Genomic DNA, 57,671 nt, shown 5'->3' with positions numbered 1-57,671 from the left:
AACAACCAGCAGGAAATACTGACCAGCCCATGGAGAATTCAAATTAATAACGGAAAAGGTATCAAGAAAAAGAATCATAACGGCGGCACTTATATGCAGGCTCAAAGTTTTATCTCTGAAAAAAGTGCTTTTATCCAATTGACAGATATGGATTTTTATATGCTGTTAAAACGTGCTGATTCCTATATCGTAAATTGGGAAAACTACGTTGCATCCTTCCTGATTCAAAACGGCAAACAACAATTTAAAAAACAACAGGACGCACGAATGGCACAAAATATACAGCCACATGAAATGTCTTCCTATATGCAAGAACAACCACAAGAACAATATCTGAATGGTATGTATGTCGCTTAAAGAATTTCAACAAAGAAGCAGCCGAAAAGACTGCTTCTTTTTATAAAGGAAAGGAGATTTCTATGGATTATGCCACAACACTAAATATTGACCAACAAGGGCGGATCATTATTCCTGCCAAAGTAAGAAAAGCCCTACAGCTTCATACAGGCGATGTATTGATGCTGGAAGCTGACACACGCAACATCTGTCTTCGTAAATGCGACTCCCATATCCCTATGGATATCCGGTTAGACAGTTTTCTGGATATTTTACATAGTAATGTCCCTTGCCGGATCCTGTTATGTAATGATTCCAAAATCATTGCTTCCAAGAATTATCATACAGCACTTAATATGCCTGTAACAGAAAGTATTCAAAGGCTTCTGCAACAGGGAAAGATGAAATTATTCTCTGAAAAGGAACGCATATACCCTACTATGACAGGAAAATATCCCATATCAGTCTTTTTCCCTATTTCTAAAAAAGACGAATTTGGTGAAACGTTGGGACTTTTACTATGTGCAAAAAACCAACAGCCTTTCAGCGAAATGGATTTAGGCTGTGCCAAAATGACTGCGGCGGCGATTTCCCGCTACATCCAACAAAATTATGAAAGGAAGGTGACATAAAATGAATGACTTAATGCTGCATCGGGCAGCACAATTATTAGAAGCTGAATTTGGTCCCCAATGGCGTACTGTCGCTGACATGCTTGGAACGGAAGGATTGCGAAAACGTGTAGGAAAGGAACTGACTTCTTTCATGGCATACCCAGAACGTGGAGAAGGCGGTAACAGCCAGTGGCGTGGTAACTGCTCCCCCGAAGTGGTTGCAGCACTTCTACGCTATTGCTTGGACGATAAGCGATATTACGGAAAAGATACCAGCACCTTTACCCTCTTAGATCCTATGAGTGGCTCTGGGACTTCAAAGGCGGCTGCTGACCGTTATCAGGTACGCTCCCTGCTCTATGATCTAAATCCGGCACCTGCGTATGGAAAAGGTAACTGGAATGCTCTAAAAGATGAAGTAGAGGATTCCGCTGATCTCATCTTTTTCCATCCACCCTACCATAATATGATCCAGTATTCCGGAAATATCTGGGGAACCCCTCACCCGGACGACCTATCCCGCTGTGAAAACTATTCGGATTTTCTTGAAAAACTAAATCACTGTATCCGGAAATTTTTCCTGGCACTTCGGAAAGGTGGGAGGCTTGCCATACTGGTAGGCGATATGCGGCTCCATGGTAAGTTCTATAGTATGCAGAATGATTTAATGCGGATGGGTGATTTTGAATCCTTTCTGGTAAAGGGCCAGTTTAATTGTGTTTCTGACAATCGGACGTACAAAAAGCCTTTCATTCCCATTGTGACAGAATATGCTCTGTTGCTGAAAAAAACAGATTCTTTCATTATCCCCTTCAGCATCCGGCAAGAAGGTGTGTTTTCTGTACAAAATACAGATATTCTTGCACTGACTTGGCATCATCTAATCCGGATGACAATGGAGAGTATTGGAGGAAGAGGGGCTTTAAAAGACCTGTACGATTTATTAAAGGAACACCCAAAAGCGAAAAAGAATCCGCATTATCAGGAACGTATCCGTGCCACCTTATATGAACACCCAGACGAATATATACCTGTATCGAAAGGATATTTTCGTTTGAGTTACCCTGTTACATAAAAACGAGCCATGAAAAACAGATTTTCTATGACGCTACAAAAGGAGTGTGAACACTATGACAAATCGAAAGCACCATGTGAAAGATAAACAAATAACGACACTCTCAGGATGGTTTCATTCTTCGCTACGGGTTGGGGAACGTGCTATTATTTCTGGAGTCAATGGTTTCTCTATTCTGACATCTCCTATCCTAACGATTTTGGAAGTATCAAATGACAGTATCGTTTTCGAAACAGAAAATACCATTTACCATTTGGTTCATACACCAGAGACCGTATCGGAAGTGATGTGTGCTTGAATAACATATATGAATTGGGAAGCAGGCTTTGTGAATTGCTTTCAACTTTGAAGAAAAACCGAGAATACGTTCCACTTGAAATTTTACAAACACAGTATCGGATTCCTTATGAAAGCCTAAAAAAGCAAATTGGTGATACAGCAACAGCTTTTGTAAAAGAAATTACATTATCAAAGCTTATGATAAATCCAGATGTATCTCTGGAAGAGCAGATTTCTGTTATCCAGCAGGCAATTACAACATCCGGGATGCTCAAAGAAATGAGCTATACCTTATCAAAACTGTATGATGTGGAACTACTGCACAGGCAGGCATTAAAATTAAGGACATATATTGAAGATGCTCTATATCCATATATTGCCCTTCAGGATTGCCTTGTCGTTGATATGGAACGTATAGGGGATACGCCAATTATCTACAATACAATTACCCAAAAGGTTTATGAGAATGGGCAATGGAGTAAACAGGATTTGGATCTGCATGGGAAACTATTAATCTATGTAAAATCTAGTCCTCCTATGCCTGCAGCAACAGAACAAATAAACAATGGATTCTAAATTCAAAAATTTTTATGTCAAGAAGGGAAACTTTTATGGGTTTCCCTTCTTATGAAAATAATTTCAGTTGTTCATATTCTGCTGTCCGATTCAACAGTATGGGCTTCTTAGCAAGAATAAATTCTACCGCTGCATCCTCCATAATCCAATCTTCCAGTTCTTGTCGTTCCAAAAGCAATGGCATCCGTTCATGCACTGGTGCTACGGAAGCATTTGCCTGCGTAGTCAGAATTACAAAACGATTTTGACCATTATAGATTTGATAACACCCTGCCATAAATAATGTGGCATCCTGCTTTGGACTTTGAAAAGTATATTTTTCTTTGTTTTTACTCCATTCGTAAAAGTGATGGGCAGGAATCACACATCTTCGATGCAGCACACTGTCCCGAAAGGTCTTCTTGTCCAGTATCGCCTCTGCCCTTGCATTGATAAGCAGTCCCTTTCCCTGGAACCCCGGAAAGCCCCACTGCATCTGCCTCGCAGCCACTTCCTTACACTCCTTTGTAAGAATGACTGCAGATTCAGACGGGTGGATGTCCTGTCCATGCTCTATCTTTAAACGCTGGTCCAGTTTCCTTACAATCTTTTCAATTTCCCGTGAAGTTTCATCATCCACATAATATCTTCCGCACATTTTCTGTCCTCCTTTTTCCTATTTTACTTCATCCCTGGTATCTTATACAACCAGTTTCCATGCACAATCCTCCGGACAAAAGAGAAGCACAAAATTGATTTGTTTTCCCAAAAGTACCGCCTGACATCTATACTTCCAGTTCAAAATTCCCGCATACCACTGCTTTTCTACAGTCAGAACCTGGATATGATTGATTTGAATAATCTCTTCATCCTCCCCTTTTACCTTCAGCATCAATGGCAGAGATTTTCCGGTAGCTGTGAACCAGCACTGGACTGCCACCTCATGATAGGTTCCGGATAAAGGCTCCTGCTCTGTATGCTCTGTATTTATTCCGATTCCAAATGCCACCTTTCCTTCCCCCTTCCCGCTATTCTGTCTTTAATTTCTCATAGTCCACAGAACGTTTTTCCCGTAAAATGCCACCACTCATGTGATCAATACACCCACCTAAAAAAGCCGCACGTATTACCGAATCATTCCCATACCGTTTTCTGATCTGATCTATCGTTTCATCCATTTTTTCCAGTTTCTCATAATCATTCGTATCAAACAGATTTAGTTGTCTCATATTCACCTGATCCTTGATGCGGCTGGTATGGATTCCCAGATGCCGGATGGGTGTCCCATCCCAGAGCTGGTCAAATAACTGGCAAGCACACTGATGAATCTCTATCGTAATATTGGTTGCATTCTGAAGCGTCATCTGGTGACTGGCATAACTGAGATCATAATTCTTGATCCCTACTGCAATCACTTCTGCCCTGACTCCTGCTCCACGAAGTCTGCTTCCTACTGTCTCTGCCAAAGCCAACAGCACCAATTTTGCTGTAGATGCATCTGTCACATCAAAAGGAATCGTTGTAGAATTGCCGTATCCCTTATTAGCAGGCGGGGCCGACTGGACTACAGACACATCAATCCCATTTGCAAACCCCCAAACAACTTCCCCATGTTTCTTCAAATGTTGTTTTAAGTAACTCGGATCACTCTTTGCCAAATCTCCTATGGTCCGAATTCCCAACTTGAAAAGTGTCTTTGTTGTTGCCCGTCCTACAAAAAACAAGTCGCTTACCGGCAATGGCCACATCTTTTTCTGTAACTCAGACTTCCATAGTGTGTGCACTCTGTCGGGCTTCTGAAAATCACTTGCCATCTTAGCTAACAGTTTATTCTCTGAAATACCGATATTCACTGTAAATCCAAGCCGTTCCTTAATCTGTCTCCGCATCTTCTCCGCCGCTTCCACTGGTGTCCCCCAAAGCAATTCCGTTCCAGTCATATCTACAAACGCCTCATCTATCGAGTATTGTTCCACTGTGGGAGAATACTCTTGCAAAATTCCCATAAAAGCTTTGGAACACCTCTCATACAATCCATAATTCGGAGGCACTAAGATAAGATTTGGACATTTCTGTTTTGCTTCCAAGATTGATTCACCTGTCTGTATCCGATATTTCTTTGCTGGAATGGATTTTGCCAAAATGATTCCATGACGCATCGCCATATCCCCACCTACCGCTGACACCTGTTCTCTTAAATCGCCTTTCCATCCCAAATGATGCAGCCGATATACCGCTTCCCAGGACAAAAAGGCAGAATTTACATCTATATGAAAAATCACTTTTTCCAAACTCACGTTCCCCTCCTTTATATCTCATTATATAGAACATACGTTCTGAAATCAAGAGATAATATTTTCCATATCCATGCTTCCTCTATATATAGTAATTTTCTTCTCAGGATAAACAATATATAGTGCTTTTATATTGACACATACTACATATAGTGTTACACTTACTATGTAATTATTATTTGTGTCATCCGGAAAGGATATACGCACGCAGTTTAGGTTTGTAAAAGTGTCAGAAGTATACCACGCTACCAGCAGGGACTTCTGGCTTTTTTATTTTGCAGGAAACTGCACGCATTAGAGAATGAACATCCGTGTCATTCTCTTTTTTTATGCCTGAACGCAAAGAAAGGAGGAAGAAAAACCGGAACAAATAAGAATTACAACTATACCATAGAAAAGGAGACAAGAATAAAATGAACCACTCTAATGAATTATCAAACGTGGAAAAAAACAAACAACTGGTGGACCATCTGAATTTACAGCGTAACGCTTATTATAATGAGAACAGTCCGAATATCAGTGATGCGGAATATGACCGAATCTTCGATGAATTAGTGGAATTAGAAAAGCAGACAGGCTTTGTCTTATCCAATTCACCGACACAAACCGTAGGCTATACTCCCATCAGTGAACTTCCCAAAGTAAAGCATCCGGTCCCTTTGCTCTCTTTAGATAAGACAAAGCAGGTACAGGACTTGATAAGTTTTGCCGGTAAGCAGCCAGTTCTGTTTATGCTGAAGTTGGACGGATTAACGACTAAATTAGTCTACGAAAATGGAACACTTGTAGAGGCTTCCACGCGTGGCGACGGAGAAATTGGGGAACTTATCACCCATAACATCCCTGCATACGTTGATGTCCCTCTCTCAATTCCATATAAAGGCCGGCTGGTGATTGTTGGAGAATCCTTCATCCCAACCAATGACTTTGAGCGTTTAAAAGAAACCCTCCGAGATGGAAAAGGAGAACCTTACAAAAATGGGCGAAATCTGGCTTCTGGCTCTGTGCGAAGTCTTGATCCGGCAAATTGTGCAGGACGCTGTATGCACTTTATGCCTTTTAATGTTCTGGAAGGTCTGGACTCTCCATTTCTCTTTCCAGACAGCAGATCTATAAAGGTTTCCAGCCTGTTTGACTATGGCTTCCAGCCTTGTCCTTATATTATTGCAACCCAGCCTTTAACCTTGGATCTTGTAAACCAGTATATTGAAAATCTGACTGTTCTGGCAGGCAAAAAACATCTGCCTATTGACGGAATTGTAATGATTTTCGACAGTCTGGACTATTCCAAAAGCTGTGGGCGTACCGGACATCATTATAAAGATGGACTGGCTTTTAAGTTTGAAGACGAAACTTACGAAACCACTCTTCGCAATATAGAATGGACACCCACCCGTTTCGGAGAAATTGCACCTGTGGGAGTTTTTGACTCTGTGGAAATTGACGGATGCTCTGTTTCCAGAGCAACCCTTCACAATCTGACCTTTATCAAAGAATTAGAATTGGTGCCAGGTTGTAGAATTTCTGTATCGAAACGTAATATGATCATTCCTCATATTGAAGAAAATCTGGAACGTGGTCATTACGTAGATGCAGTTCCCCCAGTATGTCCATGCTGTGGTTCTCAGACTCGTATCTATCAAAGAAAAGGAAATGATGGGCGTCTCATTGAAACAGTGCATTGTGACAATCCCAACTGTGATAGCCAGATCCGAAAACGCTTTACACATTTCGTTGGAAAAAAAGCAATGAACATCGAGGGACTCTCCGAAACTACCTTGGAAAAATTCCTGACTTTGGGTTATCTCCAGACATTTCCGGATATTTACCATCTAAATGAACATCAGGAAGAAATCTTACAGTTGGAAGGTTTCGGTAAAAAATCCTTTGAAAGATTATGGAATTCCATTACTTCCAGCCGTAATACTACCTTTGTCCGATTCCTGGTTTCCATGGATATTCCTATGGTCGGACGAACCAAAAGCAGGATTTTGGATACAGTATTCCACGGCAGTCTGCAGGAATTTTTTGACGCTGCCTCTGGTGACTATGATTTCACCCAGTTAGATGACTTTGGTGATACTCTGAATCAGAATATCCATGACTGGTTCTCTGATGAAAACAATCTAATTCTCTGGCACGAACTCCAAAAAGAACTTATATTTGAAGAAAGAAAGGAAATGAACACTATGATGAAAGAAAATGTATTTACAGGATGTACTATCGTTGCAACAGGAAAACTTGCTCATTTTACAAGGGATGAAATCAACTCCAAGATCATTGAGCTTGGAGCAAAAGCCGGCAGTTCTGTCACAAAAAAGACAGATTATCTGATTTGTGGGGAAAAAGCCGGAAGTAAATTAACAAAAGCTCAGGCTCTCGGTATTAAAATATTGTCTGAAGATGAGTTTCTTGAGATGATTGCGTAAGGAGAAATCTATGAGTATCATTACATCTGTTTTTCATATCTATGGGTTTCTTATTACAGAAGAGGCTGCTAATCTTATTCTTCGATATACAAAAGAAGTTTTTCCTGATTTATACAAAGAGTTTTCTGATGCAGAATCACTCTTTGCCTTTCAGGAATATCTTTGTGAGAAACATGATGGCTACCGTTATGGCAATGCCGAGTCTATGACAGTATGGCGGATCAAGGATCAGGAAAAGCTGGACTTAAATCCAGGAGAAGAATTTTATATCGTCGAACTTAAAAATTCTTCCCAATTATTTTCACAGGCGTATTCTTCTTATACAGAAGTTATCCAAGAAATTCAAGAAACGTTTGGTGAATTACTTCCTCCCAATTTTCCGTTAGATGATTTTCTTGTGGAAATCATGGGCGAAGTATGGGGATAGTGAAATGTGGTGAATGCCCCATTTCAAACATCTTTTGCGACTTATTATTTATAATTATTTTACCGTTGGAAAGCACCTTCTTTTTTGATATAATGAAAGCAAATGGAGGGATAACGTATATGAGTATTCAATCAGATATAGAGATGCTATCAATTGAAGCACTGGAATATTATGCTAAAAAGCACCAACTATCGGAAGACGATGCCTTTAATATTTTCTACAAACATCAAGTATTTGAAAAAATACTGGTACAACACGAAACGTTGCACCAATTAGATATTCATGATACTTTTCAATACGTAGAAGATATTATAGAAGAAGATACGCCCACGCTTGTTCTTTTCCATGGCTCCAATATTGCATTTGATAAAATCGATTTGAACAAATCACATAACCGTCGTGATTTTGGTCGTGGATTTTATTGCACAGTTCTCGAACAGCAGGCAAATGAATGGGCGAACCGCCTGTACTTGCGTACTCATACTGGCGGCAAATATGTGTATCGGTATATCTTCCAACAATCCGAGGAACTAAAAATCAAACATTTTGCCACCTTGGACAAGGAATGGTTGGAGTTTGTCAAACTCAACCGTACTGTCGGCGATATCCAGCATCACTATGATGTTGTAATTGGACCTGTTGCGGATGATAATACCATGGAAACTGTACAACTTTATTTGTCCGATATCTTGAGCGTGGATGAAGCGGTTACAAGGCTTCGGTATAATAAGGTTAATAATCAGGTTTCCTTTCACACCCCACTTGCTCTTGAACATCTGATATTGGAATCTCGAAAGGATGTGTAAAACATGGAAGGTAAATATTTTTTTAACGGGAAAGATATTTCAATGAATCTGTATATTCAGATCCGGGATGTTGTCGATATTATTATGGAAAAGAGCCATCTTTCCTTTCCGGATGCCATGGGCAAATTTTATCACTCAAAAACTTACAAAGCCCTGCAAAATACAGAAAATACTCTTTGGGCGGAATCTGCTGGCTATATTGCAGACCGCTATTACGAAGAACAAGAAGAAGCACAAATAAGCAAATGACAAACGAAAAAATATGTTTAAGAAGGAACTGCTTGCCATAAGCGGTTCCTTTTTTGTATAAGAAAGAAGGGATTACATGTTTATTAATACCTATTCGAATCATTACCAGCAAACAATTGACCACTTTCATGGAGCATACGCTTTTCTTAGTAACTTCTATCCTTCCCGGATATATTACCGGGGCTACTGGTATGCAAATAATGAGGCTGCTTTCCAGGCACAAAAGACCCTTTCACCTAAAGAACAGCTTCAATTTACCAAATTAAGGAATCCAAAAGATGCCAAAAAACTGGGAAGAGAAGTACAGCTCCGTTCAGACTGGGAACGTGTAAAGCTTATGTACATGTATGAAATTTGTATGTGCAAATTCATGCAGAATCCTACCCTATGTAAAGCATTACTTGCTACTGGGAATTGTCACCTTGTTGAAGGAAACAACTGGGGAGATTATTTTTGGGGTTCTGTAAATGGTCATGGCGAAAATCATTTAGGTGAAATTCTTATGGACATACGTGCAAAGCTTCAATTTGAACGTTAAAATAATCATTTACCCATTTTGCACTGTATGAACTGCAAATATTTTGCTATAATGAAAGATAGATTTTAAAGAAAGGATTTGTGCTTATGTATCTGAAGCGTTTTGTCTATGACCGCCTTCTGGATTGGAAAAATGAAGGAGGGCATAGTACCCTGGAAGTCGGCGGAGCCCGTCAGGTTGGAAAAACCTACCTGATACAAAAATTCGCTGACGAAAACTACAAACACAAAATTTATATTAACCTGTTTGAATTAAGCGGCAGACAGTTTATGGAATGTTATAAACAGGCAACAGCTTGGACACCCGGAACAAAACGGCAGGAGCATCCTCTCCATGATGCCTTCCAGTTGTATGAACCGGACTTTATTGATTCTGAAGATACCGTCATTATTATTGACGAAATCCAGGAATCTTCCGAGATTTATAACCGTATCCGGGAGTTTACTCGTCATTTTAAAGCCCATTTTATCATCACAGGAAGCTATCTTGGGCGGATTTATGATCCAGAATTTCGTTATTCCAGCGGAGATGTCACAAAGCTTACTATCTACACACTTTCTTTTGAGGAATTTTTGATGGCCTATGACCAAATCCTGTATGAAGATTATAAAAAAATACCTTTTGTTCCTTCTAGGTCAGAGGTCTATGATCGCTTAAAGGAAACCTATGAGCTGTACTGCCAGATTGGTGGCTATCCCAAAGTGGTCGAAAACTATCTGGAGAACCGGAACATCGTAAAAGCTCAAGGCGAACTCGTAAAAATCATTGATACCTTCACCAATGAATCCATTCGCTATTTTACGGATATTTTGGATACCAAAGTGTTTACCCATATTTTCTTTTCCATCTGCCGTATTTTAAATCGTGAAAAGAAAGGATTTTCAGAAGACAGCATTAGCGAAGAATTGCAAAAACTGGTAACCAAAGACTACTCCAGCAATATTTCAAAGGCTACCTGCAACCGTGCTATTAGCTGGCTGTACTTTTCCGGAATCATTGGATTCTGTGCAAAAATAACAGAAATGGATATTCTGGATTTTAAGTCCGCAAGCCGCTGCTATTTCATGGATATGGGACTGGCAAACTATTATCTGACACGTACCGGAACCGATTCCCGTGTACTTGCAGGCACATTAAATGAAAATTATGTCTATATCAATCTGAAGAAACGCCAGGATTTTCCACAGGAAATTTCCTTTGAAACCCCTGCTTTTGCTACTTACCGTGGCGGAGAAATTGATTTTGTGGCACAAAGCCTATCTTCTTCCACCCGATATTTGATAGAAGTCAAAGCTGGAAAAGGTACTGCTTCCACTGCCCAGAAAGCCCTGGCACAAGGAAAAGCAGATAAGCTTCTTTATTTAAAAGGAGCAACCAAAGGTGGTATAGACGGTAAAACAGAAACACTGCCTATTTATTTACTGGAACAATACAAATTTAATTAAGTTTATGTTTACGAAGAGACTACTTTCCAAGTGGTCTCTTTTTTATTTAGGAGGACAATAATATGAATTCAATAAAAGAATTAAAAGAACAATTAGGATATGAAGAAATCGGTCTCGATGATATATTTGTATTTCATTGTACTCAATGCGGAAAATGTTGCATCCACCGGGAGGATATTCTCTTGTCCCCGAAAGATTTATTTCATATAGCGAAGAAATTAAAAATCACACCAGAAGTTGCCTTAGCACAATATTGTGAAACTTATCTTGGACGTAATTCTCATATCCCTGTAGTACGCTTAAAACCACAAGGAAGTGTCAAACGCTGCCCGTTATTAAAAAATCAAAAATGTTTGGTACACGATGTAAAACCCGCAGTCTGTGCTATGTTTCCGATTGGCCGGTACCTTGCCCTTCCCTCCGATGGTATTTTTCCGGAAAATCCGGAAGAATTGTCTGTTGGATACGTCTTTAATGATCCGGAGTGTGGAGATAGATCAGAAACACATACCGTTCGGGAATGGTTTCATAAATTTAACATTCCACTAAAAGATGACTATTTCTTTGCATGGACGAAAACGAAAGCAACACTTAGCAAACATCTACGCTTTCTAGAAGGACGTCTATCTGAAAAGACCATGGTTTCAATATGGAATGCTACATTGATAACTCTGTACCTAAACTATGAGGTTACAGAAGATTTTCAAACACAATTTCAGAAAAACTCAGATATGCTCCTATCCTTAATTGAAAAACTGAGAACTGCTGACGCTCCTATGCCTAAGAAAATATAAACATATAGAAATACTTCGAGCCGTCCAAACTTGACGGCTCTTTTCATGTCATTATGACACTCTTTACATTTCTACTGTTTCTTCATACAACAATTTATTCAACACATATTTTCGACCAGCTTATTGTAGCATTTTCTTGAAGCTCAAATTCATATTTTCGTATATCACCTTTCTTTCTTAATTCTTTCAATTAAGCTATTTCTTTCCATTTTATGTAAGAATATATTAGGGATTATCACACACAAAAAAGACATAATACATATAATACATAAAAGTCCTTCAAATGGATATTGAAAAACAAAATATTCTATGTTTTGTTTTAAAATATAAACTACTATTCCCATAACTATACTTCCTATAATCAATAATAGCCCAAGAACACCTCCTACGTATATTATCCCCTCATATATAAGCATTTTCCTAAGCATACCTTGTGTCATGCCGATACTCCGCATAATGGAAAACTCACGCTGCCTAATAATTATATTTGTAGATGTAGTACTGAAATAATTTAGCAGTCCCATAAATATTAAAATGCCACTAATAGTATACATGATTATCTGACTTGTTCTAATATACAAAGACTGTTTTGCAATTTCATCACTATTACACTTTATCACATACAAAAGTTGATTTTCGTTGCCTGTAGTAGATTGAAACTTGAGATTTGCCTCTTGAACCCATGCTTTTAATTTCTGTTTACAAATAGCCTCTTTATTTGCTTTTACATTAATCTGTACTTCCAAGTTTCTAACTGTTAAAACATCCTTTAATTTGCTGAAAGTTTTATCTGAAACAATCAGATAAACTTTATCATTTCCTCTCCATGATAAATCCAAAGTTGGACAATCTGACTGTGAAATGTTTATATATCCACAATTTCTAAGTTTAACTGCGGACATTTCCTGCATTGCTGTTCCAACGGGCACCAAATCATACAGTTCTATTATTTTTCCAATACATTCCGTTTCTATATCTTCGTATGTTTGTGGTATTAAATTTTCATGTAATATTAACACGCCACCTTTCTCGTTAAATGTTTTTTGATCAACTGGTATATTATTCTCCTCTACATATTTCACTAACTTTTTCATACTTTTATCGTCTAATGTTTGCATTACAGGTAATGAATCATGCTCTACAATTTTTAAGCTATCTGTTTCTGCTGCATTTTTTATAATAGGCAGAAAACCTTGTACTATTTTCAGATTCTCAGTATAAGAAGTAAGCGTATTTTTGATATCCACGATATTATCATCTGTTATTAATTCCACCTCATCTTTTCCATTTTCCACTAAATACGTTACAGTATCCATTGGCACTTCAATAGTAAAATCTGGATTCTTCTGTAATCTATTCATTTGATTTGTCCCCTTGGTGACCACAATCCCTAATAGCCCTATTTCACAACCAAATGCCAAAAATATTATAATGAACATAAATTTTTTCTTATAACGTAATATGTTACGAAAAGCCATTCCAAAAATAATTCCAGTTCTTTTTATAATGAACATTTTCCCAAACTGATAATCTGATTGTTGTTCTCCCACTACTTCCTCATATTTTGCAGCCTCTATAGGAGTAATCATAGTCAATTTATATACTGCCAAAAGAGTTGCCCCAAATAGAGTTATAGCAACTAAAACAAGGACCACGATATATGCACTTAAATTAAATAATTTTAATTGACTATTTGCTTTATACTCCCCTAAATAAAGATTTTTAACCACATTGTTTAAAACACAATATTGTAGAACTATGCTGATTATTACACCACATAAGCAACTTTTCAAATAAATATCCCCTATTTGCATACATACTAATTTTTTTATCTGTCTATTAGTTGCACCTATTGTACGCAATAATCCATACTGTTTAATATCACTTCCCAGTGATATATATACAACATTATAAATCACTAAAAACAAACAAAAAAACACAGCCAAGACAAACATATACGCAAGCAAATAATTTCCAACCGTCCCTTCAATTGCTCTGTATTCTGCAGAATCATAGCTTATAATTCTTTGCTTATCATTGAGATTAATATCATTTTTTAATCTATTCTCTACTTGTCTTCCGCTTAGTCCCCAATCTTTTACATCAACCCATAATCGACATGGATATTGTGAAATACCAGCCTGTTTTATTCTATTCTTGCAAATATATGCGATTGAACTATCGGATAATTCATTATTATAACTATCATAATATCCAGATAAAACAAATTCTTGTTTACCTGTCATTTTTGTCGTGAAAATATCATTCCAATAAAAGTCTAACGTAATCTTCATTCCTATTTTGGGACTGCTAATCCCCAAATAGTCCAAAGTTTTTTTTGACATCATTATTTCATCAGTTTGTTCCGGATAATTGCCATAGAAATGTACAAAAGTAGGCTTTACCATATCTTCGTAAGCTGTTTCATCTAAAACAACACATTTGCTATATGAATACCTACCATTCATCAACCTTCCGCTCTCTTTTTCCTCTCCTACACTATTCACATAGGAAAGATCTTGTAGCTGTCGTTTTATTGTATCTGTTCCTTCTTCAATAAATGTTGAAATTGTTTTTCCATCTTGATATTGATTTTTCAACTTATCCGCTTGAAATTTTCCATGTATTAAAGAAATGATAACTAATGATACTACTACAACGCTCACTACGATACATTGTAAAATAATATTTCTTTCCCTGTTTTTTTTCTTATAAGCTCTTATCAGAGTATTTAGAGATTTTCTTACTCTACCATTATTCATTAGTAACCTCTCCTTTATTGCATATCTTTATAACTTATAAAATCAGTCAAGATTCCAATATTTATCTAGTGGTTGAGTATCGCTTTCCAAAAAGTCTATAATTTCTTTATCATCAAAATAAAAGTTTATCACTTTATGATTTTCAAACTCTACCAACGTAGGTACTCCCCCCAGCACAAATTTCTTTTCGGATAACTCCTCTTTTTTTATATTTGGATGAGTAGAAATAGCATACACTTTACCAGCTTCTTTTCCCTCATGTAGTGCTGCATAATTCTCATTTGCCCAAATGATTTTATAGTGGATTGGAGGATATTTTTCTTTTATCAAATTCTCATCTAATCCATCGTAAAATACAATTTTTCTGGTACTGTCTTTTTCTCCAATTTCGACATCGTATTTCTTTTCATGGGAATCCCAATCATAATTCCTAGTTCCTTTACATGCTTCTGCATCAATCTCATAAACCGCATTCTCTTTTTTAAATTGTTTTATATCATCCTCTATATTATCGCAATATGGACACTCTTTTCTATTGAAATATACATAAAAATGTCCTTCCTTTTCAAACAAGTCTTCTATAGAAGTAGAATATGCTATAGTTTCTTCTTTTACTTTTGGAAATAAAATGATTGCAGCTCCCACGCATATTATGAAAAATATACTGCACGCTATAGAAATTATAATATTTTTCTTTTTCATCTATTTCTCCTCCTCACCATATAATTGACGATACAATTTGCATTGTTCCTTTAATTGTTTGTCTGTCCCACGTGCTACTATATTACCTTTTTGAAGTACATAAATACAATCACTATCTGCAATGACATTTATTCTATGTGAAATTAAAATAAGTGTTATATCCCGAATTCCCTTAATATAATTCAAGATTTCCCTTTCACTTATAGAATCCATATTACTGGTAGCCTCATCTAAAATTAAAATTTTAGGATGACGTAATATGGCTCTAGTTAGTGACAATTTCTGTCTTTGCCCCTTCGAAAGGTTCTTTCCGCGCTCTTCAAGGACACTATCATACGCTCTTTCCATTTTACTTACAAATTGATGCACACCCATCTTACGTGAAATCTCAATCATTTCCTCATCTGATATCTCTTCATTACCCATTTTTAAATTTTCTCTAACACTTGCAGTAAACAGAAAATCTTCTTGTGATACATATACAACTGCTTTTCGAATTTCTTGAACCTCGAAATTTTGAAGTTCTGCACCATCAACATATATATGTCCTTTATCTGGAGAATAAAATTCCATAAACAATTTTGCTAAAGATGTTTTCCCAGATCCTGTTTCCCCAATAATAGCTACATTATCGCCTTTTCTTATTTTAATATTAATATTGTTCAGTATATTTTTCCCAGAAACAAAATGAAAATCAACATCTTTCAGTTCTATTTCTTCATCAAATTCAAATGGCTCTATACCTTCCTTTGTTTTCTCTACTTTAATACGTAACACACTTTCTAGACGTTCCATAGCAACATGGGCAGAATGGTATAATGGCTGTAAATTTACAATATCTTTAACCGGCGTTAATAAATATCCAATTAGAATATTATACGTAACTAATTCCCCTATAGATAAATTATTACCAATGATTTCAAGTGCTCCAATGCACAGTACAATAATCTCCCCCATACCACCTATTAAAACTTTTATAGCTGACTGTAAGTTTTCTGTACTTCCTAAGTTAAGAATCGTATCTTGCCATCTTTCTATTTTCTTTTTCCCATTATTGAAAATTGTCTTATTATACGTATACGCTTTAACCGTCAAAATCCCCTCAATAGAATCAATCAAATGTGAAGTCACACGTGCCTCTCTTGACATTTCCTCCGAATTTAAGACACTATAATATTTCCTAAATCCCACCATAACCAGAGTATATAAAAAGCACATCACAACTACCACAGCAAAGATTTTAATATTCAATACACACAAAATGATACTTACCGCAATTATAAACAACGCATCAATTGGTAAAACCAATATGCTGCTTACCAGTGCTTCTTGAACTCTAATAACATCCTGAAATCGTGAAATAAACTCACCATTTTTACGTTTTTCAATAGACATCACCTGCAAGTCCAATAAATGTTTATAATATTTCAGACTAAGTTCTAAGTTAAAAGATTTTGAAATATCCAATGATAACTTTGCTCTTCCCCAGTCTACAATAGTCTTAATCAATAGCATTAAAATAACCATTAGTGTCATAAATATTAGACTATAAATCAATCTATTGGGAATAACTGTGTCTATCAACGTCCCAAAATAGAAAGATGAAACAATTGATATTGCCATTGATATTGCTGAAAATAATATAATATATATAGTTCTTTTCCATTCCTTCTTTACTAATTCTATAAATTTATTCTCTGCAATCCGCATGCCTTCCTTTTTTTTATAAAATTCTTCCGTTGTCTGAAATAAGATAATAACTCCAGTCCAAAAATATGGCGAATCTTCTCCATATTCCGAATTAAAAAATTTTTTTCTGTCTACCTCTATAATACCGACAGCTGGATCTGCAATAACTACGCTATTCTTTTTTATTTTATAAATTATAATGAAATGTGCCAATCCATCTTCTTGATATACATGAGCCACACACGGCACTTCCAGCTCTTTTTCTTTAAAGTCTATGTTTTTTTTATATGCTGATGCAAATAATCCCAGTTTTTCAGAAATCCTACATACATCCCAAACACTCGTTCCTTCTTTGCTGGTTTCTAAAGCTTCACTTATCTCCAGTATAGGTATCTTTTTTCCATAATACCACGCTATACTTGCTAAACAAGCTGCAGCACAATCCATAGAATCATATTGTTTTATACATCTGTATTTCATACTGTCATCCATCCCCCTAATAAATAAAGAGGCGATGCAAGCTCGCCCCTTTGTTTTCTGCTTTAATATTTAATCTGCTGCTATTTTAGTATCCACAAACTTCATAGCAAAACTGAATGTATCTGCTTGCTTTATCTTTCTGTCCAGAATTCATTAGATTTTTAATTGTGGCTACCATATCATCAGCATTTGCTGGGCAACAGAAAAAATATCCATAATCAGAATTGCATTTTCCTCCTGTTACCATTTCCATTTCTTTTTTTGTCATTTTTTCCATTCCGTTCATATTCGCTTCCTCCTTAAAAATATATTTGATACTTAATTATTACTCCATAAAATAAAATTTTTCTACATTTTTTGCGTAGATTGCACTTTTTTATTTCTAGTTGGAATTTGATTAAATATTTGAGCTTTTTTACTATACTGGTATCACTTTTGGCACCTGAATTCCTATTGTAATCCCCATTTCCAATTTCCTTCTGTAATACCGGAAACTATGAAAAGAAAATTCTCCTGTTCCCCAAAATCGTCTAATTCTATGGATATAATATTCTTTTGACTTTGTAAATATCATCTTTTGCTTCCTATATAATAGATGTATAATTCGTAAAGAACACCTTGAAATTTGGGGATAATTTCCATTTACTTTCCTATATATATTTCCTGTTTTTCCTTCTGGCAAAACTACATTTCTTCCATGTATGCAGGACCATTCTATATATGGAATGTCTATACTTCTTATCCCTGTTTCCATTGCAATTCGCAAAAATAAGGCAGTTTCAAAATCCTTTTTATATAGAAATTCGTCTGCTATCATTTTATAATGATCAAAAAAATAAATTGCTCCTATCTTTCTTTCCAGTTCCAGCAGCGAAACACTATCCAACCATTCCAGTTTATTCCTGTATTTTTCAACAAATATCATTCCATATTCAGTTTTTAAAGATTGCCTCAAAACATCAATAGCCTCTGGCCAACATTTTCTTTGTCCAGGTAACAAGAAGCATACCATTTTCTGTAAAAACTTTTCTTCACTATCCGGATTCCACTGTATTAAACGCTTTAGTTCTTCATAGGCTTGATTTACTTTATATTCCATTGTACTATTTCTCATCTTCAGATTCTCCTTCGTATGGCTCTAAAATCTTTGAAGCCCTCTCCACAAACATCCTGTCTGCCCCTGAAATCTCATATTCTTTCCAAAGTGTCTTATGTATCTGTTCCTCTGTTAAATCTCTACACTTTTCCTGCAGCGTACGGACAAATGGATATATCATAGTCGCATGAATATTTTTCCCGGATCGTACCATATCTCCTTCCATTTGATATGCTTCCTGTAAGCATTCCAGTATAATGCGAACATCCGTAACACTTTCTCTCATTGTGCTTCCCCTCATCAGGCTTATCCTCCTATTTACATACGTACTCTCAATCCATCTAATCTCGACACGTTCAGTCCAACCAGATACCAGTCATCTCCCATTTCAATTCGGACCGGAACCCAAACATTTTTCACCTTTACATCAAAACATTCCCCGCAATGTAGTCCTCCATAAAAAGATTCCAAATCAAAACGTATATCATACCTCCCTGTTTCAGTATCATAAAACAATGTACCTTCTCTGTGTTCACTCATAATATCTGCCTCCTTAAATTTTTCTTTTACTTAGTAATTACCTCATCTCTATACAGATTGAAGAAATTCCGGAAAAATTTCATAAAAGTTTTTCCGATACCGATAATAGGTAGAAGAAGTTAACCCCAACTCCCGCTGCAGTTGTGTCGGTGTTACCTTCTTTTGTACCACCCTCATAAATTCCTGGTTAAACTTTTCCTGTTCTATAGCCCGTGGTCTTCCTACTTCATCCCATTCACCCCGAAGCCTTTTTGCCTCCATACCTTCCTTTTGTCGCTTCTCCTTTTTCTCCATCTCTGCCTGTGCCATGGATGCATAGAGTTCAATCATCATATTATTGATTGTTTCTATCATCATCTTTGCCAGATTATTTTCCATCTGAGACAGGTCAAACAACGTGGTAGGAAGTTCCAATACCATTACCCGAACCCCTTTTTCTTCTAAAAAACGTAGCTGCTTTAAAATCTCCTGCTTGTTCCTGCCAAGTCTGTCCAGCTCTGTAATAATCAGGGTATCCCCTACCCGTAAAACATCTTCCACAAGAACGGTATAACGTGGTCTGTCAAAATTTTTACCGGTTATCTTATCTGTAAAAATACTTTCCAGTTTAATTTTCTGATTTTCACAGAACCTCTTTATTTCTATAATACCTCGGTCCAAGTGTTGTTCCTTAGTACTGATTCTGTGATACCCATAATATGCCATACGTATCCCCCTTTATACATTCCCAAAAAGTCTTAAAATATTTTGGCATATCTCAAAACTTTCTTATATACTTTTTGGAAATAAAAAAATAGCCTATTACATCTCCCATCAAAAAGCATACTTTTTGAGAGATACCTTTTACTACTTCTGTACGTAGAATGGCACAAAAAAGCAACAAAAAAGACAGGGGATTTTCTCCTCTGCCTCTTTCGTTATTATCAGGGAAAGACATCAATCTTTTTTCCTTCAAATTTGTATCCAACTCCTCTTACTGTTTTAATGTACTGGCACTTCTTTATTTCCGGTTCAATTTTCTTTCTCATACTGGATACCAAACAATAAATAATATTATCAATACTCTCTGGTACTTCTTCATTATATAGAATTTCAAATATCTTTTCCTTTGTAAAGATCACCCCTGGTCTTCCAGATAAAAGGATAAATAGTTCGTATTCAGCCTTTGATAAAATAATCTCTGTCTTTCCTCTATAAATTTTGCGGTAATCTGGATATATCCTAAATTCTGATTCTTCCCCCATAGAATTATATAACAAATCTGCTGCAAACTTTTTTGCCCCAAATGTTTCTGTAATGATTGCCTTCTCCAAAGCACACTCCCTTTCGCTTCTTTATGTATATGGCAAAACTGCTTATTCCTTTTAAAACTGATTTGCCGTTGCCCATTCATTTATATGTTGTACAATCTGTGTAAGGTTGGTATACCAGATATAGTGGCCTCCTTCTACGACATATAATTGATGATTTCCAGAGCTAAAATCCAATTGATTTTCATGTCCACTTTTCCATGCCGGAATATTTTCTACATTCTCTGAAGAAATCATGGTTAAAACTGGCAAAGCCGTTGGAAATTTCTTTCCTTTTATGGATAATAAATTCTGATCCATATTATTCACTTCATTTCGGATTGTTTCATTACTGCTTAAAGAATATGCCTTTATATATTCTGACTTATCACTCTCGGAATATGTATATCCAGTAATTTCTGGCAAAACAGCTCCATATTGTTCAGGATTTCTTTCTAATTCTAATTGAAATTCTTCTATAGAAGAAAAAGATTTTCTGAGTTTTTGAAATTCATCAATTCCTTTCAGCATATACTCTTTTTCCATTGCCATAGCATCTGCTAGCTCTTTATCGTATACCGTATTATCAATAGCAATAAAACCTTTTACTTTTTCAGGATAGGTCTGAGTAAACTCAAGACCATATACTCCTGAAATAGAATGAGTCAAAAGTACACACTCTCGAATACCCAGAATTTCCAATGCTGCATTTATTTCTCTATTTATATTGGAAACTGTCCTATCCGTTTCCGCCAAATCACTAAGCCCATATCCAAATGGTTCTACGATTACAATATTAAAGTCTTGTTCCAACGACTGTGCCAAAGGTTTAAAATATAAATGAGGGGAAGGCACACCCAAAGCCGGTAACATTACCAAAGTCGTTTTTGTCATATCTGCGAAATTGACTCCATTCTCATTCATATTTCCATACATAACAATACGCATATTCTTTCCTTCCACTGTAATATATTTATTGTAAGTATCTGACGTTTTTATTTCTTTTGCATATATCGTATCTGAATTTCCCATAAAGAATGTAAGCATGATTGCAAAGGCAAAAAAACAGGCAATTCCTTTTTTATATAACTTCATATACAATGCTCCTTAGTCTCTTATTTTTTTAAATAATTTTTCAATACTTCTACCTTATCCAAACGTTCCCATGTTAAATCCAGGTCATCTCTTCCAAAATGACCATAAGCTGCTGTTTGCCTGTAAATAGGTCTGCGAAGATCCAGCATTTTTATAATTCCGGCTGGACGAAGATCAAATTCTTGTCTTATGATTGTTACCAGCTCCTCATCTGAAATTTTCCCAGTTCCAAACGTATCTACCATAATTGAAGTTGGCTGTGCAACACCAATCGCATAAGAGAGCTGAATTTCACATTTCTTTGCCAATCCTGCTGCCACAATATTTTTTGCTACATAACGAGCCGCATAAGCCGCAGAACGGTCTACTTTTGTGCAGTCCTTACCAGAAAAAGCACCGCCACCATGACGTGCATATCCACCGTAAGTATCTACAATAATCTTACGTCCTGTTAATCCACTATCCCCGTGAGGTCCGCCGATTACAAAACGTCCTGTTGGATTGATAAAGAATTTCGTTTCATCATCTACCATATCTGCCGGAAGAATTGGATCAAATACATATTTTTTAATGTCTGTATGTATCTGCTCCTGCGTTATTTCTGGGTTATGCTGTGTAGATAATACCACTGCTTCCAGTCGTAATGGTACCCCATCTTCACTGTACTCTACTGTAACCTGACTTTTTCCATCTGGTCTAAGATACGGAAGAGTTCCATCTTTTCGCACTTCTGATAAGCGCCGAACCAGCTTATGCGCCAAATAAATAGGATATGGTATATATTCCATCGTTTCATCACAAGCATATCCAAACATCATACCCTGATCTCCGGCGCCAATGACTTCCAATTCTTCTTCTGACATTTTATGTTTTTTTGCTTCTAATGCTTTATTCACACCCATAGCAATATCTGTAGACTGCTCATCAATCGCCGTTAATACAGCACAGGTCTTGGCATCAAATCCATAATCTCCGTTATTATAGCCAATATCCTCTATCGTTTTTCTTACTACTCGTTGCACGTCCACATACGCATTGGTTGTAATTTCTCCCATGACTAATACCATACCTGTCGTAATTGCAGTTTCACAAGCAACTCTGCTCATTGGATCCTTCTCCATTAAGGCATCTAAAATCGCATCTGAAATTGCATCACACATTTTGTCCGGATGTCCTTCTGTTACTGATTCTGAGGTAAATAATTTTTTCTCCATAGTAAGTTCTCTCCTTTATATCGATGTTTCACATTTATCAATAACATAAAATATCTTCACTACAATTACTATATTTTTTGTTTACATTGTACTTTTTTCTGTCCGGTTGGGTTTGTATTCAAAACAAGTAACTGTGCTGTTCATCTACGAAATAACCTATCTGTCTGAGTCATTCTAAAATATTAACAGCTTTGCTTTTATATACTCCCTTACACCTCCATGCCAGTATTGATATACTATAATTCTTCCCATAAAAAAAGCAGTGTAAATCCACTGCTTTTTTCCATCACTTAATCTGTAATTTCCACAAATGCGTATCTCTCTTCTTTCTTTTGTACAATTGCAGAATCCGTCTGTTCCTTTATCGTTTTTAACAAATCTTCTACATAGATTTTGGCCTCATGCACTCCAGTATTCGTAGCGTATGCAATTTCTTTAATCGAAAAACTCAACTCTGTATCACTCATCAAAAGTTGTAAAATATCCCATTGCAAATCAGTAATTACAATTTCCGTTCCATCATAAAGCATCCTTTTCTTTTCAAATTCTATATCCCATTTTCCGAAATGAATTCTTTCTTCTTCTAATATATTTTGCATATCTAATCGCATGACTACAAAATATACTTCCGGCCAACATTTCTTTAACAATTCCTCTGCTTTTTTTCTTTCCTCACAATTCTTAAAGTATAATAATTCTCCCATCTTCTACCTCCTCATGATGTTTATCATTATACTTTAAGTATACATCCCAATTATTGCAAAAATCTTATTAGATTATTCCTTCAATCTTCTTTCTATGATACTGTCTTCATTATATTTGTGCAACTGACCGCCCAATAATCGCTTTCCTATAATAATCCAAGTATCTCTATTGTACTGGTCCATGTCCCTATACAACTCCATAATTTCTCTTTTATTATCCTGCTCTCTCTGCTGTTCTTCTTCATCTTTTCTCAATATATAATCAACCGGAACTTTAAAGAATTTGGATAATGCAAGTAGCATATCACCTGAAATATTCTCATCCACATTTTCATATTTGCTAATTGTCTGCTGACTAACTCCTATTTCTTCCCCTAACCTTATCTGAGTCAATCCTAATTTTTTTCTTAATTCTGATATTCGATTCACAAGCGTACACCTCCCGATACACTCATTTTACACTTAAATACACCCATGTTTTACTTTAATTAAGAGTATTACTACTATGTATCATGGTATATCGTGGTATTACCATTCTCATTTTGTACATCTATACAGGAAAAAAGGCAATCTATACAAACAATATTACATTTTCTCTTCTTTTAAATATACTGGTAGTTATAGGAAGGAGAAATACTTATGAAAAAACTATTATTTGTTGGTAATCCGACAATCTTGGGGGAAAATCTTGGAAATGTCTTAAAGTCAAATTATAATACAGATTTTATTTCCATCAGGCCAAAGCAAATTGGCAACATACGCTTTAGCTCTTATAATGCTTTAATCTTGGATTTCACAATGTTACATAAATACAGTCTTACAATATGTAAGGCTGCCAAAAAATGCTGTCCAAACATCATTGTTCTATTTTTATGCCCTACTAGTGTTCCAGAACAAATCATCTTGGATTTCTATGAAGCCGGTGCTACTGACCATTTATATATTTCTCTTTCATCACCAGCACTTTTATCGAAAAAATTGGATATCTTATTTGCCAACAATCATCTGGCTACAAAGTATGAAGACAGCCACATAACTTTAAATTTTAACTCCTTGACTGCAGTGATTGAAGGTACTACTACTTCCTTTACACCATTGGAATTTAAGCTCCTCAAGTTGCTTTCTTTAAGCCCAAACACTGTTTTAACCAGACAACATCTTTTATATTCTCTATGGGATAGAAATGGAAATTATGTCGAAGAAACTTCTCTGAATAGTATGATCTGCCGTATACGGCAAAGAATTGATACTGAAAGTCACCATTATATTAAAACAATCTATGGAATTGGATATATGTGGATCACCTATTAAAAGAGCAGCGTAACCTATTACAGTAACGCTGCTCCTTCCTTATCGTATCTTTTATTCTGCACATGTAATTAAACAAGTTGTCATAAAACAATCTGTTGTACACGCTTTTCTTGTTACTCCACAGTCTGGAGTGTATATATTGACTTCTTCTTCCTTTAATTCAACATTCTCTAATTTTACATCGCTCATAAAAATCCTCCTTGGTTCATTTCGAACTTTTGATTATGCACATACCTAAACGCAACTACCAATATTGGTATTTTGTTAATCTGCAATCGTCTATATAGAACTTCTCCTACTTTATATTAGTTCATAGTGCTTATCCAAGCACTTCCACCGATACAATCTGTTACACACGCTTTTCTTGTTATACCACAATCAGCTATATATACATTCACTTCTTCTATATCTGTTTCATAATTTTTTGCTTTTCTCTCGTTTTCCATATCTTTTTTCCTTTCTATAAAATTATTTAACTGTTGTTATTGTTCAATACTCAGCCAAGCGCCTCCGCCCAAGCAATCATTTAAACAATGAAACTGAATCTCTCCACAATCATCCGTATAAATGTTTACTTCTGCGATAAGGAGTTCTCTTGCTTCTTGATCCTCTCTTCGTTCTTTCATCCGACTTTCCTCCTTCCTATTAATGTTTTTGATAACATCAGTATACTATTTCAAAATTTCATTTCCATATTTTATGTGCAGATTGCATTTTTTTCTTTCTGTTTGGACAACTATTCCATTCTTAGCTGATCAATAATTGATTTTTTCTTCTGCTCTCTTATTTGGTAAACAGATAATATAACCTGTATTAACAAAAGTACCAAGACATATATGCTCATATAAAAAAGCGGAAATGAATATTCTACCACCTTCCCATAACAGACCGTACTCATTTGACGGCAAATTAACATTGCAATAGGAGTTCCAATTAACAGCGTTATACAAATACTTAAAATAGAATAGCACATACCCTCACAGATAATAACCCTATAAAGTTGCTTCTCTGTCAATCCTATAGACCGTAAAACACTATATTCACGTCTTCTAAATAATTGATTTGACAGTGTTGTGTTAATCAAATTTATCACCCCAAAAAGGAAAATTAGAATTGAAATTATCTGGAAAATGAAATATAGGATATTATCCTTTTCATATCCATCCACTCTTTCACTAAAGCTTTCAATTGCAATATCTTCGTTTTGTGAAATCATATTTCGAAGACTTTCATCAACACTGCTCTGTTCTTTCGGATCAATTTTGATTTCCCATGCGAAATCAAAATTCTTTATTCCAGGCAACAATTCTTTAAAAGCATCTTCTGGCATACACATCATCGCGGCATTAAATCCTGCACGTCCACATCCTTGTGCAGATGCAACTTTAGTTGATTGGAAAATTCCTGATACTGTTACTGGTATTTTTTCTCTTCCTAACGAAATTTCAAACTGCATTCCTACCTTTACTTCTTCCCCAAAATCTTTATACTCATCCTTTACCAATATTTCGTGGGGATTTTCAGGCATTCGTCCTGCAATTAATGAATCTTCAATTTCTTTCTTATTTTGCGTTGTAATCATATCACACATTCCTCTTCCTCCATATCCCTTATATTCGAAGGTAAAGGTTGCTGATTTTCTTAATGTTTGTATCTCATTTATGCCCGGAATGCTACCAATTTCTTCTTTCAGCTTATCATTAAGGGGATTCCCAGAATATAATAATTCTGTTGGCTCTTTGTCTGATTTTATATATATTTTATAATCAGCATCACCAAAAAAGTGTTGTGTCATCCTTTCAGGTTCTTGTAAAAGTAAAGCTGATGATACTGCTAGCAGAATAATTCCTCCGAGGCTTAATGATATAACTATACTCCATACTTTTTTTGGCTCTCTTTTAAAATTCATTATTCCCAAAGATATTGGCGTAAGTTTTCTATTTTTTTCTTTTGTCGATATTTTTATATTACTAATTGCTGTCATCCTCACAGATTCCATCGGTGAGACCTTCATTGCTATTTTAATTGGTTTATTTATAGAAATACTGACAATAATACAGCAGACAACTGCGGTTATCATTGCACATACAATATAATTTCTAATATTAATCCCTTTTGCTAATATTATTGCTGAACAAAGTATTGCTAATGAAATACCTGTCAATATCCCTCTAACACCTAAATATCGTCCTTCCTTTTTTACAATCTTTTTTATCTGCTTTTGTGTCGTTCCTATTGTTCTAAGTCGTCCGTAATTTTGTATTTTGTTTATTATAGAAATTTGAAAGATACTTTTTATAACAGTATAGCTTCCTATGAAGACAAGTCCAATTAATATCCCTAAAATTCCTAATTGATCTGCGGAGATCACTTGATTAACATATCGAAAATATTGATTGTTAAATGCTACAGGTAGATTATTTTTTTCAGCAATTTCGTTGCAATATTTCTTTATATCTTCAGCGTTTTTTTCCTTCACATGCACATAAACCATGTTGGAACTTTCATTATAGTTTTCATAATTTTCCAGTTTTTCCCAAGATATTAGAAACGGAAATGTTTCTCCGCTAGTTCTCATATCAAGAATCCCAGAAATCGTATATTCTCCTGATAGTTGCTCCGTATTTAAAGTAATCTTATCTCCTACCTTTTTATCTTTCCCATACTTTTCCAGCCATTCTTTACATACAGCAATTTGAGCTTCTTTCTCTGGTACTTCTCCACTGAGTAAATCTATCTGATTTCTCAACATATAGAGCATTGGCTGATCTATGTAAAAAAAAGCTGCTGTATATTTTTCTGCAGACGGTATATCTCCAACAATGTAGTATTGTCCTACTCTTTCAAATCCCTTTTCTTCTCTTAGCTTTGACAACTTTTCTTCTGAAACATTCATATATACTGCTTCGTATGTATCCTGAATCTGTTTTTTCTGCACTTCCATCAGTGAAGTCGCAATTAGTCCTGAAAAGCATATTAAAAATGATGCTAAAGCTATAGAAACCACTAACATAATATTTCTTCGTTTTTCAGCCTGAAGATTTCTCTTTACAATAGTTTTTATTACTTTTTTATTCCCTGCTTTTCTCATCTTCACCAACTCCAGTTCTCAAAAATTTTCCGTCTTCAATCCTTACTATTCGTTCTGCTGAATCTGCAATGTGCTCATTATGTGTAATCATCACAACACTTTGCTCAAATTTTCTACTCGTTCTTTGAATCAATTCCAGCACATCCTGGCTTGTCTTACTGTCTAGATTTCCTGTTGGTTCGTCTGCAAGTATAATTGCCGGTTTTGTAATCAATGCCCTTGCAATGGCAACACGCTGTTGCTGTCCACCAGATAACATATTCGGCATACTTTTAAGTTTTTCCTGCAAACCAAGCATATTGATAATTTCGTTCAAAAACGTCTGATCAACTTCTTGCCCATCTAATTCAATCGGCAAAACTATATTCTCATAAACATTTAACATCGGAAGTAAGTTATAGTTTTGAAAAATAAATCCTATATTCCTTCTTCGAAAGATTGTGAGCTGCTCGTCATTTAAGTCTGACAATTTTTTTCCTTGGATCTTAATTTCCCCAGATGTCGGTATATCCAATCCTCCCAACATATTTAATAAGGTAGATTTACCACTTCCAGATGTACCAACAATGGCTACAAATTCACCCTTTTCAACATTAAAATCTACTCCATCCAATGCTTTTGTTATATTAGGCTCCTTTCCATAATATTTTTTTATATTTCTTGCTTCCAATACTTTCATAATTCATTTCTCCTTTTAAATTTCTCTTTTATTTGTATCTATATACTAATGAAAGGCTACTCGATTTTTGCTTCTCGAATAGCCTTCCATGTTTTTTTATGTATTACTTAGTTGTATTTATAAAAGCGCCTCCACCAATACAATCATTTTCGCATTTCTTACGAACAATATCGCAGTTCGGCAATTCATAAATATCAACTTCTTCTTTTAATAACTCTTCGTTTTCAATTACTTCTGTTCTCTTTTCTTCCATGACAATCATCCTCCTCTTTAATAATCCGGATTCAGAAAAGATCCGCCACCAAAACAGTCATTTTTACAATGGTTCTGGATTTCTCCACAGTCTGTTGCATAGACGTTGATTTCTTCCTTCGATAATTCCTGAGCTTCTTTTCCATCTAATTCGTTCATAAGCTACTGTCTCCTTTCTGAACACTTAAATTAGTGCATTGGCGTAATTAAAGCTGTTATCCCCAAACAATCTGTCACGCATTCATACCTTGTCACGCCGCAATCATCCGTATAAATACTTACTTCCTCTTTGCTAAGTTCTGAGGATTTTCTTTCTGTATTGAATTCTTCCATCGAACTCACCTCCTTATGCCTATATTTATACGCTTTACCATACCTTTTATCTATATTTCTTGTCTAAATTGCACTTTTTTCTTCCTCGTTGGCTTCTTTCTCCCATTTTCTCTTTACCGCCTCCATATACTCCATATAAATTTCTAAGTTTTTCTTTCTATTTTCTTTAGGCTGATAATAAAATAACACATAATTTAATACTGCTTTTAAGAAAATACACCGGTAATCATACGGTTCTTCTGATGCCATACAACGTCCACCGCATATATATCGGTAGTCACATTCTTTACATATTTCTTTATATTCAGCACAGAACAGTTTCTTAATTTCATCTTTTTCCAATAAATTTTCTAATTCTTGTAAAATTTTCTGTGGCTCATCGAATAGTATGTTTCCCATTCGAACCTGGTTCTGTTCCATGCACTGACACATATAAATATCGCCTTCCGGGAAAATTGCCATAACTTTTCCATATCCCCCACAAGAATTTCTTACTTGAACCCTTTGATAGAAAGCTCCCCCTATTTTTTTATCTTCGTATCCCTGTTTCAATATATATTTTACTATCTTCAGGTTCATATCAATATGTTCCACATCTGTTAAAATTTCAGAGTTTTCTTTCGCTCTACCAACGGATGAAACTATATTAAAAAGAACATCTATGTCATATTTCGCAGCTATATCAATCAATCGATACAAATCCATCTCATTGGTTTTCTCATAAATGAAAGTAAGAACTACCTTTATTCCGGCTTGCTGACACATCTCTATATGATTAATTAACTGCTGCTCCTTTTCAGGTGTTCCGAACATGTGCATGGTACTGAAGTCTATTTCATTTATATATCCTTTAAGTTGTTCTATTAATTCCTTGGTGATAGCAAGCCCATTGCTCTGTAGTGTAATTGGGCAAGTCAAACCATTTCGCAATGCTTTCGCAATTTCCACAATTTGCTCTTTAATCAGTGGCTCTCCACCTGTAAGAATCATTTTATGTGGTTTATTTTTCTGAAAGAACGGAACCACCTTATTCTGTATATCCTCTAGCTTAAATTCTTTTTCTGGACACAATTTGTCATTTGCACTGATTGCACAAAAATCACAATTCATATTACATTTCCTGGTTACCATCAAATATACTGTATTGATTTTCTCATGGCTATTCTCTATTTCTTTTATAAATTCAGTTTGCTGCTTCCACACGGGATATAACTTTTCCTGGAACTCTGGTTTATCTAAATTATCGGCAAATCTTTTGCTTACCCCCAGGCAGACTTTTCCTACCGGATCAATTAAAGCCACTTTTTCTCCCTCCGTAATCTTAATAAACTCATTCATTTTATTTTCCATGGCGTAAATATCTCCTTTCATATTCTTGTTTCAACTTTTCAAGTTGTTTTTCAGATAGATTTGTTTGAATCAAATGATACATCCACTTCGTCACTTCACAATTCACTTTTATAGGTTTATATACATTTTGGTGAATTTCATAATTTGCCATCTGACATCCTCTTGTTTTGCAATGTCTAAGATATTGACATTCTTGGCACATCGCATCCTCTCGATCCTCCAGATAAATAATTTCTCGAATTCTGGGAACATCCAATCCTTCTTCTACAGAACCGATTTTAAACTCAGGAAGTTCTGCACAAGTATAAATCCCGCCATCTGTTGTTACATAACAAGTTGTCAAACCTGCCTTACATACGTAAAATGGACATGGAGTCAAAAAAGATTTCAGATATTGTTCCCATAGATTCCAAAAAATTACTTCTTGATTTTTTTGTATATATGCTTTATATAACCCGAATACTTTCTCTATCTGCTCTCGTAATTCTTGTAGCTGCTCATCACTCCATGCACAATAATAATCAATTCCTGACTCTAATTTTTTAATTCCCAAGTCAAGCAAAAATTGAAAACTTTCTGCATAATATTGATAGTTATTGCTTGTTACAACACTTGCTACTGAAATCTGATTGCCTGTTGCCTGTTCATATTTTCTCAGCAACGGAAGGTTCTTCATAATCTTTTCAAAACTTCCGTTTCCTGCATAATCTCTCCTGTTCAAATTCTGGACATGCTCAGGACCATCTAAACTCACTTTCAGCTCAAATGTATTTTCTATAAAAAAGTCTATTATTTCATCCGTAATCAACGTTCCATTTATCGTAGTACTGAACTTACATATTAAATTTGTTTCCCGGCACTTTTGCTTCGTATAATCTACTGCATCCTTCATCAGGTTAAATGCCATAAGAGGTTCCCCTCCGATAAAATAAACCATAAGTGTCTGGTCATGCTGCTTATTTGCTTCATGAACGGCAATATCAATTGCCCTTTGAGCGGTTTCCAAGCTCATGTATGTATTTTTCTTTTCTCCCAGATAACAATAAGTACAATTCAAATTGCACTTATTTATTATTTCTAATGATAATGTATACATTTTACGCCTCCTAAACTGTAAACTGGTTCAAATTTCTATTTGTCTTCTCTTGGAAATTTAATCTCTCTATCATATTAAATAGAGGATATCGCAAAACGATTTCTATTTCCGGATGCTTCATCGCATATTCCCTGATATACTCCTTATATTTGCATATCTCCTGATAATTATTGTGATCAATAAAAAGCACCGAATATTGCTCTACTGTCTTTATATTTCTCAGTTTTTCCATTCCACTTTCAAAAGTATCGCATTGTTCTGTTCTCGTTACTTCCCGCATAAAACGTTGTTCTAAAGGTTCTTCCATACGGTTCGTCAAAAAATAACATTGTTTTTGTTTTAATGTCTGATATGGATAATAATTATTCAAAGTATTATGCGTAAACTGTGAAATTGCCTGTTGATACTGTTTCTTATAATTGCTTAAATAACCTGTTACTACCGCACAGGCAAGACTATTTCCTGGATGGAGTACTGGTATTCCTAAGTGGTATAAAAAGAAAAGCCTACAAGAAAAAATCACATCATTTTTCTTTCCATCATATTCAAGCACTTGTACAGGCTCATCCATATCCAGGCATCTCACTCCTATTACAAAAGGGAAGGATGCAGGATAGGTTGCTTCTGCTTTCTGATTGGAGTATGCAGCCACGATCAAAATTCCTTTTTCGGTAGCTACTCTACATACTTCCTCTATTTCTTTGTGGTATTTGTACTCATCTCCCATACTCAAATTAATTATGTCTACCTGTTCCTCTATCAGTGTTTCGATACCTTCTATCATATCCAGAACCGTACTCTTTTTGTTCTTCCTTACAATGGGTACCAGAACAATTTCAGCTTCTGGGTTTTCCTTTAAAATAAAAGAACAGACATATTCTGCATGGGTAAATCCAAAGGCATCTTTACTGTACTCTTGATCTTTCCATTTACAGTCTATTTTTATAATTTTTTTGTCCTGAAAAAAAGGATTATCAAAAGAACCATTGGAATCCAACACACCTATCCTCACTTTTCACTCACCTGCCTTATATGTAACTTCTCCAAATCTACAATAATATCCGCTTCTCGCAATTCTTCCAGGTTGTGCGTAGAAAAAATAATGATTTTGTCTTTTGATAGTTCATGCAGCAAATGATAAAAATTCCCTCTACGTTTTTCATCAATATTCGCTGTCGCCTCGTCAAAAATCAGAAGTTGTGAATTTTTCAAAATATTCCTCATAATATCCAAACGCCGCATCTGTCCCTCTGAGAAGTTGCATGGATCGATCTTTATCTCGGTATCCCATACCATTTCTAAAGCATGGATTTCATCATACAAATCCAAGCACTTTGCCACCGTATCCATCTCTTCCTCCGAAACAATATGTAGTAATCCCATGTTCCGCCTTACCGTATCATTAAAGAACTGTGTACGCTGCATAACATATCCTGTATTTTCCCAATAATTGTTAATATCTAATTCCTGCAAATCTGTATCATTCACAATTATATTTCCTTCTGTTGGTTGATACACCCCTGCTATAATTTTGAACAGGGTGCTTTTGCCTTGTCCACTTTTTCCATGAATTCCGTAAAGAGTGCCTCTTTTGAAGTTCAAATTAATCCGGTCAAATACCTTCTTATTTGACTCTTGATAAGAAAAACTCATATCTTCTAAGGAAATCTTATTAACTGTTGTTACTTTCTTTCCATCTCCTTGCTTCTGATCCGGATACTGAAGCAGTCCATTAATGTCTTTTAAGGAAACTACGGCTGTATGGTACTCATTAGCAAACTGTGCAATTCCTATAATGGGATTCATGATAATTGCCTGATAATTCATCAAAGCCATAATAGTACCTATGGTCATATTTCCTTTAAATACTTCTTGTGCACCGACTACCCATATTATGACTGTTCCTATAAACTGTATCACAAGTATTGTAGACGTATTCAATATGTACAACAAATTCTGACGATTCGTTTCTTTTTTATATTTCTGATTTTTCTCAAAGTACATATCATGCACATATTGCCCACATTGAAAAAGTCTTGTAATAAACCAATTATCATAGGTGTTTGTCAGAACGTTGGTGATACTGTTATATCCATCTAGAACTTGACCACTGGTTTCTTGTATCAATTTTCCCAGGATTCTGCTGATAAAAGGGACACTGACCAGTAAGATAATATTGGATACGGCAATTCCCTTATGGATAGAAAACATATATGGAGGAACCACTACCAGGATAACCATATTGGAAACCAGTGTAATAATACTTGTGATTCCACATTGTTTCACTGCTGAAACATCTTTGTCCACTTTCAACAAAATATCACTTAGCTTTATCTTCTCAAAAAAATTCACACTTACTGTTGATAGTTTGTCTTCTACCTTCTGTCGCATATCTGCTGCTATCTCTTCCGATATGACAGCCACTATATATCTCTGAGCATAATTCATGAGATAATTAAGTAACAGCATTCCCAAAAATATACCCAAAAGGAACATAAAAGCTGATAAGTTAGTATTCTGTGGATTTCCCAAATCATCTACTACTTTTCCTTGTAGCTCCGGACGTACCAATGAAACACCAGCAGTTAAAACAATAATTACTATTGTTAAAAGATAGAAAGGAAACAACTTTTTCTTAAAAGCATACTCTTTTAAAAAAAGCCAATATGGGCGTCCTTCTTTACTTTTCATCGGCTAACCTCTTGGCAATCTTCTCTCCGAATTCACTAAGTTTTAAATGCTCCTCCTGAATATAATCCACATATATTCCTAACTTTTCTCTAAGCATTTCAGTAGGCTGTTCCAAATAATATTCCAGTATTTCTACCATTGCCTGATGGAAGATGTGTTCAAAAATACACTCTGCATCCGACGGCACATTAATTTTTCCTGTATTAATAAAATTCATATATCCACACTTCATACCATGGCAAAAATCTCGTATTTTACAGTCCTTGCACTTCGGATCTGCCTTATCAAAATTAGATACTGCAATTAATTTTGCCTTTCTTATATCAACGCCCTCTTTAATATTGCCTATACAATATTTCTCATTACTGGTAAGAAATCCACATGGGTAAATTTGTCCATTCGGAAATATCTTAAAATTCCCAATCCCCGCATCACACATTCCAAAGCAATTTCCAAAATTGCAAAGCATATTAAACATTTTTCCATCAAATTGGTCTATGGTAAAACTTCTACCTGCTGCTGCCTCCGCCAAATAATACTTTGATATTGCTGCTACCTGTTTTTCAAACTCGCTCTTCAATTTATCTGATATTTTTAAATACACGTCCATAATCATACAAATATTATCCAGACCATGTTCATGTAAATAACAGATATTCTCAAACATGTGAGGAATTGTATTCTCTGTTACAGTCATTCTTACAGAAAAATTCAATCCGCTATCCTTCACCTTCATGATATTTTCAAAAATCTTGTCATAGCAAGAAACTCCGTCTTTCGCAACTCTGTTCAAATCATGAGTTTCCTTATTTCCATCGAAGCTAAGCCGTATTGTAAATTGATTTTCTTTCATAAAGTCAATAAAATCATCGTCCATCAAAGAGCAATTGGTTGTAATATAATATTTTGCTTCTCTCTCTGGATAAAAATTTTTTATATAATCTACTGCCTGATAAATCAAATTTTTTTTCAATAATGGCTCTCCGCCTAGAAAATCGATTAAAACTTTTCCTTTATCTCCATAATTCATGATAAACTCCAAAGAGTCTACTAACGTTTTCTCATTTAACTGGTAGTGATTGTGATAATCTTCATAGCAATACTGGCATTTAAAATTGCAATCAGTTGTCATATATAATGTAAAATTATACATATTTATCTGCCCCTTTCTTTAATATACTAAGAACAATTTTAACCAAATTCTACCGTTTGACCATATATTTTGTTTATTTTGCGTATTTTAGTGTCTGAATGGAACAAAAAAATAGACCTCAATATTTTACAACAATATCAAGGTCTAAAAATTCTTATCAATAAATGCCAACTTCTTTTCCGAACTTATACATATACTGTGTAACAGTTTGTATTGCATGCTGAACAGACCGCCTTGCTGCACTTTCATACGTGCTTTCATTCTGAGCACTTCCTACAAGGCTCTTTGCATGTTTTGCTGCTGAATACATCAAATCTCCTGTAGAAGTATTTACTGCTGTTGTGTATACAGACTCGCTAAATGAATTTCCTGCTATTGTATAAGATTTCCTGTTTTTATCAACATACTTTTCAAAAGCGGAATGATTGCTGTTTATCGCTGTCAAGTTCGATGCATGATGCGGTTCGTTTAAGTCCGATACATAATGGGTGCCTTTTCCTAGGTTTGACATAGCCAATTGTACATCCCCTGCACGATACGCATTTACTGCTGCCTGAAAATATGACTCTGCTCTTGTCCTAGCTGTCGGAGATTTTTGACCAAGCCAGTTTTTTCCAGTATCAGGATCATAAAAGTGTCCTGCAAAAGTTCCTGCATCTGTTTCATTTCCAAGTTTATCCGGCCAGTCGGTTGCCTCCATAAGGATAGATGAGTTCAGCCCACCATTGAATGCACTATTTCCTTTATCATTGCTCAGAATTTTAAGTGCGTTTGCAACAATATACTGATGTGTATGATCTACCCCGCCAGACGAAAATCTTTCATCTGGATTTGTACCATGCTCAATCGGAACTCCTTCCCCGTAAAGTTCATCTGAACCATTCGCAATATCCTGCACTTTCGTTAGAAGTTCTGGCTGTTCCGCTGCCATAACTGGCATCGTTCCCAATAAAGCCCCCACTGATACCATGGCAATAAATAGTTTCATTTTTTTTCGCATACCCATGCCTCCTCTTCTTTTTTCTTTATCTTACATCTTAATTTAAAAAAGAAAACAATATTTGACTAAATTGCGTTTTTTTAACCTTATTTGGATATAAAAAAGTGATACTTACTTTCGTAAATACCACTTATTATTCTATACTTCGATAGGAATAAGAATCGATACTGAAAACATATCATCCACCACATTAAATGATACCTCTCCCCCATATTCTCTCACAACACGCTTAATATTCTTCACTCCAAATCCATGATTTTTTTTATCTTCCTTTGATGTTTCCATTACCGAATTTCCACGTAAAGCTTCTGCCTGGCTTTCTCTCAAACTGTTTTCACATATAATAGATAGAAATCCTTTTATTTTTCTAGCCTTTAGCTGTACTAAACATTCTATTTTCGGATTATCCGCTTTCATGAGTTGGCATTCTCGTAGTGCATTGTCGATTGTATTTGAGACAATCACACATAGATCTTCATTTTTAACTCGCTTAAATGGTGTAAAGTCTGCAAATACTTTAAACTCAATCTTTTTTTCAAGAGCTTCCAGTCTTTTTGCATGTAATAGGTTATCAAGAAATGCATTGCCTGTTTTATAATAGCTTTGATAAATGTCCAACTTACTTTCAATTCCATCTATGTATTCTTGCTTCTGTTGATAATCCACATTCCCTCTTAATGCCTCCAAATGATTTTTAATATCATGAGAAATCTTTCTAATGTTTTCCATATCATTGGATTGTTTCATATAATAATCGTATTGTAAACTCATCTCGCTAATCTGCAAGTTCTTTTCATTCTCAATCTTTTTAACATTCAAATAATTTTCAAGAACAACAATATTACAAACCGTCCCCATAAACACCACAATACACACAACTATAATAGTTATTATTGACCATACATTGTCAACAATCATCCTTTTGTCGTTATATAACTGATCCGCACATATTGCCATTACTACTATATTGATAAACAACGGAATAATAATTGTAACAACATTCAGTCCAGAAAGTAATAATGGGATTTTATTTACAATCTTTTTTATTACCAAATTCCCAATAATAATTACTATTTCAGCAATCAAAATCATATGGATTTGATATTTTTCAGACAGATCTGCTAATATTCCATCACTGCTATAGCTATAGAAAAAAATGCAACTAATCAGTTGACCTAAAAGTATAACTGATAAGAAAACGCTCCCAAGTAATAAACAATATTTTATACTATACTGGAATAGAAAATGTCCTATAATCATAACTATAATGATAATGCTTACATAATTATATACAATATGTAGTTCTGCTCCATTCGCCATCATTCTAAAAAGCACTAAACTCACAACGCAAATAATTAACGAATACCTACTCCTTACAGCATTATACCGTCTACTTTTTCTTTCACCGAGCATGAGATATAATATTAATAAAATATTGAGTACAGAAAATATGTTTTTTAATATAACTTGTCCGTGCACCTTAAACAGCTCCTCCCCGTTCCGCCATTTTCTTCATAAGGTTCTGTTTTCTGGAACGTGTAATATATATTTTGTTTCCAGAATAAAGTGTTACAGTGAGATCATGTAATGATTCTATACAATCTACATTGACAATAATTCCGTTATGGCAACGAACAAAGAAGAACTGTTCTAATCGTTCTTCCAAATCTTTCATCTTAAAATATCCTGCTTCTTTCTTTCCACTTCTTAAATGAAACAGTACTTTCCGATTTATTGTTTCAATATATTCGATATCTGAAAGAAATAGTTTAAAATAACCTTTTTCATTTTTTACTGCAATATATCTCTGTTCATATGTATTCAGTTTTCGTAGTGCCCGGTTCATTTCACAATTTATTTGGACTTGTGTAATCGGCTTCGTAATAAAATTTTGCACGTCATACTTATATCCAGCTCCCACAAATTCATTATGCGAAGACACAAAAAGAACAATTGACTTTTCATCATGCTTTCTTATAATATCCACTAATTCCATACCATCCATAGCTGGCATTTCTATATCTAAAAAGAAAATCTGGAATTCTTCTTTTAAAGATTCCATTAACTGCAATGGCTTAGTATATTTTTTTATTATAAAATCCTGCTCATTTTTCTTTTCATAAACTTTTAACATTTTTTCTATTGTATCTATAAAACATTTTTCGTCATCACATATCGCTATTTTTATCACTTTCATCACCCATTTGTCTTTTAAACATATTTTCTACTTGTGCTTCACTTAATCTCCTGCCAAGCGTTAGCAAAGTGGTCTTATTTGCCTCATCAAGTTGCTTATATATTTCCCACAATTCTTCTCCCTGTGAACTAAACAAATTATTCTTTTCTTCATAAATAAGAATATCGACAGGAACATGGAATATATCTGCCAATTTTATCAGAAGGTTACAAGGTATATTTTCAATCCTCGCCTTCTCAATCCTACTGATTGTTTGCTGACTAGTTCCCAATTTTTCGCTTAATTCGCTTTGAGAAATTCCCAATTCCTTACGTTTCTTCCTAATTATATTCATTTTTATCACCACTTTTACTATGATTTTCAATCAAATACCAGCAAAACAAGTATTTATGATATCTTATAATAAAAATAACGCATTTTTACTAATTTATCAAGTTTATTTTATCCTATTTTTTTATCATACTTATTCCATAAAGTTATTTTTTTCTTTTCAAAATAGCACATATCTGGATTATATCCATTTATCTGATTACTGTATGATAGATTGTTCATAATACATTTACAGCTCTGACATTTGGCATGTATATTACACTTTAAACAAGCATTACTTTGGTTTGCTAATTCCCGATATTCTTTTATTTTTCTTACGGAGAAACCTTTCCCCACATCTCCTAAACACCCACTAGACTCTAGATTAGCTGCACATCCATAAATCCCACCATCTGTTTTCACATATATTTGGATTAACCCCACTCCACAGAATCCGGAATTCACGTATTCTTCTCCATATTTTTTTAAATCCAATATTGGTGCCCACAAAAATGCTTGTCCGTTCTCTTTTTTCTTTATATAATAACATAAAATATTTTCCCATTCCTGCCCCAATTTATCTAATTGCTCAACAGTCCACCTATGTGTAACATCTATAGAAGAATCTACGATACTAAAATGTAAATCTTCTACTAGATGTTTAACAGACTTAAAAGCTTCCCAGTAATTATTCTGGGTAACTACATGAGCGACCTGAATATATTGTTTTGTTCTCTCTTCGTACTCTCTAAAGTAACTTATATTCTGCATTATATTCCTATAACTTCCTATACCATGTTTTGTTTTGCGATTTCTGTCATGAGTTTCCATTGTTCCATCTATGCTCAATTTTAAATGAACTCTATTATTTACTAACCATTCCAAAATTTCATTATTCATAATTGTACCATTCGTGGTAATGGAATAAGAAACCGCAATTGTTCGTTTCGCAGCCTCCTCTTCAATATGTTCGACCAATTTCCGTAAAAGTGCAAAACTAATTAACGCTTCTCCTCCTACAAAATCAACCCACAATCTTTTATCCTTATGCTTTTCTACATTTAGAAAAGCTATTTCTATCCCTTTACAGGCAATTTCTTCGGGCATTATCTGATTTGTTTTCTCTCCAAGATAGCAATAGTCGCATCGTAAATTACAAATTTGATTTACCTCTAAAGTAATCGTATACATCTCTTTCCTCCAAAAAAGTAACCGCACAGCCTATCCATTTTTCAGATAGGTATGCGGTTCTCTAATTTAGCTTGCTGCATTAATATAAGATCCTGGGAACGGCCAGGGACAATCAGTTAAACATCTCTGTGTTCTTTCTGAACAGCCGGAATAACTTTCTATTTCTTCTTCTGTTATCTCCACTTCTTTTTGATATTCCTCTGTCGTTTTAATTTCCTGCATATCCTTTCTCTCCTTTCAATATCAGTAAGTATGTCCAAACTATACTCTGCTTTTTTCTATATATCAACATTCTATGTCTAAATCGACTTTTTTTTTGCATAAAATATTTAATCTACCTATTTCCTACATAAATAGCTAATTCTTTCATAAATTCTTCTTTTTTATATTTACTCACCGGAATCTCTTTTAACTGTTGATTCTTATCCTTAACGAGTACGCTATCATTCTTTAAACCTTCTACATAATCAAAATTTACTATGTAGCTGTTATGACATCTGAAGAATAATTTTCGGCTTAATCTTTCCTCCAGTTCCCTCATCCTTTGGCTACTTTGTATTTCTCCCTTATTCGTATGCAGAATCAATAGTTTGTTCCTTACCTGTATGTAGATTATATCTGAAAGCTGTAGCGTAATCAATCCATCTTGGCACTTCAAAAATAATTTTTCCTCTGCACACAACAATTTCTTTTTATATACTTTATTTAAAAGGTATTCTACCTTTTTATATAATAATGGCTTTGATAAGAAATCCTCTGCATCCACTTCAAAACCTTTCCCTGCATTTGATATTGTGTAAAAGGATGTACAAAATACTATTACAACATTTTCATCTATACTTCTAATTCGTTCTGCTGTTTCAAACCCATCTAATTCCGGCATAGAAACATCCAAAAAAATTATGTCAAACTTTCTCTTTTGAAAGTTTAATAACAATTGTGAGCCACTTCCGTATGCAGTAATTTTAACCTTTAGATGGTTTTCATTGCCATAACGTATTATATAGTTCTCCATTTTTTTGTTATAGTCTGTAATGTCATCACACAATCCTACTTTAATCAACCTATTCCCTGCCTTTCTGATGTGTCAATAATCGTTGAATCAAAATATCTATTGTTAATTTATTTTCCTCACAAAGATTTCTATATTTTTCTAATAATGCCCATTCTTTCTCCGTTATATTTTGTTTCTCATCATGATTTCTGTTTATTTTATCTAAACCCTTTTTATTCTGTTCCCTTCCCATGAATACATCCTCCTCATATAATCAAATGTTTTTTATTGAAAATTCAAGGTTTTTCAACCTTTCATATCTCAGTGAATAAGCCACAGCTATGAGCATTTCTATGTATCAGGTACTGAAATAGTGGTTAGAGGGTATACGAAATAAAACGTCATTGATTTCCGCTTTACTGGCCTTGTGTATCCCCATCCCTCTATGGCAGCTAACCTCCTATATCCACCAGGATCATCTCTGTCTCCAGAGGTCCTAACTTCCTTCGTCCTGCCTGCCCATAACCAGGGTGTCAGCTATGCTCCTTAACGGGGTCATATGCCCCATGGTGACTATTTCTGCCGACTACTGGCTCATTCTTTGTATTATTGATTACTGACTCGCTTCCTGTTCCAGCACTGTGATCAGTGGACGTTATCTGTTACATTCTGCTTGATCCAGTGGCTGTCCACATGACAGCCTCCATTATAGTTACTTGTCTTTCTTACACAGCCTGTAGATAAACTACCGGTCTCTTGATATCACTGACCATCTTTTTCGGATCATAATCCACACCTTTTGTCAGCATGGCATAAAAGACTCGTATCAGCTTGGCTGCAATCGCCATAAGTGACTGCATTTTCTTCAACGGATTCAGCCTTCTGGTTGTGTAATAATTATGGAGCTCTCTGAACTCCGGGTTCTTCGCCACAAGCGACATTGCAACCTCAAAGAGCAGGTATCTGAGTCTCTTTCGACCTCGTCTGCTTATTGTTGTCTCGCCCTTGTGCTTTCCCGAACTACTTTCAACCAATGCCAACCCTGCAAGCTTCTGCAGTTCTTTCGGCGTGTTAAAACGGCTGATATCACCTACTTCTGCAAGGAATCCTGACACTGTCTTGATTCCCACACCTTTGATTTCCAACAGCTTCTCAGCCATCGGAATCTGTTTTACCAACCCTTCAATCAGAGTCATAACTTCCTGAAGACGTATGTTTCTGGATTCATAATCCTCCAGAAGCATTCGGATTTCCATTCTTGCAGATACTGCTCCTTCTTTGCTTCCGACACTGTGCTCTGCAGCTTCTATCAGGGTCTTCGCCCTTGCTTTTCCAACTGCTCTTAACTTCGCATCACGCCAGATTTGGTTCACTCCATCGATACCTAACGTCAGGATATCTTCAGGGAGTGGTGCTGCTTTAAGGATTAGCATTCCGCTCTTGGCATCCGGCTTTCCGTATACCGTCTTATATTCAGGAAAATATATATTGAACCAACGACTAATCCTGTTTTGAATTCTTGTAAGTTCCACCTGTAACTGGAATCTTATGTTTGATGCTGTTCTAAGATCAGCGTAAACACCATCCGGCAGGTATGGGATCATGTAACGTCCCTCTCTAACTAATCCTGCTATAACTTTCGGATCCTTACGGTCATTTTTAGTTGGATTATTGTCGTCGAGTTCTTTTGATTTTTTCACATGGTGAGGATTTACAAGAACCGGTTTCATTTCATTATCCTGTAGAAACTTTCCAAGATTGAACCAGTAATGCCCGGTCGGTTCCATACCTGGAACCACCTTATCCTTCTCATGTCTTTCTTTGAGGTCCAGGATCCATTCCTTAAATGTCACAAATCCAGCCTCTGTGTTACTAAATTTAAAAGGTTTCTTTGAATACTCGATTCCTCTGTAATCAAAAGCTCTGGCGTAGTGCGTCTCACTTCCGACATCAATCCCGAGTACCAAAGTTTTTTCTGTAATAGCTTCAATTTTTGCGTTCTGTGTGTTAGACTTCATTGTAGATACCTCTCTGTTCAATAAGATTTTTACTAACCTGCCAGTCAGTAGTCTTATTGTACTCTGAGGTATTTTCAATTTTCAACATCCACGATTTTTATTATACAGGAAGCTCCTTATCTTTTTATAATAAATGTCCTCATTGATACTAGTCTAGTTTTCTTGTATAGATTGCCCTTTTTATTGCCTACTTGGTAATCACAACATTCTTTTATTATCGTTCAGCTCTCTATAATATACGGAAGAGGCGTACCTTACCAGTCACGCCTCTTCCTATACTACTATAATACTATTCTACATCTCTAAAATACCGTATGCACTTCAGAAATTCTGCTGTCAATTCCTGATACAGATCTTCATCAAAAATCCCTTCTACCAAAGCATTTTTAATTAAAAGTGGTCGGTACATTTCAAATATTTCCAGAATAGCATCTTCATCCCCTCGACGTGCCCGGTATAACAATTCTTTAAAATTCATGATTTCTTTCCTCCCATTCTCTTGCGTATTTTCCGGATAGCCCAATAATATGCACCTTTACATCTTTCTTCCGACATCTGATTCAAGATGCTCATTTCTTTAAATGTATGTTCCTCAAATACATGCTGATAAATAAGCTTCCGTTCTTCTTCCTGCAAAGAAAACATGGCTTCTATAAGGCTTATATCCGTCATTTCGTTCCACTCTGGATATATCCCCTGTGCTTCTTCCATAAGCAGTTGTTCTTTCTGCTCCAATTCCAGCCTTTCCTCTGGAGAAATATCCGCATCTGTATATTCTTTATCTTCCAGATTTTCCTCTGCAAATAATATTTTCTGCTGCTTTTCCAGATACCGAAGTCTTTTTCCCCTTATAGATGCCAGCAAGTAAGCAGTGAAATAATTTCTTGTTTTAGATCCATTATATTTTTGTTCTTCTTTCATTTTCTACCTCCGAAATTTGAAATCAATAAGTTTCCAAATTTCAGAGGTGGAGATCTGCATCTGTGAAGGATATTTTTATTTTGGTAAAAGAAAACGCCGAACCACATTTCTTCTGGCTCGACATCATTCTTATTCCATGCATTATCCTGCACAGTAGCTTTATAGATTAACGCATATACTGCATATAAATAACCCTTTTGGCACCCCTGCAAAAACAAGATTTTTTTGACGAAACATTACACAAATACCTTGTCTTTCCTTGCAGCATGGATGCTCCTCCTTTGTAGGTTCTCCTGCCCCGCAATCCACATTATATTGCGTATCTTCATGCACTATAATGCGTTTCTCTTACTATCAATCTACGATAAAATAAAACAATAAGTGAGGTGATGCGGATGCTGATGGATACCGTCAAGAAAAAATTAGGCTATATGGTAAGAAGTGAACGAGAAAGGCGTGGTCTGTCACAAGCAAAACTTGCAGAACAAGCCGGTGTGTCCACCCGGACCATTTCGGATATTGAAACCTGTAATGGCAATCCGGAACTTGCAACTTTAATCCCAATCGCTCAATTTCTGGATATTTCAATTGATGCAGCTGTTCAGGATGAGCGAAAAGAACCGGACACTGCTACCTATCAGATTATGAAAGAACTGCAAAACTGCTCTGAAGACGAGCGGCAAATTGCCCTACGCACCTTGCGTGGGCTTCTTTCTGCATTGAAAGAAAAGGATCCACTCAATTAAGCCTTTTTCTGACAATATCTGATTTTTGATTATACGGATGAAATCTGTGAGAAACCTGTGCGGAATCTGTGGGGTTCCTGTGAATTGGCATAAATGTGCAACAAAAAAAGAAGCACTCAAAATTTGATGCTTCTTTTTATTTTCTATCTATTTCTAAATGCACTCATTGCATCTCTAACGCTTTTGGCAACTTCAGGTGCAAAGACAAATTCAGATACCTTCTGTTTCTCTATTACCTCTTCCTTTGTTCCTTCTTCAACTTGAATATTCTCCTTTTTTGAAGAATAGTTCTGCATTGCTTTTTCCACCTCTTGCTTTACCAATTCCAACATCATAATCTGCAAAGCTTCTTGGTTCAATACAGCCCCTTCTTCTGTTCTGCCGCCATCTATATGAGTTACCACTGCTGATGCGATTAAGTCGGCTTTGTCCCTTACGGCGTTTAAAATCTCTACTGCACGTGCATGAGTTGGTTTCGTTTTATCAAACCCAAGTGTGAATTTATAAGGATTCTTTTTCTCCACATTAATCACACTCCCCTACATAATCTGGAACAGTCTGTCATATCCTTTGGCATTGGCAGAAATATCCTCAATAAAGGTATATTTCCCCAGACGGTCCGATTGTTCCAGAAAATGGCTCAATAGCTTTGCCCCGCCTCCAATAAATACCGTATATGCTGCTTTGGTATCTATGCCTCTTTCTCGAATACTGTTCAGCAGATCCTTTACAAAATCCTGCACCATACCTTCTGTCATACGGACTACAGCCTCTTCATAAAACTCTGTGTTTCCCTGAAGGATACTGTCAATATCACTTTCCTCTAACAAAATATCATATTCACTGTTAATCCCGGAAATAATCTTGTTATACATGGTAATCACACCTTTTTCCATAGAATCACAGGCTTCCATATCCGGATTACCTTTCCGCATCAGCAGATAGTCTGTAGTAAATCCTCCTATATCAATTCCTACTACTTTGGGAATCTGCTGCAGCTTTTCAATCATAGTCATCATAGCCGCATAGTCCTGTGGAAATGCCATTACCTCTCCAATGGTGATATGATATGTCCTACCACAGTAATTGATATCATGGATTTTCCCTTGTCTTTTAAAATATGCTTCATACCGTTCACAAAGTTCTGCATAATGCTTGGGTGGCAGCCCAATCGGAAGATCCACCTGAATGACATCCTCCGGCTGAATTTGAGGGTTTTCCTCCAGCTCTTTTACGATTGCAAATAGAGTAAGGATAAAAAATCGATCATCCTGCGTTTTATCTCTTTGATAAGGAATCCTATTTTCACTCAGCACATAATACTTTCCCTCATAGAACAGGAACTTTTCCCCTCTGGCAGGCTTTTTATCCTGAATGGTAAGCCCTGTCGTAAATACCTGGGAACAGGTTTTCATATTTCTATTGCCATGGTCTACCGCAATCCGAACTTTTTTTATCATAAAATCATCTCTCCTTTTTTTCTTTATACTTCTCTTGTACGCAGAGCTTCCGTACAAAGCAACTTTTTTTCAAAAAAATATCCTGTCTGCAGCATTTTGCTACAGACAGATGCTTTCTTCCTATATAATAATTTTTAACATTTATCTTTAAACCACCATATATTTCCAGTCCTCATTCGAATTATTTCTCTTTATAAAAAATTAATCTGTTCTGCCTTTTGAGGCAAAATCTTTTTAAACAGTTCCATATAGCGTTCGTATCCGGCTGTAATCAATGGACCACGAAGTGATGTTTCTGACCAAAGTAGCAGTTCTTCTTCCTCTGAATAATACGGAATATTACTAACTGTAAATTTCCCGCCAAAATAATGGGGTGTACTGACTTTCAAAAAATCCTGCATATCCTGCTTTGTCGATACCAGTGGCAAACCTTTCATTTTTCGCACAAAAAAAGCCTCTACCACATCGGGTAAGAAGCCTTTCTTTAAATAAGCATTTGCTCTGCCAAATATTTGGGTTGAACACTCCAGCCGTACTTCTCTTTCTTTTTCGCTGCAAGTTGTATCCAGCACAACCTCTGCCAATGCCTTTGCATATTCAAAATCTAACATCTGTTATTCCTCCATTTTTATTTTCTGTTTCAGTTTTCCATGTACTAAATAGCGATAATCCTTTCGGGTATTTACACAAGTTGATAAGGTCACTACCTGATCCTCCTCGGTAACTGTCATCCCTGTGTTATACTCAGCACTTCTTTGTAGTGTTTCCAGAAAAACTTCATAGTCCTCAGAAGTAGGAAAATCATAAGTATATGCTGGATGATCCGTCGGTGCTGCATAACAGGAAAAAATCTGATACTCATAAATATATCCTGGCACATACATATAAAAACAGGGATAGTTTCGATAAAGTGCCTGTGACTGATACTGATCCAGGGTTCCAAACATGCTCCCATCCTTCATATTATGCCCATAGATAATGGAATTTCTGTCTGATAAATTCTCCTGGTTGTGAAAGTCCATAAAAATACTGCCACTTTTATGATTTTCTCCCGTAATCAGGTGATGCAGATAATAGTCATTATCCCTCCCCTGGACTACCGGATAACTAATTTCCAAACCAGGAATCTCAATCCATGCAATGACATCTGGATTGATTTCTTCCAGCTTGTTAAAATCCACCTGTAGGAATCCCTGTTCTACGACCTCCCCTGTTGTTTCCCCTGGAACCGCTTCTGGTGACAGGTCTTGATCCTCTATCTTTTGTGTAAACCCTTCCATCTGCTTATAGACTTTTTGACTTTCCTGATAATTCAAATAAATTTGCAATATCCTTCCTCCTGCAAATAAAAAAACAGCAATGGCTACAAGCATAAATATACCGTAAATTTTCTTTCGTTTCATCGAATCCTCCTCTTCCATAAGACCGGACAACTTGCCCGGTCCATATTTACCCCGTATTTTTCAATACATAGTAATAATCATCAATTCCTTTGATCTGCCCATTCCACTCACCATAAGAATCCATGTCCCAAACCATACGGCTCATGGAAATAGACAATCCACTACAGATTTCATACACCTTTCTACAAGCGTTCTGTAGAATCTGCCGTTTCTGCATCTTATGCGGACAATAAAAAGTGGCTGGTTTACGTTGACAGGCATCACATTTCTCAGAATCCCCATCACAATATACCTTCATTTTTTTATCCATATCATAAGCTTCATATAGGTGCTGCAGATGCCTGCTTTTCAGTGTTTCCAAAACTGGCTTTAAATTTCTGTACTGATTGACACCTGCAACGCAAATGAACGTATCTCCAGATAAATAGTGGGCTATCGTACCTTTTAATGCACCTTCTGTTAAATAGATCTGTTCTGCGTCCAGACTTCCTATGACATGTACCGGACTCCCTGATGATACTCCATTTTGGAATTTCACACTGGAAAGCCAGATATACTTCCGTCCCTCCATTACCTGATCCAACCGTATCTGAAATCCTTGTATTTTTCCTTCCATAGACCGAATCGGTATCAAAATCCCAGAATTTTTAGAAGTAAAATTAACTGTCCATTTCCCATCTTGATCTTCATAAAATCCCGGCACACCTTTTACCGTCTGTCCAGATTCCAACAGTTTTTGTACCATATTTTTAATTCCAAACAATGGTACACTACGATACCTCTGTATCTCGATCTGTTCTTTCGTCAGCCCTCTTTTTTTAAGATCTTCCTGATGTTTATCATTTAAGGTCAATAACGACAACATTTCTTGATATGTTCGGTCAATGACATCCGCATCCGCTAACTCGGCATTAAAAATTTCTACAGGCTCTTCTTTATGAACCACCTGATAATCCGTCCGGTATTCCCCCTTTCCCAGAGCTTCCCGGATCTGTCGGTTTGCCTCTGCACTGGAAACACCATGCAGTCTTCCGTATAATTCCAGCATTCCGCCGGAAGCATCACACCGATTACACCGGAACACATTTTTCTGAAGATTAACATTCATTTTCCCTTTTGTTTCTCCACAAAATGGACAATTCACATCCATTGACGAAGAATTTTTATGCCGTACTCTAAGTTGCAGTAAATGCACGACATCTGTGATATCGTAGCTAAAGCCTGACATATCATACACTCTATGGTTCCTCCTTTCTTCCACAGCCTTTATTGGCTGTGGAAAGAATGTTAAGCCGGCTATTTGCTATACCTTTGCAAGAATTACTTTGGCTGCCGCCGGTATGAAATGGTTCTGTCCATGATACTGTTCTGCGAACCATTGCAAGCTGGAAGGACTTTCTATTGCAACCTGTCCCATGGTCTTTCCACTAAATTTTCCCTGTCCTGTTACGGCTACTTGTATTGCCTGCTCATAACTCATCCTTTTCACCAGTTCTTCCACTGGCATATTGGGATCCAGAAATTGCGGCTTAGAAGGCATCTGCTGCATAACTGGTACAGATCCAGTTGCCGGACTCATTACCGGATTTGTCATCTGTCCTGTACCCGTTACCCCGCCAATCGTATTTCGATTGGCTTGTGCTTCTTGATAAAACTGTTCCATCATCTGCTGCCCCGGAGTTGCTTGAGGCGGAAATGATGGCATGGTTCCTGCTGACTGATTGGGAGTCTGCTGCATTCCTGGTGCAGGGGTTTGTGCTGGCATCGCAGTCTGCATCTGTGTTCCCTGATTTACAGGAATTCCTGCATCTACCTGCATTGGATCATTTCCTTCCCCTACATCAGCAAATTGCAGGCCATACCCCGCATCTGCCAAAGCTCGCCCAATTGCCGCTGTTTCTGCCATTTCAAGAAATTTATCCCCAAACTGTGTATCTGCTGTACGAAACTTCTGTGAAAAGGAATTTGCAATATAATTATCTTCCTGATCACACTTATCCAGATAAATTCTGGCTTCTACGACTGCCATATTTTCGGTAAAGTGAACAATCCGGCTGATAATCTTACCTGTGGGATTTACCAGACGGAACCACAGCTTCCGATATTTCACATCCAGATACCGTTGTTCCTCCTGCCCTTCATTAGAAATAACTCTGGCAAGTTCCAGAGGATAAAATCCTTCCACTTTATTCAGTTCTTCTACTGCTTTTGACTTGTTATATAATAATTCGCTCATTGCCTGCTCCTTTCTTTGGAACCGGCAGGACATCCCTTCATAAAGTAATAACCTGCCAATTCTCAACATTGAACTATTTTGCTATTTTTTTACACAGCCCGGTTGCAAATTGTTGCAGGGATCCGTCTGTTTTCCTGTCTCTGATACCGTTCACAATACTGTTGTATTTTTACTGCCAGCATCGTCTTTCTGGTTCCCGTATCATCTGTGTGGATTGCCTGACAAACGGCTTTCCATTCCCCAACAATATAAACACGCTGTTTTGCCCTGGTGATTCCCGTATAAAAGATGTTCCGCTTCAGCATGGGATAAAAAGCTTTTAACCACGGAATGATGACCACCTGGCACTCGCTTCCTTGGCTTTTGTGTATGGTTATGGCGTTTGCATGTTCAATCATTTCCACCTGCTCTGCCTCATACTTCACCCTGCGGCCATCTGTAAATACGATTTGAACCAGAGGGTTATTGTCCTCATCTTCAGCAATCTGTACCAATGTACCCAAATCTCCGTTACTGGCAAATTCTGTATTCTTGTTTTGAAGGATTCTGTCACCTTCCCGAAATATCTCACCGCCAAGATGAAGCTCCCTTTTTCCGGATACAGGGGGATTTACCTCGTCCTGCAGACTGCGGTTCAGTTCCAAGACACCGGCTGCACTTCTCACTTTATATGGAGAGAGTATCTGTACTTGCTCCATACCATACATCTGAATTTCCTTGAGATAGATATTTTTAACAATTTGTGCCGCCGCATCTGCTCCTGAACATTCGACCATCTGGAAATCATCCCCCCATTGCAGGTTTGTCTTTCCTTCATTGATAAGTTGAGCATTTATGGGGATGTTGCTGTCCTTCCCCTGGCGATATACCAGATTTAAAACAGTAACCGGTATTTTCCCGCACAAGATAAGCTGCCGGAACACATCTCCTGCTCCTACAGAAGGAAGCTGGTGGACATCTCCTATCAAAAGCACTCTGGCTCCTGCTTTTACCTTGTAAAAAAATTCATAGGCAAGGTGCATATCTACCATAGATACCTCATCCACATTAATAAAATCTGCGGACAATTCATCTATAAGTGCTTCATAATCACCATCACCAAAAAGCCCCAATGCCATGTGCATCGTAGTTGCCTCTCCACTTCCGGTACTCTCTGCCATTCGCCTTGCGGCACGTCCAGTCGGTGCCATCAGTTTTACTTCATTCCCGCATTTTTTCTGATAGATATACAAGATGATCTTCAAAACCGTTGTTTTTCCGGTTCCAGGTCCTCCAGTAATAATGCTGATCGGGTTTGCAAAAACCATACGTACTGCTTCTTTCTGCTGTTCGGATAATGTTATGTTTAAATCCTCCTGTGCTTCCTCCAGTTCCTTTTCAATCGTAAGAACTGGAATTCGCTCATGCAATTTTCTTGCAATCATAGAGGCTGTATCCTCTTCTTCCTGATGCTGTTGGGTAATGTAAACCCTATTCTCTTCTACCACGATACTGTCCTGCATGACCAGACGATATAACACTTTTAAAATCTCTGTTTCCGTCACCGGCTGAAGATTCAGTTCTTTATTCAGAACCTTCAATGCATCTTTTACCAAAATTTCCTGCTCCAGATATAAATGTCCGTTCTGCTTCATGGCTTCCCGCAGCACATAGCTGACGCATCCGGAAATACGCATAGGATCATTTGTTGCAGCACAGCACTGCCTTGCAATGGCATCCACAGTGAGAAAACCAAACCCTTTGACTGAGCAAAGTATATAAGGCTGCTTCCGAATGATTTCTACGGATTGATCCCGAAACTTCTGAAGAATCATATTTGCTTTTTTAGGCGTAACATGAAACGGTGATAAAAAAGTCATCAATTCCCGGAATACTTTGTTTTTTCCAAAAGAATCCACAATACGGTCCAGTTTTTTCTGAGATATCCCCTGAATCTTTAATAATTCCTGTGGATACTTTTCCATTACCTCCAAGGTATCCAGACCAAAACGATTGACAATCCGTTCTGCCGTTTTGGGACCAATTCCTTTTAAAGAACCACAAGAAAGGTATCCTAAGATACCTTCCCTTGTTCTAGGTACAACTTCCAAAAAAGTTTCTACCTTGTATTGTGTTCCATGGGAATTTGTCTCCCACTCGCCTTCCATCTCTATTTCGATTTCATCCGTAAGAGGCAGGTCATATCCTTTTGCAGTAAACGCAATGATTTTTTTGTCTGCCCAAAATTTATCTCTGGCAGAAAGAGGAACCTCATGATCCAGCGTGGAAAATAACGCAACCGTATATCCGTTTTCCTCATTTTGAAAAATCTTACGTATATATTTGCACCTCATCGTCTATGCTCCTCCAGTTCTCTACTTTCATCAATTCGCCTGATTTCATCTTGGAATCATACCAATAAACGTCTTTTCCTTTTTCAAATGCTGTCTGAATCTCTCTTCTCATTCCCTCGCTGATGCAGGAACCACAAATTATTAATACTTCACATAAATCCAGCATCAAAGCTCCAATCTGCATTGCAGTCTCACGCTCTTCTGGGATACGGTCATCCAACATTAACGGAAGATGTGCATGTGAAGCAAAAGTACGGCAATGATACAGCCTTTTCATCTGCATGAGATAGTATTTTGCCAGTTCCATATTATGCTGCATTCCCTCTGGATTCGGGGCAGACAGCGGAGAACAAATATATGCCTTTTTTCCTTGTAACATTATGCAACCTCCTTTTTAATCCGGAAAATCCTGCTTTCTGTAGTGCTTGTGTATTCTTCGTAGATATCCGGATGCTGATTTTTCAGTTTCTCCATATTTTCTTTTCCAATCTGGGTGCGTATCGTAGGATTATAAGTAATCCGGTAACGGAAACTCCCATCCTCGATCACTGCCTTACACCCTTGTCCAAGAAGCTCGACAAACGGTACGCTCAATGCACGTTGTTCCGCTTCAATCTCCTTTTTTCTCTTTTCCAATTGGGATTTTTCTTCAGATAATTTGAGATATTTTTCAAGACTGCGTGATTCCAAGCTAGATATGCTGATTTCAGGAATTGATTTGTCTGCGTAACCATTATATTTCCGGATACTAGCCAAAATGAGATCTGGCTTTCCGGAATACGGTGGTTCTATTTTCTTCTCCACATATTCCTCCCAGAAGTATTTCTCCTGGTCAATGAGTTCTTCTTCCTCCATTCTATCTCGTTCCAGACACCGGTAAACAAATTCATTTTCATTGTTTCCATAAAGGCAGGCAATATATGCCTTATTCATATTCATGACTGCAAGATAATGACGAACCTGCAAAACATAGTTTTCAGGAATCCCATCATCTGCCCATTTGTCTTTTGCATTGTAATTACAGGTTTTACATTCCAAAATCCCAATGCTGCCATCTGGAAAACGGATAAAGTAATCCACATCCGCTAACATAAACGGATATAGCGGATGCCGGAACATTTTTCGTACAGGGAAAACTTCAAGTCCAGTCTTCTTGGCAAAAATCATGGCAACCAAATCTTCCAGGCGGTGTCCCACTTCTTTCGCTACCCAGTTTTCTTCCTCTTCTTCGATTACTGGCGTAACACCAATTTTATCGAAATACAAATCCCTGATTGTCGAAAATGGGGATAAGCCCATGATTGCCGCTGCATCGCTTCCACCAATACCAAGACGCCGATAATCCAACCAATCTTCTCGGCTCAAATCTGCTGTATCAACAAGAACTTCCGGCTGATAATTTAATGCTGTATTCATCTCATTTCCTCCTTATAATTTAATCGTTCCATATACATCAAACCCTTTCCAGTCAAAGACCAGTGTTTTTGCAATATCTTCTTCCAATTTTAAAATCCGTGGTGCAGAAAATCCTTCACAAGCAGCAAAGAAAGCAGCTTCGTGCATGGCAAAATAAAGATCATGAGCTGTGCATGGTTCTTCCCCATATTGTCCCACAAAAAGCTCTACTACTTCGTTTCGGATTTTCTGATTGATTTTGAGTTCCTTCATAATCAGATGCAGACAGTTTACAGGGTTTTGGATATCTATATCCATCAAACCAACAATTCCTTTAACCGCTTCCTGATAACGGGAAAAAATTTTGTCCAGATTATTCCGGAAATCCTGTAAGGTTGCCCCTCTATCATGTGACAGTTTGATAGGACTACCCAGGTTAATGACACGATTACTGGTTTGTGAGAGCATCATGGGATACAGATTCACACCACTTACTGCTACATCAGAAGTAGTCAGGCGCAGTGCAGGAGCAAGGCTCTTATCCTCAATTCCATGATCCTCCAAAGCCTGGTGATAAGTATCCAAAAGTTCCTGATTTCCTCCTAAAGTCCACATAGCAGACACAATGGAATGGTCAAAACTTCCAGATCCCTCCAGATACGTACTTCCCTTAAAATGTGCTTTCAGATAATCACTTGTCATATTGAAGATTGTCTGCATATCCAGTACACAGTAATCATGATCATCACCGCCATATACTGCAGATACTTTTCCATCTGCCACCTTGATTAAGGCATCTCCTTTCGCTACCTGAAGACAGTAGTTTACTACCTTTGCATAAGTAGCTTTCTCCAGTTTCTTTAATCCTGTTCCATTAATGCCGGCTCTTTTCAGAATTGTATGGATAGCACAGTCACGAACCGGATAAAAATCCTTGTTCACTTTTAATACCAACTGGGTATTCTTTTCTGTATCCTCTACTATTCCTTCCAGTTCTTTTTCACAGGCTTCTTCAATGGTTTCTGCCTCCTTTTCCAATGGAACCAGTTTTAGCATCCTGGTAGGCTTACGAATCCACTTGGACTGCTTTGCCCTCTCAGCCAGAAATTCCAGCATCTCCGTTGTACTTGCAAATGTAGTGCAAAACTCATCTGCATAAATCTTTGTTTCTTTCATGTGTGTACCACCTTTCTTAAATTTATTTATCCATAAACAGCCAAAGCTGATTGTGGCAATCCTGCCTTTCATTAGGACATAAAAAAAGAATGAAAAGTGAAGTATTCCTTCGCTATCCATTCTCATATCCCTGATAATATTACCGAAAAAACAAAAGTGCCGCTATTGCCCCATAAGGACAGATAGTGACACTTTATACAATCATAAACAACTTATGCGGAATAAGCAGCCTTACTGCTCTCCTTGAGTCTTCGGATTTATACAAATCCAAAACTCCCCCTATGGGTACGCATAAAATTAACTATAGCAGTATAGTAGCACATGATATAGTATATGTCAATCTTCATGCACAATATATTGTATGTTCTTAAATACTATGCTTTGCATATATGACTTCAATTAAAATATTGAAATATCACGTATCCCACCTCTCTTTTTTCAAGTTTATAGAAAAATTTTTAATAAAAAGTACATAATCTGTTCAATCTGAAAAAATCTCAGTTAATTACTTAATGAAATTGTTAAGACAAAACCAAGTCTTACGCTATTGTACCTTGATAATTTTATACCTTATCAGGAAATGTATATAGGTGCTGCAGATAGTGTCGCATAAATGCACGCCTGCAGCTTGATGATTACATAGTAACACCTCATACGTGCATGAAACATGGCATAGGAAACGGTTTCCTGATATGTCTACTCTTTCATTAATCTAATTTATAGAGGTGATTATATTGAGTGAAACAGACAATCTCTTTAAAGCATACTCCGTTCAGGAGATAGCATCCATGCTCGGCATTGGAAAAACAAAAACCAGGGAACTTCTTGACAGTGGAATTCTTCCAGTTACAAAAGTTGGGCGGCAATATTTTACTTCACCAGCTTCTATTCAGGAGTTTCTCAAGAAAAACATAGGAAAGCAAATATTCTTTTAGGCCCTTTAGAAAGTTATTGTCAATCAGGCTTGGCTATATTAAAATAGACCTTATACCTGATTTGGCATGAATATCTCATTAAAGAAAGGGAACTATTCATGGCGAGAACAACGAAAGGTACACAACAAAAAAGAAGATCCAAAGGGGATGGATCACTATTTCCAAATAAGAGAGGAGGTTGGACTGCCCGATATAGAAAAAAAGGGCTACCGGACAAGGAGTTTAATGCTCCTACCAAAGGAGAAGCGAAAGCATTATTAGATGACTGGAAGATAAAAGTCGCAATACAAGACGCAATTACTTCAAACATCAAAGTACAGGACTATGCGAACAAATACTTATTCCGCAAAAGTCTCATGGTTGAAGCTGGCAAATTCAAACAAACCAGCCTGGATCGATTAGAAAAAACATACGAAAATCATTTAAAAGATACGGATGCTTTTAGCAAAACATTTTCTAATCTGACTGCTGATGATATTACAGCAACGATTAATGCTAAAAAGGAAATCCTGAGTTATTCATCATTAAAGAAAATTTACTTATTTTGGTCTGCAATGATTAAAACAGCAATTTCTCTCGGCGAACTGCCAAAAAACTTTTCTGATATTTTAAATCGGGTGATAATGCCGGAAGAATCCGTTCTTCCTGTAGAAACAAAGGAAATCTCAATCATCCCACCAGAACATGAGCAGATCATAAAAGAAATTGCAATGGAACCCAGTCCAAATAAAAATGAACGCTATTTGTATAGATATGGTCCTGCCATTGTATTCCTTTTAAACACAGGTTTACGTGGTGGTGAATTGCTTGCATTAGGTCAATCTTCTATCGTGCCCTTTTTAGGACGGCGTGGCATTAAAATCACACATACGCTTAGCAGGGTTAAAAACAGAGAGGCCGGTTCCAAAAAAAAGACTAAAATGATTTTGACTCCTCCAAAATACCCAAATAGTTTACGGACTATTCCATTAAACAAGGAAGCTGAATTTTCACTATCATGTATGATGGAGCTATACGATAAAAATCGGGTTTTTCCAGATTTGATATTATCTACGCAAAATGGTGTCAGCCCTACAATCCAAAATTTAGCCAATACGCTAAAGAAAATTTGTAAGCGTGCTGAGATTCCAGAATATAATCTTCATGCACTACGGCACACTTTTGCAACAAATCTGATCCGGCAGACTCACAATATGGGAGAAATAAAGGAAGCTGCTGAAATCATTGGCGATAACTATGAGGTGATCATGCGTACTTATGTTCATACAGACAGTGAACGTAAGGTAAGTTTAATTGATGCTATGATTGCATAAATCTTCCGCTTAACAGAGGAAATGGTTGTCTACAGTATGATGGCACAGGCTGTAACAAGCAAAATTCTGCCACCTTATCGTCCACCTTACGAAACGATTTTACTTGATTTTATAAGGTTTTTAACGGTTTTTGGCGGACATATCTATAAATATTAAAGCATGAAAACTTATATTTTAGAATTAATTTTTTAAAAAAGGGAATTGGATTATGGAAAAATGGACTTGTAGAAAAAATTGTGAACTTTTTCTTTCCTATAATTTTGCCACCTTATTTTTTTAGACAGAATTATAGGATTTTGAAAAAAATAAAAAGCCTCGAAAACCTTGATTTTCTGGGCTTTTTAAGAGGCGCAGACCGGATTTGAACCGGTGAATACTGGTGTTGCAGACCATTGCCTTACCACTTGGCTACTGCGCCGTATTTAGTTATTTTGCACAATTATTGGGTTTGTAGCTCCCCCTGTTGGACTCGAACCAACGACACTGCGGTTAACAGCCGCATGCTCTACCGACTGAGCTAAGGAGGAATATTTATCTTATTCGGCTCCCTAGTGTGTGGTGTTGCAGACCTTTGCCTTACCACTTGGCTATGGCACCACATTATTTAATTATTCGCCAAAGCGAATGACTCCAAGGGGATTTGAACCCCTGTTACCGCCGTGAAAGGGCGGTGTCT

66 protein-coding genes and 2 tRNA genes (1 of these 68 running past the window's edge) are annotated in these 57,671 nt (G+C 36.5%); 16 read left to right on the top strand and 52 right to left on the bottom strand.

Going from position 1 to position 57,671, the window contains the following annotated elements; genetic code table 11:
• The 5 genes from DWZ38_RS07675 to DWZ38_RS07655 all read left to right on the top strand — a co-directional run.
• A protein-coding gene (locus DWZ38_RS07675; RefSeq protein WP_054337547.1) for a hypothetical protein crosses the window boundary here: on the top strand, positions 1–357 show its 3' end. 381 nt of this gene lie to the left of the window's left edge; only the last 357 of its 738 coding nucleotides appear in the window; the start codon falls outside the window, past its left edge; the stop codon is at positions 355–357.
• A gap of 62 nt (positions 358–419) precedes the next feature.
• A complete protein-coding gene (locus DWZ38_RS07670) occupies positions 420–968 on the top strand; it encodes an AbrB/MazE/SpoVT family DNA-binding domain-containing protein (RefSeq protein WP_055151554.1) in 549 nt (182 codons plus the stop codon).
• Position 969: 1 nt separating this feature from the next.
• Positions 970–2,025: an SAM-dependent methyltransferase gene (locus DWZ38_RS07665; protein ID WP_117851416.1), complete on the top strand. Its 1,056-nt coding sequence runs from the start codon at positions 970–972 to the stop codon at positions 2,023–2,025.
• 55 nt (positions 2,026–2,080) lie between these two features.
• Positions 2,081–2,323: a hypothetical protein gene (locus tag DWZ38_RS07660; RefSeq protein WP_054337546.1), complete on the top strand. Its 243-nt coding sequence runs from the start codon at positions 2,081–2,083 to the stop codon at positions 2,321–2,323.
• A gap of 47 nt (positions 2,324–2,370) precedes the next feature.
• Positions 2,371–2,880, top strand: coding sequence for a hypothetical protein (locus tag DWZ38_RS07655; protein WP_243000195.1), 510 nt, complete (start codon positions 2,371–2,373; stop codon positions 2,878–2,880).
• A 49-nt stretch (positions 2,881–2,929) separates the two neighbouring features.
• Here the strand turns inward: DWZ38_RS07655 and DWZ38_RS07650 are convergent, their stop codons facing one another.
• Genes DWZ38_RS07650 through DWZ38_RS07640 form a run of 3 tightly spaced genes read right to left on the bottom strand, consistent with a single transcriptional unit; the run spans position 2,930 to position 5,150 of the window.
• Positions 2,930–3,517 (bottom strand): SOS response-associated peptidase family protein, encoded by a 588-nt coding sequence (locus DWZ38_RS07650; RefSeq protein ID WP_054337544.1) that lies wholly within the window; start codon positions 3,515–3,517, stop codon positions 2,930–2,932.
• A 42-nt stretch (positions 3,518–3,559) separates the two neighbouring features.
• Positions 3,560–3,868 carry a hypothetical protein gene (locus tag DWZ38_RS07645; RefSeq protein WP_054337543.1) on the bottom strand — a complete coding sequence of 103 codons (309 nt, stop codon included), beginning with the start codon at positions 3,866–3,868 and terminating at the stop codon, positions 3,560–3,562.
• Positions 3,869–3,887: 19 nt separating this feature from the next.
• Positions 3,888–5,150, bottom strand: a complete 1,263-nt coding sequence (locus DWZ38_RS07640) for a DNA polymerase IV (RefSeq protein ID WP_347519238.1) — start codon at positions 5,148–5,150, stop codon at positions 3,888–3,890.
• Positions 5,151–5,566: 416 nt separating this feature from the next.
• Between DWZ38_RS07640 and ligA the strand changes: the two genes are divergently transcribed.
• The 7 genes from ligA (at position 5,567) to DWZ38_RS07600 (ending at position 11,841) form a co-directional block, all read left to right on the top strand.
• The gene (ligA, locus tag DWZ38_RS07630; protein WP_117851409.1) at positions 5,567–7,582 is read left to right on the top strand and encodes an NAD-dependent DNA ligase LigA; all 2,016 of its coding nucleotides are present in this window, start codon (positions 5,567–5,569) and stop codon (positions 7,580–7,582) included.
• Between the two features lie 10 nt (positions 7,583–7,592).
• The gene (locus DWZ38_RS07625; protein ID WP_054337541.1) at positions 7,593–8,009 is read left to right on the top strand and encodes a hypothetical protein; all 417 of its coding nucleotides are present in this window, start codon (positions 7,593–7,595) and stop codon (positions 8,007–8,009) included.
• A 119-nt stretch (positions 8,010–8,128) separates the two neighbouring features.
• A complete protein-coding gene (locus DWZ38_RS07620) occupies positions 8,129–8,815 on the top strand; it encodes a DUF3990 domain-containing protein (protein ID WP_118064342.1) in 687 nt (228 codons plus the stop codon).
• A gap of 3 nt (positions 8,816–8,818) precedes the next feature.
• Positions 8,819–9,064 (top strand): hypothetical protein, encoded by a 246-nt coding sequence (locus tag DWZ38_RS07615; protein ID WP_054350800.1) that lies wholly within the window; start codon positions 8,819–8,821, stop codon positions 9,062–9,064.
• Positions 9,065–9,140: 76 nt separating this feature from the next.
• Positions 9,141–9,602 (top strand): NADAR family protein, encoded by a 462-nt coding sequence (locus tag DWZ38_RS07610; RefSeq protein WP_117851406.1) that lies wholly within the window; start codon positions 9,141–9,143, stop codon positions 9,600–9,602.
• Positions 9,603–9,688: 86 nt separating this feature from the next.
• Positions 9,689–11,047, top strand: coding sequence for an AAA family ATPase (locus DWZ38_RS07605; RefSeq protein ID WP_117851403.1), 1,359 nt, complete (start codon positions 9,689–9,691; stop codon positions 11,045–11,047).
• Between the two features lie 62 nt (positions 11,048–11,109).
• Positions 11,110–11,841, top strand: coding sequence for a YkgJ family cysteine cluster protein (locus DWZ38_RS07600; protein WP_117851400.1), 732 nt, complete (start codon positions 11,110–11,112; stop codon positions 11,839–11,841).
• 164 nt (positions 11,842–12,005) lie between these two features.
• On the opposite strand, the gene DWZ38_RS07595 is transcribed toward DWZ38_RS07600, so the two are convergent.
• The 13 genes from DWZ38_RS07595 to DWZ38_RS07530 all read right to left on the bottom strand — a co-directional run bounded on the left by DWZ38_RS07595 (position 12,006) and on the right by DWZ38_RS07530 (position 23,841).
• Positions 12,006–14,603, bottom strand: coding sequence for an ABC transporter permease (locus tag DWZ38_RS07595; protein ID WP_117851398.1), 2,598 nt, complete (start codon positions 14,601–14,603; stop codon positions 12,006–12,008).
• Between the two features lie 42 nt (positions 14,604–14,645).
• Complete coding sequence (locus tag DWZ38_RS07590) at positions 14,646–15,305, bottom strand: hypothetical protein (RefSeq protein ID WP_117851396.1); 660 nt, start codon at positions 15,303–15,305, stop codon at positions 14,646–14,648.
• Positions 15,306–17,486 carry a peptidase domain-containing ABC transporter gene (locus DWZ38_RS07585; protein WP_117851393.1) on the bottom strand — a complete coding sequence of 727 codons (2,181 nt, stop codon included), beginning with the start codon at positions 17,484–17,486 and terminating at the stop codon, positions 15,306–15,308. It abuts the gene before it with no gap.
• 73 nt (positions 17,487–17,559) lie between these two features.
• The gene (locus DWZ38_RS07580) at positions 17,560–17,760 is read right to left on the bottom strand and encodes a hypothetical protein (RefSeq protein WP_117851391.1); all 201 of its coding nucleotides are present in this window, start codon (positions 17,758–17,760) and stop codon (positions 17,560–17,562) included.
• Positions 17,761–17,892: 132 nt separating this feature from the next.
• Complete coding sequence (locus DWZ38_RS07575) at positions 17,893–18,588, bottom strand: hypothetical protein (protein WP_117851389.1); 696 nt, start codon at positions 18,586–18,588, stop codon at positions 17,893–17,895.
• Positions 18,578–18,796: a hypothetical protein gene (locus DWZ38_RS07570; protein WP_243000194.1), complete on the bottom strand. Its 219-nt coding sequence runs from the start codon at positions 18,794–18,796 to the stop codon at positions 18,578–18,580. Before DWZ38_RS07570 ends, DWZ38_RS07575 begins: the two co-directional genes overlap by 11 nt.
• Before the next feature lie 92 nt (positions 18,797–18,888).
• Positions 18,889–19,110, bottom strand: a complete 222-nt coding sequence (locus tag DWZ38_RS07565; protein ID WP_015526823.1) for a DUF5348 domain-containing protein — start codon at positions 19,108–19,110, stop codon at positions 18,889–18,891.
• A gap of 48 nt (positions 19,111–19,158) precedes the next feature.
• Complete coding sequence (locus DWZ38_RS07560) at positions 19,159–19,815, bottom strand: recombinase family protein (RefSeq protein ID WP_005340281.1); 657 nt, start codon at positions 19,813–19,815, stop codon at positions 19,159–19,161.
• Between the two features lie 218 nt (positions 19,816–20,033).
• On the bottom strand, positions 20,034–20,423 hold the full coding sequence (locus DWZ38_RS07550; protein WP_243000193.1) for a winged helix-turn-helix domain-containing protein: 390 nt from the start codon (positions 20,421–20,423) through the stop codon (positions 20,034–20,036).
• Between the two features lie 51 nt (positions 20,424–20,474).
• A complete protein-coding gene (locus tag DWZ38_RS07545) occupies positions 20,475–21,494 on the bottom strand; it encodes an alpha/beta hydrolase (protein ID WP_117851382.1) in 1,020 nt (339 codons plus the stop codon).
• A 20-nt stretch (positions 21,495–21,514) separates the two neighbouring features.
• Entirely contained in the window at positions 21,515–22,708 is a 1,194-nt protein-coding gene (gene metK, locus DWZ38_RS07540) for a methionine adenosyltransferase (RefSeq protein WP_117851380.1), read from the bottom strand.
• A gap of 290 nt (positions 22,709–22,998) precedes the next feature.
• Entirely contained in the window at positions 22,999–23,412 is a 414-nt protein-coding gene (locus DWZ38_RS07535; RefSeq protein WP_117851377.1) for a hypothetical protein, read from the bottom strand.
• A gap of 72 nt (positions 23,413–23,484) precedes the next feature.
• Positions 23,485–23,841: a helix-turn-helix transcriptional regulator gene (locus DWZ38_RS07530; protein WP_117851375.1), complete on the bottom strand. Its 357-nt coding sequence runs from the start codon at positions 23,839–23,841 to the stop codon at positions 23,485–23,487.
• A gap of 210 nt (positions 23,842–24,051) precedes the next feature.
• Here DWZ38_RS07530 and DWZ38_RS07525 point away from each other — a divergent pair, with 210 nt between their 5' ends.
• Positions 24,052–24,723: a winged helix-turn-helix domain-containing protein gene (locus DWZ38_RS07525; protein WP_117851373.1), complete on the top strand. Its 672-nt coding sequence runs from the start codon at positions 24,052–24,054 to the stop codon at positions 24,721–24,723.
• Positions 24,724–24,774: 51 nt separating this feature from the next.
• Here the strand turns inward: DWZ38_RS07525 and DWZ38_RS22180 are convergent, their stop codons facing one another.
• The 24 genes from DWZ38_RS22180 to DWZ38_RS07435 form a co-directional block, all read right to left on the bottom strand.
• Complete coding sequence (locus tag DWZ38_RS22180; protein WP_178105296.1) at positions 24,775–24,912, bottom strand: hypothetical protein; 138 nt, start codon at positions 24,910–24,912, stop codon at positions 24,775–24,777.
• Between the two features lie 116 nt (positions 24,913–25,028).
• A complete protein-coding gene (locus DWZ38_RS22175) occupies positions 25,029–25,169 on the bottom strand; it encodes a hypothetical protein (protein WP_178105295.1) in 141 nt (46 codons plus the stop codon).
• A 36-nt stretch (positions 25,170–25,205) separates the two neighbouring features.
• On the bottom strand, positions 25,206–25,349 hold the full coding sequence (locus tag DWZ38_RS22170; RefSeq protein ID WP_178105294.1) for a hypothetical protein: 144 nt from the start codon (positions 25,347–25,349) through the stop codon (positions 25,206–25,208).
• 110 nt (positions 25,350–25,459) lie between these two features.
• Complete coding sequence (locus tag DWZ38_RS07520) at positions 25,460–27,814, bottom strand: ABC transporter permease (protein ID WP_117851371.1); 2,355 nt, start codon at positions 27,812–27,814, stop codon at positions 25,460–25,462.
• Positions 27,795–28,493 carry an ABC transporter ATP-binding protein gene (locus DWZ38_RS07515; protein ID WP_117851368.1) on the bottom strand — a complete coding sequence of 233 codons (699 nt, stop codon included), beginning with the start codon at positions 28,491–28,493 and terminating at the stop codon, positions 27,795–27,797. Before DWZ38_RS07515 ends, DWZ38_RS07520 begins: the two co-directional genes overlap by 20 nt.
• 103 nt (positions 28,494–28,596) lie before the next feature.
• Positions 28,597–28,746, bottom strand: coding sequence for a hypothetical protein (locus DWZ38_RS22165; RefSeq protein WP_178105293.1), 150 nt, complete (start codon positions 28,744–28,746; stop codon positions 28,597–28,599).
• A gap of 17 nt (positions 28,747–28,763) precedes the next feature.
• Complete coding sequence (locus DWZ38_RS22160) at positions 28,764–28,904, bottom strand: hypothetical protein (RefSeq protein ID WP_178105292.1); 141 nt, start codon at positions 28,902–28,904, stop codon at positions 28,764–28,766.
• A 30-nt stretch (positions 28,905–28,934) separates the two neighbouring features.
• The gene (locus DWZ38_RS22155; protein ID WP_178105291.1) at positions 28,935–29,078 is read right to left on the bottom strand and encodes a hypothetical protein; all 144 of its coding nucleotides are present in this window, start codon (positions 29,076–29,078) and stop codon (positions 28,935–28,937) included.
• 63 nt (positions 29,079–29,141) lie between these two features.
• Positions 29,142–30,428, bottom strand: a complete 1,287-nt coding sequence (locus tag DWZ38_RS07510) for a radical SAM protein (RefSeq protein WP_243000192.1) — start codon at positions 30,426–30,428, stop codon at positions 29,142–29,144.
• Entirely contained in the window at positions 30,418–31,524 is a 1,107-nt protein-coding gene (locus DWZ38_RS07505; RefSeq protein WP_117851364.1) for a radical SAM protein, read from the bottom strand. The genes DWZ38_RS07510 and DWZ38_RS07505 overlap by 11 nt, the downstream gene beginning before the upstream one ends.
• Before the next feature lie 10 nt (positions 31,525–31,534).
• Complete coding sequence (locus DWZ38_RS07500; protein ID WP_243000191.1) at positions 31,535–32,524, bottom strand: S8 family serine peptidase; 990 nt, start codon at positions 32,522–32,524, stop codon at positions 31,535–31,537.
• An 8-nt stretch (positions 32,525–32,532) separates the two neighbouring features.
• A complete protein-coding gene (locus DWZ38_RS07495; RefSeq protein WP_117851360.1) occupies positions 32,533–34,215 on the bottom strand; it encodes an ABC transporter ATP-binding protein in 1,683 nt (560 codons plus the stop codon).
• On the bottom strand, positions 34,205–35,347 hold the full coding sequence (locus tag DWZ38_RS07490; protein WP_227194420.1) for a radical SAM protein: 1,143 nt from the start codon (positions 35,345–35,347) through the stop codon (positions 34,205–34,207). Before DWZ38_RS07490 ends, DWZ38_RS07495 begins: the two co-directional genes overlap by 11 nt.
• Before the next feature lie 178 nt (positions 35,348–35,525).
• Complete coding sequence (locus DWZ38_RS07485) at positions 35,526–36,368, bottom strand: zinc dependent phospholipase C family protein (RefSeq protein WP_243000190.1); 843 nt, start codon at positions 36,366–36,368, stop codon at positions 35,526–35,528.
• 138 nt (positions 36,369–36,506) lie between these two features.
• Positions 36,507–37,847 (bottom strand): ATP-binding protein, encoded by a 1,341-nt coding sequence (locus DWZ38_RS07480; RefSeq protein ID WP_243000189.1) that lies wholly within the window; start codon positions 37,845–37,847, stop codon positions 36,507–36,509.
• A 1-nt stretch (position 37,848) separates the two neighbouring features.
• Positions 37,849–38,565 carry a LytTR family DNA-binding domain-containing protein gene (locus tag DWZ38_RS07475; RefSeq protein ID WP_117851353.1) on the bottom strand — a complete coding sequence of 239 codons (717 nt, stop codon included), beginning with the start codon at positions 38,563–38,565 and terminating at the stop codon, positions 37,849–37,851.
• Entirely contained in the window at positions 38,537–38,899 is a 363-nt protein-coding gene (locus DWZ38_RS07470; RefSeq protein ID WP_243000188.1) for a helix-turn-helix transcriptional regulator, read from the bottom strand. The genes DWZ38_RS07475 and DWZ38_RS07470 overlap by 29 nt, the downstream gene beginning before the upstream one ends.
• Before the next feature lie 107 nt (positions 38,900–39,006).
• The gene (locus tag DWZ38_RS07465; RefSeq protein ID WP_117851350.1) at positions 39,007–40,065 is read right to left on the bottom strand and encodes a radical SAM protein; all 1,059 of its coding nucleotides are present in this window, start codon (positions 40,063–40,065) and stop codon (positions 39,007–39,009) included.
• A 66-nt stretch (positions 40,066–40,131) separates the two neighbouring features.
• On the bottom strand, positions 40,132–40,287 hold the full coding sequence (locus DWZ38_RS07460) for a hypothetical protein (protein ID WP_004223818.1): 156 nt from the start codon (positions 40,285–40,287) through the stop codon (positions 40,132–40,134).
• Positions 40,288–40,399: 112 nt separating this feature from the next.
• A complete protein-coding gene (locus tag DWZ38_RS07455) occupies positions 40,400–41,128 on the bottom strand; it encodes a LytTR family DNA-binding domain-containing protein (RefSeq protein WP_117457406.1) in 729 nt (242 codons plus the stop codon).
• Between the two features lies 1 nt (position 41,129).
• Positions 41,130–41,312, bottom strand: a complete 183-nt coding sequence (locus DWZ38_RS07450; RefSeq protein ID WP_117457405.1) for a hypothetical protein — start codon at positions 41,310–41,312, stop codon at positions 41,130–41,132.
• A 472-nt stretch (positions 41,313–41,784) separates the two neighbouring features.
• The gene (locus tag DWZ38_RS07445) at positions 41,785–43,077 is read right to left on the bottom strand and encodes an IS110 family transposase (RefSeq protein ID WP_117851348.1); all 1,293 of its coding nucleotides are present in this window, start codon (positions 43,075–43,077) and stop codon (positions 41,785–41,787) included.
• 289 nt (positions 43,078–43,366) lie between these two features.
• Positions 43,367–43,555 carry a helix-turn-helix domain-containing protein gene (locus tag DWZ38_RS07440; RefSeq protein ID WP_117457404.1) on the bottom strand — a complete coding sequence of 63 codons (189 nt, stop codon included), beginning with the start codon at positions 43,553–43,555 and terminating at the stop codon, positions 43,367–43,369.
• Positions 43,552–43,998 carry a sigma-70 family RNA polymerase sigma factor gene (locus tag DWZ38_RS07435; protein WP_117457403.1) on the bottom strand — a complete coding sequence of 149 codons (447 nt, stop codon included), beginning with the start codon at positions 43,996–43,998 and terminating at the stop codon, positions 43,552–43,554. Before DWZ38_RS07435 ends, DWZ38_RS07440 begins: the two co-directional genes overlap by 4 nt.
• Before the next feature lie 395 nt (positions 43,999–44,393).
• Here DWZ38_RS07435 and DWZ38_RS07425 point away from each other — a divergent pair, with 395 nt between their 5' ends.
• Positions 44,394–44,744, top strand: a complete 351-nt coding sequence (locus DWZ38_RS07425) for a helix-turn-helix transcriptional regulator (protein ID WP_117851345.1) — start codon at positions 44,394–44,396, stop codon at positions 44,742–44,744.
• Between the two features lie 143 nt (positions 44,745–44,887).
• Here the strand turns inward: DWZ38_RS07425 and DWZ38_RS07420 are convergent, their stop codons facing one another.
• The 10 genes from DWZ38_RS07420 to DWZ38_RS07375 form a co-directional block, all read right to left on the bottom strand.
• Positions 44,888–45,268, bottom strand: a complete 381-nt coding sequence (locus DWZ38_RS07420; RefSeq protein ID WP_243000187.1) for a stage III sporulation protein AF — start codon at positions 45,266–45,268, stop codon at positions 44,888–44,890.
• A gap of 15 nt (positions 45,269–45,283) precedes the next feature.
• Positions 45,284–46,204, bottom strand: coding sequence for a ParM/StbA family protein (locus tag DWZ38_RS07415; protein ID WP_117843951.1), 921 nt, complete (start codon positions 46,202–46,204; stop codon positions 45,284–45,286).
• Between the two features lie 191 nt (positions 46,205–46,395).
• Positions 46,396–46,815, bottom strand: coding sequence for a hypothetical protein (locus tag DWZ38_RS07410; RefSeq protein ID WP_117843950.1), 420 nt, complete (start codon positions 46,813–46,815; stop codon positions 46,396–46,398).
• A gap of 3 nt (positions 46,816–46,818) precedes the next feature.
• A complete protein-coding gene (srtB, locus tag DWZ38_RS07405; RefSeq protein WP_227296281.1) occupies positions 46,819–47,607 on the bottom strand; it encodes a class B sortase in 789 nt (262 codons plus the stop codon).
• Between the two features lie 46 nt (positions 47,608–47,653).
• On the bottom strand, positions 47,654–48,835 hold the full coding sequence (locus DWZ38_RS07400; protein WP_330625404.1) for a CHC2 zinc finger domain-containing protein: 1,182 nt from the start codon (positions 48,833–48,835) through the stop codon (positions 47,654–47,656).
• Positions 48,836–48,910: 75 nt separating this feature from the next.
• Positions 48,911–49,843, bottom strand: coding sequence for a hypothetical protein (locus DWZ38_RS07395; RefSeq protein ID WP_171026667.1), 933 nt, complete (start codon positions 49,841–49,843; stop codon positions 48,911–48,913).
• Positions 49,844–49,932: 89 nt separating this feature from the next.
• Positions 49,933–52,176: an ATP-dependent RecD-like DNA helicase gene (locus DWZ38_RS07390; RefSeq protein WP_117851338.1), complete on the bottom strand. Its 2,244-nt coding sequence runs from the start codon at positions 52,174–52,176 to the stop codon at positions 49,933–49,935.
• Complete coding sequence (locus DWZ38_RS07385) at positions 52,154–52,555, bottom strand: DUF4406 domain-containing protein (protein ID WP_117576790.1); 402 nt, start codon at positions 52,553–52,555, stop codon at positions 52,154–52,156. The genes DWZ38_RS07390 and DWZ38_RS07385 overlap by 23 nt, the downstream gene beginning before the upstream one ends.
• A complete protein-coding gene (locus DWZ38_RS07380; RefSeq protein ID WP_117851336.1) occupies positions 52,555–53,592 on the bottom strand; it encodes a lambda-exonuclease family protein in 1,038 nt (345 codons plus the stop codon). The genes DWZ38_RS07385 and DWZ38_RS07380 overlap by 1 nt, the downstream gene beginning before the upstream one ends.
• Before the next feature lie 12 nt (positions 53,593–53,604).
• Entirely contained in the window at positions 53,605–54,747 is a 1,143-nt protein-coding gene (locus DWZ38_RS07375) for a transposase (RefSeq protein WP_117851333.1), read from the bottom strand.
• Positions 54,748–55,481: 734 nt separating this feature from the next.
• Here DWZ38_RS07375 and DWZ38_RS07370 point away from each other — a divergent pair.
• Both DWZ38_RS07370 and DWZ38_RS07365 read left to right on the top strand, forming a co-directional pair.
• Complete coding sequence (locus DWZ38_RS07370; protein ID WP_243148421.1) at positions 55,482–55,682, top strand: helix-turn-helix domain-containing protein; 201 nt, start codon at positions 55,482–55,484, stop codon at positions 55,680–55,682.
• A 98-nt stretch (positions 55,683–55,780) separates the two neighbouring features.
• On the top strand, positions 55,781–56,995 hold the full coding sequence (locus DWZ38_RS07365) for a site-specific integrase (protein WP_059085258.1): 1,215 nt from the start codon (positions 55,781–55,783) through the stop codon (positions 56,993–56,995).
• A 346-nt stretch (positions 56,996–57,341) separates the two neighbouring features.
• Here the strand turns inward: DWZ38_RS07365 and DWZ38_RS07360 are convergent.
• Both DWZ38_RS07360 and DWZ38_RS07355 read right to left on the bottom strand, forming a co-directional pair.
• A tRNA-Cys gene (locus DWZ38_RS07360) sits at positions 57,342–57,413 on the bottom strand.
• Positions 57,414–57,449: 36 nt separating this feature from the next.
• Positions 57,450–57,522, bottom strand: a tRNA-Asn gene (locus tag DWZ38_RS07355).
• Between the last annotated feature and the right edge of the window lie 149 nt (positions 57,523–57,671).

This window comes from Ruminococcus sp. AF31-8BH (assembly GCF_003460605.1).
In the GTDB taxonomy this organism is placed as follows: domain Bacteria; phylum Bacillota; class Clostridia; order Lachnospirales; family Lachnospiraceae; genus Blautia_A; species Blautia_A acetigignens.
The sequence above is the reverse complement of the archived record's forward strand: the minus strand, read 5'-3'. Positions and strand labels throughout refer to the sequence as shown.

Bases quoted from the DNA above. Each gene is read 5' to 3' on its own strand.
- DWZ38_RS07600 (WP_117851400.1), top strand. From the start codon at position 11,110: ATGAATTCAATAAAAGAATTAAAAGAACAATTAGGATATGAAGAAATC.
- DWZ38_RS07475 (WP_117851353.1), bottom strand. From the start codon at position 38,565: ATGAAAGTGATAAAAATAGCGATATGTGATGACGAAAAATGTTTTATA.
- DWZ38_RS07610 (WP_117851406.1), top strand. From the start codon at position 9,141: ATGTTTATTAATACCTATTCGAATCATTACCAGCAAACAATTGACCAC.
- DWZ38_RS07590 (WP_117851396.1), bottom strand. From the start codon at position 15,305: ATGAAAAAGAAAAATATTATAATTTCTATAGCGTGCAGTATATTTTTC.
- DWZ38_RS07520 (WP_117851371.1), bottom strand. From the start codon at position 27,814: ATGAGAAAAGCAGGGAATAAAAAAGTAATAAAAACTATTGTAAAGAGA.
- DWZ38_RS07505 (WP_117851364.1), bottom strand. From the start codon at position 31,524: ATGTATACATTATCATTAGAAATAATAAATAAGTGCAATTTGAATTGT.
- DWZ38_RS07660 (WP_054337546.1), top strand. From the start codon at position 2,081: ATGACAAATCGAAAGCACCATGTGAAAGATAAACAAATAACGACACTC.
- DWZ38_RS07400 (WP_330625404.1), bottom strand. From the start codon at position 48,835: ATGTCAGGCTTTAGCTACGATATCACAGATGTCGTGCATTTACTGCAA.
- DWZ38_RS07465 (WP_117851350.1), bottom strand. From the start codon at position 40,065: ATGTATACGATTACTTTAGAGGTAAATCAAATTTGTAATTTACGATGC.
- DWZ38_RS07580 (WP_117851391.1), bottom strand. From the start codon at position 17,760: ATGAACGGAATGGAAAAAATGACAAAAAAAGAAATGGAAATGGTAACA.
- DWZ38_RS07605 (WP_117851403.1), top strand. From the start codon at position 9,689: ATGTATCTGAAGCGTTTTGTCTATGACCGCCTTCTGGATTGGAAAAAT.
- metK (WP_117851380.1), bottom strand. From the start codon at position 22,708: ATGGAGAAAAAATTATTTACCTCAGAATCAGTAACAGAAGGACATCCG.
- DWZ38_RS07575 (WP_117851389.1), bottom strand. From the start codon at position 18,588: ATGAGAAATAGTACAATGGAATATAAAGTAAATCAAGCCTATGAAGAA.
- DWZ38_RS07445 (WP_117851348.1), bottom strand. From the start codon at position 43,077: ATGAAGTCTAACACACAGAACGCAAAAATTGAAGCTATTACAGAAAAA.
- DWZ38_RS07525 (WP_117851373.1), top strand. From the start codon at position 24,052: ATGAAAAAACTATTATTTGTTGGTAATCCGACAATCTTGGGGGAAAAT.
- DWZ38_RS07560 (WP_005340281.1), bottom strand. From the start codon at position 19,815: ATGGCATATTATGGGTATCACAGAATCAGTACTAAGGAACAACACTTG.
- DWZ38_RS07510 (WP_243000192.1), bottom strand. From the start codon at position 30,428: ATGGAAAATAAAATGAATGAGTTTATTAAGATTACGGAGGGAGAAAAA.
- DWZ38_RS07440 (WP_117457404.1), bottom strand. From the start codon at position 43,555: ATGAATTTTAAAGAATTGTTATACCGGGCACGTCGAGGGGATGAAGAT.
- DWZ38_RS07535 (WP_117851377.1), bottom strand. From the start codon at position 23,412: ATGGGAGAATTATTATACTTTAAGAATTGTGAGGAAAGAAAAAAAGCA.
- DWZ38_RS22155 (WP_178105291.1), bottom strand. From the start codon at position 29,078: ATGGAAGAATTCAATACAGAAAGAAAATCCTCAGAACTTAGCAAAGAG.
- DWZ38_RS07620 (WP_118064342.1), top strand. From the start codon at position 8,129: ATGAGTATTCAATCAGATATAGAGATGCTATCAATTGAAGCACTGGAA.
- DWZ38_RS07415 (WP_117843951.1), bottom strand. From the start codon at position 46,204: ATGATAAAAAAAGTTCGGATTGCGGTAGACCATGGCAATAGAAATATG.
- DWZ38_RS07365 (WP_059085258.1), top strand. From the start codon at position 55,781: ATGGCGAGAACAACGAAAGGTACACAACAAAAAAGAAGATCCAAAGGG.
- DWZ38_RS07670 (WP_055151554.1), top strand. From the start codon at position 420: ATGGATTATGCCACAACACTAAATATTGACCAACAAGGGCGGATCATT.
- DWZ38_RS07385 (WP_117576790.1), bottom strand. From the start codon at position 52,555: ATGTTACAAGGAAAAAAGGCATATATTTGTTCTCCGCTGTCTGCCCCG.
- DWZ38_RS22165 (WP_178105293.1), bottom strand. From the start codon at position 28,746: ATGGAAGAAAAGAGAACAGAAGTAATTGAAAACGAAGAGTTATTAAAA.
- DWZ38_RS07380 (WP_117851336.1), bottom strand. From the start codon at position 53,592: ATGAATACAGCATTAAATTATCAGCCGGAAGTTCTTGTTGATACAGCA.
- DWZ38_RS07495 (WP_117851360.1), bottom strand. From the start codon at position 34,215: ATGAAAAGTAAAGAAGGACGCCCATATTGGCTTTTTTTAAAAGAGTAT.
- DWZ38_RS07375 (WP_117851333.1), bottom strand. From the start codon at position 54,747: ATGAAAGAAACAAAGATTTATGCAGATGAGTTTTGCACTACATTTGCA.
- DWZ38_RS07615 (WP_054350800.1), top strand. From the start codon at position 8,819: ATGGAAGGTAAATATTTTTTTAACGGGAAAGATATTTCAATGAATCTG.
- DWZ38_RS07485 (WP_243000190.1), bottom strand. From the start codon at position 36,368: ATGCGAAAAAAAATGAAACTATTTATTGCCATGGTATCAGTGGGGGCT.
- DWZ38_RS22180 (WP_178105296.1), bottom strand. From the start codon at position 24,912: ATGAGCGATGTAAAATTAGAGAATGTTGAATTAAAGGAAGAAGAAGTC.
- DWZ38_RS07545 (WP_117851382.1), bottom strand. From the start codon at position 21,494: ATGAAGTTATATAAAAAAGGAATTGCCTGTTTTTTTGCCTTTGCAATC.
- DWZ38_RS07665 (WP_117851416.1), top strand. From the start codon at position 970: ATGAATGACTTAATGCTGCATCGGGCAGCACAATTATTAGAAGCTGAA.
- DWZ38_RS22175 (WP_178105295.1), bottom strand. From the start codon at position 25,169: ATGGAAAACGAGAGAAAAGCAAAAAATTATGAAACAGATATAGAAGAA.
- DWZ38_RS07565 (WP_015526823.1), bottom strand. From the start codon at position 19,110: ATGAGTGAACACAGAGAAGGTACATTGTTTTATGATACTGAAACAGGG.
- DWZ38_RS07425 (WP_117851345.1), top strand. From the start codon at position 44,394: ATGCTGATGGATACCGTCAAGAAAAAATTAGGCTATATGGTAAGAAGT.
- DWZ38_RS07460 (WP_004223818.1), bottom strand. From the start codon at position 40,287: ATGCAGGAAATTAAAACGACAGAGGAATATCAAAAAGAAGTGGAGATA.
- DWZ38_RS07390 (WP_117851338.1), bottom strand. From the start codon at position 52,176: ATGAGGTGCAAATATATACGTAAGATTTTTCAAAATGAGGAAAACGGA.
- srtB (WP_227296281.1), bottom strand. From the start codon at position 47,607: ATGAAACGAAAGAAAATTTACGGTATATTTATGCTTGTAGCCATTGCT.
- DWZ38_RS07570 (WP_243000194.1), bottom strand. From the start codon at position 18,796: ATGGAAGGAGATATGGTACGATCCGGGAAAAATATTCATGCGACTATG.
- ligA (WP_117851409.1), top strand. From the start codon at position 5,567: ATGAACCACTCTAATGAATTATCAAACGTGGAAAAAAACAAACAACTG.
- DWZ38_RS07515 (WP_117851368.1), bottom strand. From the start codon at position 28,493: ATGAAAGTATTGGAAGCAAGAAATATAAAAAAATATTATGGAAAGGAG.
- DWZ38_RS07470 (WP_243000188.1), bottom strand. From the start codon at position 38,899: ATGAATATAATTAGGAAGAAACGTAAGGAATTGGGAATTTCTCAAAGC.
- DWZ38_RS07450 (WP_117457405.1), bottom strand. From the start codon at position 41,312: ATGGGAAGGGAACAGAATAAAAAGGGTTTAGATAAAATAAACAGAAAT.
- DWZ38_RS07585 (WP_117851393.1), bottom strand. From the start codon at position 17,486: ATGGATGACAGTATGAAATACAGATGTATAAAACAATATGATTCTATG.
- DWZ38_RS07595 (WP_117851398.1), bottom strand. From the start codon at position 14,603: ATGAATAATGGTAGAGTAAGAAAATCTCTAAATACTCTGATAAGAGCT.
- DWZ38_RS07435 (WP_117457403.1), bottom strand. From the start codon at position 43,998: ATGAAAGAAGAACAAAAATATAATGGATCTAAAACAAGAAATTATTTC.
- DWZ38_RS07395 (WP_171026667.1), bottom strand. From the start codon at position 49,843: ATGAGCGAATTATTATATAACAAGTCAAAAGCAGTAGAAGAACTGAAT.
- DWZ38_RS07650 (WP_054337544.1), bottom strand. From the start codon at position 3,517: ATGTGCGGAAGATATTATGTGGATGATGAAACTTCACGGGAAATTGAA.
- DWZ38_RS22160 (WP_178105292.1), bottom strand. From the start codon at position 28,904: ATGAACGAATTAGATGGAAAAGAAGCTCAGGAATTATCGAAGGAAGAA.
- DWZ38_RS22170 (WP_178105294.1), bottom strand. From the start codon at position 25,349: ATGAAAGAACGAAGAGAGGATCAAGAAGCAAGAGAACTCCTTATCGCA.
- DWZ38_RS07625 (WP_054337541.1), top strand. From the start codon at position 7,593: ATGAGTATCATTACATCTGTTTTTCATATCTATGGGTTTCTTATTACA.
- DWZ38_RS07490 (WP_227194420.1), bottom strand. From the start codon at position 35,347: ATGACAACTGATTGCAATTTTAAATGCCAGTATTGCTATGAAGATTAT.
- DWZ38_RS07410 (WP_117843950.1), bottom strand. From the start codon at position 46,815: ATGTTAGATTTTGAATATGCAAAGGCATTGGCAGAGGTTGTGCTGGAT.